The organism is Oceanobacillus neutriphilus (genome assembly GCF_014645515.1).
Taxonomy (GTDB): domain Bacteria; phylum Bacillota; class Bacilli; order Bacillales; family Amphibacillaceae; genus Oceanobacillus; species Oceanobacillus neutriphilus.
In genome coordinates, this window is the sequence record NZ_BMLW01000022.1 from 1 (window position 1) to 57,671 (window position 57,671).

The window sequence follows — 57,671 nt, forward strand, 5'->3', positions numbered from 1 at the left end:
AGGTGGAAGCGTGGCGACACGTGCAGCTGACGGATACTAATCGATTGAGGACTTATCTAAGTTTTTGATGTCACGTTACTCTTATTTAGTTTTCAGGGTGCAAATCCGAATTGAATACAGTTAAGGATGTTTGATTAAAATTGTCCACGTCGTGTGGACAACATCGAACAGCCTACATCCTGTAGGTCTGGTAGCGATAGCGAAGAGGTCACACCTGTTCCCATGCCGAACACAGAAGTTAAGTTCTTCAGCGCCAATGGTAGTTGGGGGCTTCCCCCTGCGAGAGTAGGACGNGCCAGGCACATTGAAAAAGAGTTAAGCTTAAATGCTTGGCTCTTTTTTTTGAGTAAGTAAAAGTATTAGAGGACTAAAGAGAAGCTCCGCGTGTGCTTTTGGGATCAATCTAACTTGTCCAGCTAAGAAGCATTGTAATTACTTGCATCACCAATGTTTCGAAGTTTTGATATTTTTTACCTAAACTATTTATTCTGCTGCTTTAACTATTTCCGCCAATTTATTGACTGTTTTCCAATTACGAGTTGTAGACTGAATATCTAATTTCTGAAGCTGATTTGCGAGTTTCGAATTGCGAATACTATTATGAAAAAGAAGATAGATTTCTTTGTTTTGAATATGATATTTTTCATTTTTATTTTGGAATTTTTGTAAGCTTTCTAAATTAACTTTAGACAGATTGCTTGAGAAAAAAGCCACATAGAGACTCTCTCCTATAGAATCTGCTTCAGCCTTTGTGATCTCTTCAGTGGAAAAGGGACAAGCTGTCGTTATCTGTTCCAATTCCTCTCTAGTTCTTAAAGTCACCGGAATGGAAAGTCTGTAATCTTGCATAATTTTATGCTCTATTTCCTCGCTAAGTTTCTTTTCCTGCTTACCTGATTGAAATAAAATATTTCCGCTTTGTATATATGTACGAACGTTTTCTAAACCTATTGCTGTAAGCGATTCTCGTAATTCCGCCATCTTGATCTTATTTTTTCCTCCTACATTAATACCTCGTAACAATGCAATATATACTGTCATATTCCGCCAGCTCCTTTAGTGTAAGTGTAGTCGGGTATTTTTATATTATTTTACTCTATGACCTAAATTAATACAAAAGCAAAGCAATAATAATCTGCCTTTTTTCTCAAAGTAGCTGCAGTTAGGAAATCCTTTATTTTTTTGATATAATTATAATCAGCTTAAACATTAACTTTTAAATTAGTAAAGGAGGTGAGTAACTGTGTTTTTGGAATTGTTTGATAATGCGCTCTTGGATTCTTCCATCTTTTATATGTATTTTGGTGTTGTTTTGATGACAATGGGAATTATGTATTTTGTTAACCTGCACCATAATATCCCGGTTATCTATGAATACTCTTTTGCCAGCAAACACCAGAATATTAAAATAAATATAAATCAGATGGGGAAGACATTAATTATTAATGAACCCTTTATGATTTGGCTTATTATTACATTTAAAAGAGTAGATCAAAAAGATGATAAAACAGACAATACACCCTCTTATTTTAAAAATGAGTTTAAAATAAGAGGAGGACAATTATGGAAAAACATGGCTTACTCACAGCCTTTAAAAAATACAGGTTTTTCTTTTTAGTATTACTGCTTGTTTTAGCACTTGCAGGATGTGGAGGTAATAACGCACCTATCGATAGCTCATCAACAGGATTCTTTGATCATTATTTTGTATATACCTTTTCCTTGCTGATCAAAAAGATCGCTTCTTTATTTCAGGGGAACTTCGGAATTGCTATTGTATTGATTACAATTATTATCAGATTTGTATTAATGCCATTCTTTATCAAGCAGTCAAAGAATAGTAAAGACTCGCAAAAGAAAATGGCAGTCATGAAGCCTGAGATGGATGAAATTCAAAAGAAATATAAAGGAAAGAGCAATACAGAAGATCAGTTAAGTATGCAGAGAGAGCTGAGTGAGGTTTATAAAAAACACGATTTTAATCCTGCAAAGATGGCTGTAGGGTGTTTGCCGCTGATCATTCAAATGCCAATTCTCCTGGGATTCTATTATGCTATTAGGCGGACCCCGGAAATAGCTGAACACTCATTTCTGTGGTTTAACCTAGGAGAGACCGATATTTTGTTTGTTGTTTTTGCAGTACTTATTTATTATCTGCAGGCAAGAGTAAGTCTTATTGGTCTGGATGAAGCTCAGCGAAAGCAAATGGCTATTATGAGCTTTATATCCCCAATTATGATTGGGCTCGTCTCCTTAAGTGCACCTGCAGCGCTGCCTTTGTATTGGGCTGTTGGTGGAATGTTTATGATTGTACAGACGCTGATTATAAAAAAATATGTGCATTAATAAGAGAGACTGATACATGCATAAAGAAAATATAAATTTTCTTTCCATACTAAATCAGATTGATAAGTCTCAATAACTGACTGTAAAAACGCCTATGTTGTCTAGTTTAATAGATAACATAAGCGTTTTTTTTATAAATATAATTATCAGATAAACAATCTATTTGCCTGTTATTACTGCTTCGAAGGTTTCAACCTTTTGCTTTGTAGTAAACGAATGCTCGTTCCATTCACTGGGATGAAAAGAATTTTTTCTTGGTTCAATGAGGAGCTGCTCAGAGTTTGGGGCAATTGTAATATCTTCAAACAACTTTACAGTGATAGGCTCATCATCTTCGTCAAACAATAATAAAAATATATTTCCGTTATATGGGATGCTTCCATTATTTTTTATGTAAAAGTAATTTTCATAGGATCTGCTCGTACGTGGCTGCATCAATGGATCGTATGATGAATCAATTAGCCCAACCATTATATTCTTATCCTCTTCAATCATTGCTTCCTCCATATGTGGATTTGCAAATAATCCCTCTTTTGTATCCAGCCTGTCCACATATAAATATTTATGTCCTAAAGGAATTATCCAAATGAAAAAGAGTATAGTGAACAGGAAGAAAGTAGCAATTGCTTGAATAGATAATTTTTCTGCTTTTTTTATTTTGATGTAGATAGTGTGATAAATATACATGGCAATTGTGCCGACTAACAGGACAAGAACAAAGGTATTTAAATTTTCTTTATCCGGTAAAATATTTAAATTATAAACGTTGTAATAATATAAATGACCAATAGATGTAAATAATAAAACAAGCAGAGCTTCTATTAAGTAATAAGAGCGTAATCTAAGTTTTTTATTTTTTAATACTGAAAATAATACAAATGCAATAAATGGAAGTATAATTAGCAGGAGCAGGATAAAGGCTGTTATAGTCAATTCAATATTCTCCTTATTATTATTTGGTGCTTTTTGAAATTATAAATGATATAGATTAAATGTAATATATTAACAAATTATATCAGATGATGCGTTTAATGATAATAGATGTTTTAAAGAAGTCATATATCGGTATCTACTATAAAGTAATTATTTAATATGATTCAAAACAGTTATAATCAACTCGCATTCTGGGTAAACTTATAGATAAGCAATTAAAAATAAAAAAGTTTTAAAAAGGTATTGCATTATTCCTTAAAAGAAGATATAATAAATCTTGTCCTTAAATAAGGAATTGAAAAAAATACTAATTATTCATATCGCGGGGTGGAGCAGTCCGGTAGCTCGTTGGGCTCATAACCCAAAGGTCGTAGGTTCAAATCCTACCCCCGCAACCAAATAAGATCCAGATTCACCATCGAAGTACTGGATAAACAGTGAAATGTTACATACTTAGGTCCGGTAGTTCAGTTGGTTAGAATGCCTGCCTGTCACGCAGGAGGTCGCGGGTTCGAGTCCCGTCCGGACCGCCATGATTTTTAAAATAATAGTAAACTGCAACACATGGTTTCCGCTAAGAAACATGTGTTTTTTTAATGCCATAAATGAGACAGTATGGTTAATCAGACTGTAAATAAGTAAAAAGGTTCGAAGCAATAATTTGTAGTCATTTTTATGACATAAATTTTTATTTTTTGCCTTTGATTTGCTATGATAAGTAATAGATTAAATAGAATGTATTTACATTTCCTTATTAATACAAGGATGTGGCTGGCTCGAGCATTCTTTAACTCGTAATTTTCTTATACTTTCCCGACCAGAATAAAGGAATTGGTGATATCGTGGATGAATTTTCATTTATTAATGCCATTAAACCAAAAGCATATAATCAACCGACATTGATCAAAGGAATTGGTGATGATGCTGCCGTTTTTCGCAGCACCTCAGACGTTGTCACAACAGTAGATACTTTTGTAGAGGATATTCATTTTTCTTTAGAGACGATGGAGCCTTTTCATATCGGGTATCGTGTACTTGCTGCAAATATTAGTGATTTAGCAGCAATGGGGGCAAAACCGGCCTTTTATCTGGTTTCTATGTGTATTCCAAAAAAGTGGAATCAGGAGGCATTAGAGGGAATTTATCAGGGAATGAATGAGCTTGCGTCAATGTATCAAATGGATTTAATTGGCGGAGACACGGTGTCGAGTGATCGTTTAATGATCTCCATTACGGCAATGGGCTATGTGTCAAAAGAAAGAGCAAGGTATCGAAGCCATGCGAGGCCGGGAGATATTATCTTTGCAACAGGAACATTGGGCGATTCAAGAGCTGGACTTGAGATACTGCTGCATCAGCAGAAATGTAAGGACAAAGACTATTATATAAAACGCCATCGGTTGCCGCAGCCAAGAGCAGCATTTGCGTTAGGATTGCGGGAAATAGAACGTGTGGCATTAAATGATATTAGTGACGGGATTTCAAATGAAGCAAATGAGATAGCAGAGGCTTCCGGAGTGGAACTTATTATTATAGAAGAGAAGATTCCTGTTTCTCAAACCTTTCATCAGTTTTCTGAGAAGCAGCAGTACGAATGGAAACTGTCAGGTGGAGAAGACTTTGAACTTTTAGGGACAGTATCCAAGCAGGAATGGGCGAGGGTACAGGAAATCGCTTATCAGGAAAATACCCCGATTAAGCAGATTGGGTATGTACGTGAATCGGATGAACCGCGTGTTCTTATTCAATCACAGGAAGAGGTAAAGCAATTAACGAAAAGTGGATACACACATTTAAAGTAGGTGGATGCGTTGCAAATGCTTTTAAGAACAGAAAAGGATACACAGGATTTTGCATACCGGTTAGCGCAAGAATTACAGCCAAATGATGTCTTGACCCTTGAAGGACAATTAGGTGTCGGAAAGACTGCCTTTACGAAAGGACTGGCAAAAGGGATGGATATTAAGCGGAATATCAGCAGTCCGACTTTTACCATTGTAAAGGAATACCGTGGCCGCCTGCCGCTTTATCATATGGATGTGTATCGTCTGGAGAATTCGATGGAGGATATCGGCTTTGATGACTATTTCTTTGCGGGTGGCATTACCGTGATTGAATGGGCCAGTTTTATTGAAGATTTTCTGCCAAAAGAACGTTTGGATATTACGCTTCGTTATGCTGATAATGTTAACCAGCGTGAAATAACACTTACTCCTTTCGGGGAGCATTTTGAACAAGTTGTCAAAGCATTGAGTTAGGAGTTTTTGTATGAAAATACTTGCGATGGATACTTCCAATCAAGTTTTAAGTGTGGCATTATTAGATGATAAACAACTCATTGGTGAAATCACCACCAATATTGCTAAAAATCACTCTGTGCGTTTAATGCCTGCAGTGGAAAAGCTGATGAAGGATGTGAATGTGAAGCCTTCTGAATTAGATCGGATTATTGTTGCCCAAGGACCAGGCTCTTATACAGGGGTTCGAATTGGCCTGGCCACAGCTAAAACAATGGCCTGGGCATTAGATATTCCGGTTATCGGTGTGTCAAGCCTGGAAGCATTAGCTTATCAGGGGATTTTATTTGATGGAATCATATGCCCATTTTTTGATGCCAGACGTGGTTTAGTTTACACGGGCGCCTTTCAATGGAAAAATGAGAAGCTTGAAATAGTGATGGAAGAAGAAAATATATTAATGACAGAATGGCTTGTAAAGCTGCAAAAAACAGGAGAAAGAGTGCTGTTTTTAAGCCAGGACACAGAGGCTTTTAAAGAGCTTATTACAGAGTATTTACAGGATAAGGCTGTATTCGCTGATAAATCATTTCAGCTTCCAAGAGCGGCCCATTTGGCTCTATTAGGTGAAGACAGAGAAGCTGGTTCTGTTCATACGCTTGTTCCGAATTATCTCCGTTTGGCAGAGGCCGAAGCCAATTGGCAAAAAAAGCAAAAGGAAAAAGCAGACTCATGAGCGAGATTATTATTCGGCAGATGAATCTGGAGGATGTTCCAGGAGTACTCGAAGTAGAGAAGGCGTCTTTTACAGGACCATGGGATGCGGAGATTTTTTATAAAGAGCTGTGTGAAAATGATCATGCTTATTATTTTGTTACCTGTCTGGATGAAAGAATTATTGGCTATATCGGAACGTGGATCGTATTTGAAGATGGACAAATTACAAACTTTGCTATACATCCCGATGTGCGTGGACGTAAAATCGGTGAAAAGCTATTTGGATATGCTCTAACATTTATGACTGGCAAAGGAGTAGAACGGCTGTCCTTAGAGGTGCGTGTTTCTAATATAGCCGCACAGTCTTTATATAAGAAATTCGGGCTTGTTCCCGGCGGAATCCGAAAGCATTATTATACGGATAATTTTGAAGATGCTATTGTAATGTGGGTGAATTTAAAATGAAAAAAAATACGATAATTTTAGGCATAGAAACAAGCTGTGATGAAACAGCTGCATCGATTGTAAAGAACGGACGCGAAATCCTTTCTAACGTGGTTGCTTCTCAAATTGAAAGCCATAAACGTTTTGGCGGTGTTGTTCCTGAAATAGCCTCCAGACATCATGTAGAGCAAATTACAATGGTTTTAGAAGAAGCAGTAAAACAGGCAGAAGTAACCTGGGATGATATTGATGCAATTGCTGTCACAGAGGGGCCGGGATTAGTAGGGGCGCTTCTTGTTGGCGTCAATGCAGCGAAAGCTCTCGCCTTTGCAAAAAATAAGCCGCTTATTGGTGTACATCACATTGCCGGACATATTTATGCAAACCGTTTGGAAAATGAGTTTGCTTTTCCTTTATTAGCCCTGATTGTCTCAGGAGGGCATACAGAGCTTGTCATTATGAAAGACCATTATGATTATGAGCTAATCGGTGAAACAAGAGATGACGCAGCAGGAGAGGCTTATGATAAAGTTGCAAGAATGCTGAATCTGCCTTATCCAGGCGGCCCGGAAATTGATCGTTTAAGCGCTGAAGGAAAAGCAACTATTGATTTTCCGCGCGCATGGCTGGAGGAAGGAAGCTATGACTTTAGCTTTAGTGGTTTAAAATCGGCTGTCATAAATACACTGCATAATGCAGAGCAGCGTGGTGAGACTTTAACCCCTGCTGACGTTGCAGCAAGCTTTCAGCAAAGTGTTATTGAAGTACTAACGGAGAAAGCATATCGTGCAGCACAGGAGTATAATGTGAAGCAGGTTATTGTTGCCGGTGGTGTTGCAGCAAATAAAGGCTTGCGGAAGAGTTTGAAAAACCGTTTTAGCAGCGAAGATATTGATTTGTACATTCCTCCGATCCATTTATGTACAGATAATGCAGCTATGATTGCGGCTGCCGGAACGATTTTATATGAAAAAGAAAAATTTGCTGAACTTGATTTAAACGCAAATCCTTCTTTAATGTTAGAATAAGAATAGCTGATCAACGTCAAAGCCTACGGATAAATATGTGATGCAGTCTTTATGGAATAATTGGCTATTTTGAATTTTCGCTAACGATAATTATGAAGAATGAAGGCAGGAGCAGCTTCATAAAATGACAGGATAGCGACAGAAGAAATTTGGTGGGAGTCCGATGAACAAAAAACAAAATTATTACTTTCAAACCGATTTAATCTTATTATTGCTTGCTTTTGCAATAATAAGCTTTTTAGCAATATATAACGCACAGCAATTAGGGCAGTATGCCGGTAATAACTTTTTAGTGAAACAAATGGCTTTTTATGTGATTGGTATTGGTATGATTGCAGCTGTTCAGTTTTTAGACTTGGAGCAGTTGTATAAAACAAGTCTCTATATTTATTTAGCAGGTGTTATTTTATTAGCATTTATCCCTATCAGTCCAGATATTATTGCAGCTCCGCGAAATGGTGCAAAAAGCTGGTACACTTTTATACCTGGTCTGACTATTCAGCCAGCGGAGTTTGTTAAGATATCTACAATTCTTTTTCTGGCAGCAGTTATCAGCAAACATAAGGAAAAGTTTGAAGTAAGTACTTTAAAGACAGATATTCAGCTGCTCGGAAAGCTGTTATTATATACTGCAATCCCGGTGTTCCTGATTATGCTGCAGCCGGACTTCGGAACAGCAATGGTATATCTGTTTATTACAGGCGTGCTGATTATTTTATCCGGGATCAATTGGAAGATTATATCTACTCTGATTCTTTCAGGAGTTGCTGTTATAGCGGCTGCTTTATTTATTGTTATTGAGTTTCCGGGATTTGCCGAAGATACTCTTGGAGTAAAGCCCTATCAAATTGACCGGGTTATGACTTGGTTCGATCCGTCACAGCAGGCACCGGATGCTAATTTCCACTTTGAACGTTCCCACATGGCACTTGGATCAGGACAGCTGTTTGGAAAAGGTATGGGGAGTATTGAGGTAAATTACCCGGAAGCGCAAACGGATTTTATTTTCTCTGTTATAGGAGAAAGCTTTGGATTTGTAGGCAGTGCTTTTGTAGTTCTTCTTTATTTTATGTTTTTATATAAACTAGTTACGCTTGGATTAAACATATATAAGCACTCACCATTTGGAGCTTATTTCTGTTTTGGGTTTTTAAGCTTAATGCTTGTCCATGTTTTTCAAAACATCGGTATGACAGTTGGAATTATGCCGATTACGGGTATTCCTTTACTTTTAATAAGCTATGGGGGAAGCTCGGTAATGTCCACAATGCTGGGTGTAGCAGTTATTTATAGAGTGGCCGTGGAAGAAACGATACAGAATGACTATTTATTTAAATAAAATTACAAAAAGCAAAAGCGCATGAAAGAATTTTTAATCCTGATGCGCTTTTGCTCTATAATAAATTAACCAATAAATTGATGCTCCATACTATCTTCATCATGAACTGTAACAATCACAGATTCAATCTTTCCGTCTTTTGCAGACTGTATAGCAAATAACAGATGTTTAAATTGTATTCTATTCTGATTTTCAGGCTGTTGAGTAATTAAATCAGATAAAAAACTGTCTAATGTTTGGTGCGGTGTATCTAATGGAAACTCTATACCGAGTGTGCCTTCTAAAACAAATAAACTGGCTGATCCATTAATCAGATAGCGGTTGCCGGTAAGAGGCAGAATATCTTTCGATTCAGCTGCAATCGGCTTTTGATCTTCTAACAAGTCTTTTGTAATATCTCTGATAATATCTTCTAATGTAATTAACCCATGTGTGCCTCCAAATTCATCAAGAACGATGGCGATGGTATAATCTCTTTCCCGCATATCCTTAAAAATATCATCGATTTCCTGATTCATTCTAACATATACTGCAGGACGAATAATGTTTTTTAAGGAGAAGAAGGCGGGAGATACACCTGTTTTTAGGATACGAAAGAAATCTTTCACATATAATATACCCGCAATTTGATCAATATCCTCTTCGTAAACTGGAATTCGTGTAAATTCTACCTCTTGAACGAGGGAAAATACTTCCTCCAGTGTTGCATCTATTTGCAGAACAGTTATTTCTGTACGATGTGTTGCAATTTCTCCTACATCTTTTCCACTGAATTCAATGATATTCTGAGCTTCACCCGTGTGTTTATCTGACAGCGATTGTAAATTTATATCTGTTTCCATAATAGAATTACGGAATATCAGGGATAACCAGTTCCGGATAAGCTGAGGATAATTTTTAGCCAGCCACTTCGGTAATAAGAATCCCAAACTGAACCAGATTCCAAATAATAGCATGCTAAAGCCAAACACAATAATGAATTCATTTATTGCTTGAGAAAACAGCGAAACAGAATTGGAGAAATACCGGGCAATTGGAAGGGAAACAGCCACATTAAGCCAGGTACTGCTGAAGAGACCGAGAAAAATGACCGCAAAGGGAAAAAAACGAAGAAAAGAATTTGAACGTACTTCTTCATTGATCGGGGCGGATAACATTGTTTCCTTGAATGCGTAGTACGTTAAACTAACAAGAATAAAGAACAAAAAAGTAACGATGGGTATCGCCACGGGACAACAACCTCCATTTATCACCTTAGATTATCTATCATAGGAAGAGTGATTACTGCTTTAAACCTGTACAGTTTATAAAGTGAAACTTCAACCAGTGGGAGCTTTTCATTCCCTCTGATTGGGACTGCGATTACTCGCCCGATCAAAAACGCTGTTAGTTGAACCAATCGGGCCGTTACTGGCTGTTTGATCTCCTGCTTAGAATTTGTGGTCTTTCTCTATTCATGAAGCGGGAGTCTTACAGCCAGTTACACTGCGGTAAAAAAAGCAGGCCATCGTTATGCCTGCTTTCAGTATACAACAATCTGAAAATTATATCAATTGCTTAATTCTCTTCTAATGCTGCCCATTCATCCATAAAATCATCCAGTTCTTTTTTTAAAGCGGATAACTTATCGGTTAATTCCATTGTCTTTTTATGATCATCAAATACATCTGGATTGGTCATTTCCAGTTCAACTGCAGCAATTTCTGTTTCCTTTTCTCCAATCAATGTTTCAAGTTCTTCAATCCGTCGTTTGCGTTTGCGTTCCTCGCGCTGACGCTGTTTTTCTTCCTGGAAGCTGAGCTTTTTTGCAGAGGCAGCAGGCTCTTCCAGCTCTGTCTGCTGTTCTTGTAATTTCAACAAACGGCGTTCCTCTTCCTCTGCCTTTTTCTCTAAATAGTAATCATAGTCGCCAAGGTATATTTTTACATTGCCTGCCTGCATTTCTGCAACTTGATCAGCGATGCGGTTAATAAAATAGCGGTCATGAGAAACAAATACAATTGTTCCAGGAAAATCAATTAACGCACTTTCTAATACTTCTTTACTATCGATGTCCAAGTGGTTTGTCGGCTCATCAAGTATCAGTAAATTTGCTTTTTGCATTTTTAACTTTGCCAGAGCCAGTCTTGATTTTTCGCCGCCGCTCAAGGCTGATACAGGCTTTAATACATCCTCGCCGGAGAACAGAAAATTTCCCAGGATAGTGCGGATATCCTTTTCATTAATCAAAGGGTAATCATCCCAAAGCTCCTGAAGAACTGTTTTATTAGAGTTTAAATTTGCCTGCTCCTGATCGTAGTAACCTACTTGAACATTAGTACCTAATTGTATCTCACCATGCTTCGGCTGATGCTTACCTACAATATTTTTTAATAGCGTTGTTTTGCCGACACCATTTGGACCAACCAATGCAATTCGGTCGCCGCGGTTGGCGTGAAGTGAAATGTTTTGAAAAATCGGCTGGTCTGTATCTGGATATTGAAAAGCTAGATCCTTTATTTTTAGTACATCATTTCCACTTAAACGGTTAATCTGGAAAGAAATAGATGCAGAAGATTCATCACCTGAAGGGCGGTCGAGGCGGTCTATTTTTTCAAGTTTTTTTCGTCTGCTTTGTGCACGCTTGGTTGTTGATGCACGTGCCAGATTGCGCTGGATAAAATCCTCCATGCGCTTGATCTCTGTCTGCTGTTTCTCAAATTCTTTCTTCTCCTGCTCGTAATCAAGTGCTTTCTGAGTCAAATAATTACTATAGGTTCCATGGAACTTTTTGGAATGGTGTCTGGAAATTTCATAAACAATAGATACGGTTTTATCCAAGAAATAACGGTCATGGGAAACAATAACGATGGCGCCGGGATAATTGACTAAATAGCCTTCTAACCATGTGAGTGTGTCAATATCCAAATGGTTTGTCGGTTCATCCAGAATAAGAAGCTGCGGCTTTTGCAGGAGAAGCTTTCCAAGTGCCAGTCTTGTTTTCTGTCCGCCGCTTAAATCCGTAATCAATGTGTCATAATCATAATCTCCAAAGGATAGTCCATTTAGTACGGACTTGATTTCTGCCTGGTACGTATATCCGCCGCTCAATTGATAGTCGTTTTGAAGCTTGTCATATCTTTCGAGCAGCAGCTGATACGCTGCTTGATCCATTGCAGCGGAGTCTGCCATCTGTGATTCCAGTTCACGTAATTTTTTCTCCATTGCCAAAAGCGGAGTAAATACATCCAGCATTTCCTTCCAAATGGTTTTACCGGATTCTAAAGTCATATGCTGCGAGAGGTAACCGAATGTTAAATCTTTCGGTTTGAAAATCTCTCCACTGTCGTAAGAGGTTTCGCCCGCCATTATTTTTAGCAGGGTTGATTTTCCGGCTCCATTTCGGCCGACTATTGCAATACGCTCATTATCTTTAATCTCAATTTTTATATTAGAAAGAATCTCTTCTGCTCCAAAGGATTTAGAGATTCCATTTAATTGCATTAAAATCATCATTGCCATCCTTTCTAACTCATTAGAAAACTTGGTTGTCACCAAGCTTTTAGGTGACAGCCTTAGTTACACTTATGCAGTAAGAAAGTTTATACTTTCTTAACTGTCAAAAAAAGCTGTTCAAAACGTAAATAAAATAATGAAAGGATACGTGCAATTACTATCCTTTCTTTTTGAACAATCCTGTAAAAGGGGAATATAGTTCCACCTATAAGTGTAACGTATCCAAATGGAAGCTACAATAAAATTATAATAAAGTTCGCCAACTCGGCTCTATTTCTGTTAATATTAATAGTATAGAGTGCACTGACACATTATTTATTTTTTGAAATGTATGTTTTCTATACTTAGTAACTGAAGAGAGGCCGTTTCAATGGAACAAAATAAAATTCCACAGGCAACAGCAAAGCGTTTGCCTTTATACTATCGATTTCTCAATAATTTATATCAGCAGGGGAAGATGCGCGTATCTTCTAAAGAGTTAAGTGATGCCGTTAAAGTAGATTCTGCAACAATCCGCAGAGATTTTTCCTACTTTGGAGCCCTTGGGAAAAAGGGTTATGGATATAATGTCGAATATTTATTAGGGTTTTTTAAAAGTACGCTGGACCAGCATGAGATAACCAATGTTGCTTTGATCGGTGTTGGAAATCTTGGGACTGCATTTTTACACTATAATTTTTTAAAGAATAATAATATTCGTATCACAATGGCATTTGATGCAGACGAATCAAAAGTAGGGACTGAGGTTGGCGGAGTTCCTGTTTATCATGTAGACGAGCTGGAAGAGAAAATAAAGGGGATTGAAGTCGCCATTTTAACTATTCCGGCTGAAGAAGCGGATGCTACTGCAGAGAGGCTGGTTGATTTAGGGATTAAAGGAATCTTGAATTTCACACCGGCACGTATTACTGTGCCAAGCCATATTCGCGTGCATCATATTGATTTAACAGTAGAATTGCAATCGCTTGTATATTTTCTCAAGCATTATTCCTTAGAAAAGGAATAGGATAGTCTGAATGTTGTTTAACCATAAAAAAACTAGCCCCTTACAGGTCTTCTAAAATGAAAGAGACTGTTTAAGAGCTAGTTTTTTTATTTTTTATTCTTTATTTTAAAATAGAACCGCAGCATCCGGAATCCGGCATAAAAATTTAATGCTGCAAATGCGGCTAATACAAGTGTGATTGTATCCCAGACGGTTGCTCCTTTACTCTGGATGCCGAAATAAATAAATAAGGCCCCAAATAATATATAAACAATTGCTTTAACTAAATAAGGTCGATGCATATTAACCTCCAAAGAACAAAATTGTTTGTTCAAGCTGTTGTTGAATTTTTTCCGGATCTAAAAAAAGTTGAACCAGAACCACAAATGTATTCATTCCTGCATGCACGATGATTGGCACAATAATACGCTTTGTCTGTACATAAAGAAAAGCAAAAACAAATCCCATCGCTGTATACACTAGTATATGCAGAAAGTCTAAATGAATCACGGCAAAGATAAGCGAAGAAATAAGGGCTGCGAAGAAAAAGTTCATTTTTCTATGCAGAGATCCAAAAATTATTTTCCGGAAAATAATTTCTTCCAATATAGGTGCAAAAATTGCCGGAAGAAGAATGAATATAGGTGCAACACGGGCAAGACCCATAAGAGCCTGAGTATTCTCTGAACCGGGATCTATTCCCAATACCTCTAATTCAATCGTAGCAGCCAGACCTTGAGCAAGAAGCGCCATAAAGATACCGAGAACAGACCAGATAATGATAGCACCCACACCCGCAGCGTCGGGATGAGCCCGCACCCGCATATCCGGTCTTAACAGCCAAAGAACAATCACAAGACCGGCGGCAAAACTAAAAACAGCCCAATAAATATTAGCAAGCAGCGGGTCTGCATGAAATACCAATACCAGTAATGGTACTGCAAGATAAACAGAGATTTGCATAATGATATATGTAAGCATGACATATATATATCTTCGAGTCATAAAAACGCTCCTTTAATTTAAAATCAAAAACAGCTGTAAAAGAGAATTGGGAAGAGGAACTGCCCATCTTGTCCAATAGAGCAGAACGCATTACAAATGATTTTGTTGGGGCGGATAATCGTACTCCCCAATCCCAACACGAGTAAGTTCGTCATAACGTATATTCTAACACACCTGTCATTGAAAATTATAATCAGAAGTACATGAAATCATGCATCAAACGCTGAAAAAAATCTATTCTGCCCATTCCTAGTACAAAATTACTCCAAACATTATATGATGAGATGGGTAGTAACTGTCTGAAAAGTATTTTATCATAGTAAAAGTTTTAAAGTATTAAGTATAGGAAAACAACGTATCTGCAAAAAAATGAATATAAGTTTTTCTAAAAATTCAACATCATGATGCTTGCATTTTTTGCAAGAATTAATTATTATATTAATTGGAGTTAGCACTCGCTCGATAAGAGTGCTAATAAAAATAAAATGATTTGGAATTAAGGAGGCAATTCTACATGATTAAACCATTAGGAGATCGTGTTGTTATCAAACTTGTTGAACAAGAAGAAACAACTGCAAGCGGAATCGTACTTCCAGACTCTGCAAAGGAAAAACCGCAAGAAGGTGAAGTAGTTGCAGTAGGATCTGGACGTGTGGAAAATGGGGAAAAATTTGCTTTAGAAGTTTCTGAAGGAGACCGCATTATTTTCTCTAAATTTGCTGGTACTGAAGTGAAATATGAAGGTACTGAATACTTAATTCTTCGTGAAAATGATATTTTAGCTATTGTAGGCTAAGCAAATATACGATGAATCTTTAAAAGGAAATTCAAAAAGTCCAATAAAATGACACATCGAACTTTTTGAACATGTACTTTAATGAAACGAAACCCTGAATCAATTTGAAGGAGGAATTTTAACATGGCTAAAGATATTAAATTTAGTGAAGACGCTCGTCGTGCAATGCTGCGTGGCGTTGATACATTAGCAGATGCAGTAAAAGTAACATTAGGGCCAAAAGGCCGCAATGTGGTATTAGATAAGAAATTCGGTTCACCGCTGATTACAAATGATGGTGTAACAATCGCAAAAGAAATTGAATTAGAAGATGCCTTTGAAAACATGGGTGCACAGCTTGTATCCGAAGTAGCTTCTAAAACAAATGATGTTGCCGGTGATGGTACAACAACTGCAACAGTACTTGCTCAGGCAATGATTCGTGAGGGGCTTAAAAACGTTACTTCCGGTGCTAACCCAGTTGGAATTCGCCGCGGAATCGAAAAAGCAGTAGCATTAGCTGTAGAAGAATTAAAAAATATTTCTCAGCCAATTGAAAGTAAAGAAGCAATTTCTCAAATTGCAGCTGTATCTTCAGGTGATAATGAAGTTGGACAATTAATCGCTGAAGCAATGGAACGCGTAGGTAATGACGGTGTTATCACTATTGAAGAATCAAAAGGCTTCAACACAGAACTTGAAGTAGTAGAAGGTATGCAATTTGATCGTGGGTATTCTTCTCCTTACATGGTTACTGATCAGGATAAAATGGAAGCTGTATTAGAAAATCCATATATCTTAATTACAGATAAGAAAATTGGAAATATCCAGGAAGTATTACCAGTTTTAGAACAAGTTGTTCAGCAGGGTAAACCGCTTCTTATGATCGCTGAAGATGTGGAAGGAGAAGCGCTTGCTACACTGGTTCTTAACAAACTTCGTGGAACATTTAATGTAGTGGCTGTAAAAGCTCCTGGATTTGGTGATCGTCGTAAAGCAATGCTGGAAGATATTGCTGTTCTTACCGGCGCAGAGGTAATTACAGAGGATCTTGGACTCGATCTTAAATCAGCAACCATTGATCAATTAGGGCTTGCTTCAAAAGTTGTTGTAACGAAAGAAGATACAACAATTGTTGAAGGTTCTGGCGATCCAGAAGCAATTTCCGGCCGTGTTGCTCAAATCCGTGCACAAGCTGAAGAAACAACTTCTGATTTCGATAAAGAAAAATTACAGGAGCGCTTAGCTAAATTAGCTGGCGGTGTAGCAGTAATCAAAGTTGGTGCAGCTACAGAAACAGAATTAAAAGAACGCAAGCTTCGTATTGAAGATGCGCTTAACTCTACCCGTGCAGGTGTAGAAGAAGGAATGGTACCAGGAGGCGGTACAGCACTTGTAAATATTCATGGTAAAGTAACTGGTCTTGGCCTTGAAGGCGATGAAGCAACCGGTGCAAGTATCGTATTACGTGCTTTAGAAGAGCCGGTTCGTCAAATCGTTCATAACGCTGGATTAGAAGGTTCTATTATTGTAGAGCGTCTAAAAGGCGAAAAAGTTGGTATTGGTTACAATGCAGCTACTGATGAGTGGGTAAATATGGTTGAAGCTGGTATTGTTGATCCAACAAAAGTAACTCGTTCTGCACTTCAAAACGCAGCATCCGTCGCAGCTATGTTCTTAACTACTGAAGCTGTTGTAGCAGATAAGCCTGAAGAAGGCGGAGCACCTGCAATGCCTGATATGGGCGGCATGGGTGGAATGGGCGGAATGATGTAAGTCGTTCGCTTAAACGGTGATACAACAACGGTTTGAGTGGTCTATTGAATTAAATGACCGCATTTCACTAAAAATCAAGCAAATTATTCATGAGACTCCCGAATTTTTCGGAGTCTCTTTTTAATGTTTTTGAAAACCTCCTGCTATGCAGGGGATTTTCAAAAACATTAAAAAAATGAAATTCAGCCCTTCACTTGATTGTGAGGGCTTTACATTCAATCCTATAGCCTGCGAAGTATTGCACCAAATCCAAATAAAACTAATACTTTGAACACATTGTTAGCTATCTCACCTATCAAAATATCAAAGTTGACCATCTGGTATACACTGAGATGAGGATTAGCAAGCATAACAGTAACATACCTATATACGTTATCTCCAATATAATAAATTAAATATATAGTTGCGAAAACTGTGAAGACGTTCGCTATATTTGCTAAGAGCTTGTTTGTCTTTTCATTACTTTTTCTCAAAACGTTAATAAGTTTGTAGAGGACTAGACTAATCCCAAGCAAAACTACTACCCTATATCCGACACTAGCTACATCACTTAAAAAACTAACCCAACGAAAATTTGAGACAATTAATTCAAGATTAATAGTTAAAATAAAATTTCGATCGAAGATTCTATACATTCCATATATCAAATATAGAAAAGCAAAAATTGCATAGGCGCTTGCCGTATCTCTAAGTTTCCCATTTTCCATTCTTACCCTCCTTTATTTTTCCTTGCATTTTATTTTACCATATCAATCCAGCACATCTATAATTACCACATTAAGAATTAGACAATACATTTGGAAACAGCTGTCATCACTACAAGCTGCTAAGAACAACATCATACCTGCTAATAAAAATAATAATTTCTTCAAAAATCGATCCCTTATAATTAATATCGATAAAAGATCAGACTTAAACAACTTTACTTAAAGAAAGGTTATATCCTGCAATCTTCTAAAATACATAATGATAACGAATAGTTTATTGGCTTCATAATCTCTATATTTTACAAAAAGGAAAAAGAAGCATTCCTAAATTATAAATGTATAACTATATCTGTCTTGTCTGCTAAACCCAAAAACATTTTTAACAAGAAAAGGAAAGCACAATCTATGTAATCTATCCCGCCATAAGTTGTGCCTAAACGTTATTGTGACAGTGTTGTAAGCGTTTTATAATTATAGTGAGAGGTGAGAGTAACATGTTAGATCAGCGCTCCATTCGACTAGTTGAAGAAATAATGAACCATGAAAAGATTACAAAGCTGGAGTTGATGCAGCAGTTAAAATTATCCGACCGGCAGCTGATGTATGACTTTGAGAAGGTGAACGGAATATTGGAAGGTTTCAATATTCCAAAGTTAGAAATCAGTCATCGATACTTTCGGATTTCGGCAGAAGCGAAAGAGATTTTAAGGGAAAAATTACATTCTGACCGGAGCATCGGACAATATAATTTTTCCGAGGATAATCGAATTTATATGATTTATCTTTATGTTTATATCAGGAAAGAGCCTGTATCTAATTTTCACTTGCAATCTCTGTTTAAAGTAAGTAAAAACACCGCTCTAAGTGATGTGCGAAGGTTAAAGCAGAATTGTCAGGAGAAGGGACTGATCTTCAGATACAGCCGGAATGAAGGATACTGTATTGAGGGCAATGAGATGGAGAAACGAAGAAGTGTTATTTCATGTATCCATCAATTATTAGGCCAATCCATGGGAGAGGAATTTATCATTTATATTCTCAGAGCATGGAATCAGGAGGAGTCTTTAAAACAGACAAGGGATGTCATGCAAAAATGGCTTGCAGAGCATGGGGTGCAATTAGTTAAAACAAGAAAAATTGAACTGATTTATTATTTTACATTTTTTCAGGCAGGAGGAAAAGAAGAATTATACTTTTTGGAGGAAGAGAAGGAGTTGCTGACAAAGCAATCGTTACTTCCTTTGGCAGGTTCTCTTTCTGAACAGTTGTATGGAGAGGAGAGAGCAGGGCAGGAAGTATACCTTGTAACGATTTTGTTACTAACAGCAATAGAGCATATTCAGCGGGTGGACACCCCTGAGCTATTAACATTATCAGAGGAGATTATTGAGGAGTTTGAAAAAAATACACTGCTTCCTGTGAAGAATAAACAGCTCCTGAAAGAAAGTTTATTTAATCACTTAGTTCCTGCTTACTTTCGAATTTTATTTGAAATTCCTTTTCATAATCCTTTATCAACGACGATCCAATCGGAGTATGCTGAGCTGTTCCAATTTGTAAAACGCTCCTTGTCGCCACTGGAGAGCTGGACAAGAAAAGAAATAAGTGAGGACGAAATTGGATTCTTCACCATGCATTTTGGCAGTATTATCGATCGTCAAAATACAATGGAAATCGGACGGGTTACGGGATTAATTGTTTGTGCAAATGGAATTAGTTCATCCATGATGCTCGCTTCTCAACTGAAAGAATTATTTCCGGAAATATATTTTTCAAAGGTATTTAATGGAGATCAATTTGCTGATATATCTGTGCAAAACTATGATTTAGTATTTTCAACCATACCAGTAGAATCTTCCAAGCCGACATTTGTAGTGAAGCCATTGATGACACAGGTGGAAAAGAAACATTTACTGCAGTCCGTTTATAAATATTTTCCTAATTTATCGAGCCATTCAAAGCATTTGATGATTGATGAGATTATGGCCGTAATCAAAAATAATGCAACAGTCACCAATGAAGAAAAGCTTTATGGAAGTCTCGTTCAATTATTTTATGCAACAAGTAATCAAAAAGAGGTGTATAAACCTATGTTATCCGAGTTATTGACAAAAGATATGATTCAAATCACCGAAGAGTCGCTGGAGTGGGAGGAAGCAATCCGTAAAGCTGCTATTCCGTTACTCGACCAAAATAATATTCAAGAATCATATGTAGAAGCGATGATTAATAATGTGAAAGAATTGGGAACTTATATCCACGTTGGAAAAGGTGTAGGTATCCCCCATGCGAGACCTGAGAATGGTGTAAATAAGTTAGGTATGTCCATGCTTAAATTAAAGAGGCCAACTGCATTATTAGGAAAAGAAGAGCATCAGATTGATTTAATCATTTGCTTAGCAGCAGTGGATAATGAAGCGCATTTAAAAGCTTTGGCCCAATTAACCAAAATTTTAGGGAATGCTTCTTTTATTAACCGTTTGAAAGAAACAGATTCCATAGACGAAATGATATCAACTATTCAAGAGGGGGAAAAGGTGTTATGAAAATTTTAACAGTGTGTGGATCAGGGTTAGGTACGAGTTTTATGGTAGAAATGAATATTAATCAAATTTTACAAGAATTAGGTGTAACGGGGATAGAGGTGGCACATTCAGATTTGAGTTCTGCAACTCCGGGTGATGCAGATGTCTTTTTCTTAGCGAAGGATATTGCTGACGGGGGAAGCCATTTAGGTGAAGTTATCGTCATGGAAAGTATTATTGATATGGATGAGCTGCGTGAAAAGGTAGAGAAATTGGTACGTGAAAAAGGATATCTATAAAAGTTACTTAACTGAAAAGGGAGGTTTTCCATGTGAGTACAATGATTGATATTTTAAGTGAACCGGCGATACTCGTAGCTTTAATAGCTTTAATTGGTTTAATTGCTCAGAAGAAAGGAATAGCGGATACCGTTAAGGGAACAACAAAAACTTTTGTCGGTTTCCTTGTTATTGCAGCTGGCGCCGGCATTCTGTCTGGATCCTTAACACCATTTGGATCGATGTTTGAAGAGGCTTTTAATGTATCGGGTGTCGTGCCGAATAATGAAGCAGTAGTTGCATTAGCTTTGACCGATTATGGAACGACTACAGCCCTGATTATGTTTTTTGGGATGATTGTCAATATATTAATTGCCCGTTTTACCAGATATAAATATATCTTCTTAACAGGGCATCATACGCTTTATTTAGCTTGTATGCTGGCTGTTATTATGGCGGTTGCCGGTTTTAATACATTCGGGTTAATTGCCGCAGGCTCAGTTGCTTTGGGGATTGTGATGACATTATCTCCGGCAATCTTACAGCCTTTTATGCGTCAATTAACTGGAAACGATAATGTTGCACTGGGACATTTCAGCGCTGTTGGGTACGCAGCAAGCGGCTTAGTTGGAAAACTATTTAAGGGAAGTAAAGAAACGTCTACAGAGAATATCAAATTCCCAAATGGTTTAGGCTTTTTGCGGGATAGCACAGTAAGTATTGCTTTAACGATGATAGTCATGTATTTAATTGTTGCTTTCTTTGCAGGTCCGACGTTTATTGAAGCGGAATTAAGCGGAGGTACAAATTTTCTTGTATTCTCATTAATTCAGGCAGGCACATTTGCTGCAGGGGTATTCGTCATCCTTTCTGGGGTGCGCCTTGTACTTGCTGAAATTGTACCGGCATTTAAAGGTATCTCTACAAAACTGGTTCCAAACGCTAAACCGGCATTGGATGTACCTATTATTTTTACGTATGCACCAAATGCTGTATTAATTGGTTTTTTTGCCAGTTTCCTTGGCGGTATCGCAAGTATGGTAGCTATGATTTTCTTGGGAGGGGTAATTATTCTTCCAGGCGTCGTTCCTCACTTTTTTACCGGAGCAGCAGCTGGGGTGTTTGGTAATGCTACCGGCGGATTTAAAGGATCTGTTGCCGGCGCATTTGTGAACGGGATTATTATTTCCTTCTTACCAGTTTTCTTAATGCCGGTACTCGGAGATTTAGGGTTTGCAAATACAACCTTCTCTGATGCTGACTTTGGTGTATCAGGTATCTTCTTTGGAAGTCTGGCAAACTATGGCGGACCAATTGCCATAACGATTAGCTTAGCAGTGATTATTCTTCTGATGATTATTCCAGGGAAAAAGAAAAATAATAATCAATCACAGCAGTCGAAAGTGGGTTAAGGAGAAATTGAAGATAGAGAACAAGTACATATAAATGAGAAGTTCTTATATGCACTTGTTCTGTTATATTATCAAACGAAATTCATCTTATAATGGAGGCAGATTTTTATGACTACGAAGGATTATACTATTTCGGAACTATCCATTAACACAATTCGAACACTAACCATTGACAGTGTAGAGAAAGCACAGCATGGTCATGCAGGGATGCCAATGGGAGCAGCGGCAATGGCTTATGCTTTATGGAAAAAGCATTTAACGATTAATCCGGAAAATCCAAGCTGGTTCAATCGGGACCGCTTTGTACTCTCGGCAGGGCATGGGTCCAATCTTCTTTATAATTTATTACATTTGTCCGGTTATCCTGTTACTATTGATGATTTAAAGCAGACAAGGCAGTGGGGAAGTAAAACACCCGGGCATCCGGAATACGGAATTACTCCTGGAGTAGAAGCGACTACAGGTCCATTAGGTCAAGGCATCCCGGTCAGCGTGGGAATGACCATTGCTGAAAAACATTTAGCTGAGGTTTATAATAAGCCTAACTATAAAATGGTGGATCATTATACGTATACGATTTGCGGTGACGGTGATTTAATGGAAGGTGTTTCCTATGAAGCTATTTCCCTTGCAGGACATCTTCAGCTGGATAAGCTTATTGTTCTCTATGATTCTAATGATATCAGTTTAGATGGCGATTTAGATATTTCGTTTAGCGATCATATCCAAAAACGTTTTGAAGCAGCACGCTGGCAGTATCTAAAGGTAGAAGATGGCAACGATGTAGAAGCAATTTCAAAAGCAATTGGAGAGGCGAAACAAGATCAAGAGCATCCAACAGTTATTGAAATAAAAACTACCATTGGGTATGGCTCCCCAAGCTTACAAGGGACGCATCATGCACACAGTGACCCATTAGGAAAAGAGGAAATGGAACGTACGAAAAAAGCATATGGCTGGGAGCATGAACCTTTTCATGTACCAGAAGAAGTATATGCTGATTTCACGTCCATTAAAGAGAAGGGAAAGTCTGCCGAGAAGAACTGGCAACATCTGTTTGAAGCCTATAAAGCAGATTATCCTGAACTTGCAGAGCAATTAGAACGAATTATTGACGGCGAACTGGCTGATGGCTGGGATACAGAACTTCCAACATATTCTTCAAAAGACACGCTGGCAACACGGGTAGCATCTGGGGATACATTAAATAAATTAGCACAGAAACTTCCTGAGTTTATAGGTGGTTCTGCAGACTTGGATTCGTCTACAAAAACACGGTTAACGAATGAAGCGGATATTAAAAGAGGTCAATATCAAGGAAGAAACCTCCGTTTTGGTGTCCGGGAGTTTGCAATGGGAGCGATCGCTAATGGCTTAGCACTGCATCATTTACGCCCATTTATCAGTACATTCTTTGTATTTTCGGATTATCTGCGTCCGGCAATCCGTTTAGCTTCTTTAATGGAGCTGCCAGTGACATATGTATTCACACATGATTCTGTTGCTGTAGGACAGGATGGCCCAACCCATCAGCCGATCGAGCATTTGGCATCCTTCCGGGCAATGCCGGGGTTGTCTGTCATCCGTCCGGCAGATGCAAATGAAACGAAAGAAGCGTGGAAGCTGGCGGTAGAAAATACTTCCCAACCAACCATGCTTGTGCTTGGCAGACAAGGTTTACCTACATTAAAGGATTCAGCAGAGCTTGCCAAAGAGGGTGTTGAAAAAGGTGCTTATGTGATTTCTGAAGCAGATCAAGAGCCGGAAGGAATTCTGATTGCTGCCGGCTCAGAGGTCAGCTTAGCTGTAGAAGCTCAAAAAGAATTAGAAAAACAGGGTATATTCGTTAATGTTGTTAGTATGCCAAGCTGGGACCGTTTTGAAAAGCAGCCGGAAGCTTATAAAGAGAGTGTTCTGCCGAAAATTATAAAAAAACGTGTTTCTATTGAAATGGGCTCCAAGCTTGGATGGCGGGAATATGTCGGCGACAGCGGCATTGTTATGAGTATTGATTCATTCGGTGCATCTGCACCTGGAAATGAAGTTATTGAAAAATATGGTTACACGGTTGAAAATGTAATAAATACGTATAAGAAATTATAATAAGATACAGGGACAAAAAATAGCAGCTTAGCATATTTACAAGTAAAATCAACAAAATAACATTCATTTACCCCAATCATTAAAGGATAAATGGATGTTATTTTTTATGTTTTTATTGCAGGAAATTATCTTTTCCCCGTGTAAATTTTTATTAACTATACTTGTTAATGGCATCTAAAGTTTTTTGCCGTACATGCATTAATTCTTCGTTGTTAAGCAGTTTATATGTTAATAGATCAAGCAGAAAGAGACCGGGCAGCTGAGAATTAATAAACTTAGGGTCATCGATGTATCTGTAACTTGAAATAAGAATAACCTCATCAGCAAGCTTTGTTAAAACAGTTTGTTCGAAATTAGTTACGACGATCACTGTAGCTTTATTGTTTTTTGCTATTTGTGCTGCGTCGATAACTGGCTTCGTTTTACCGGAATTTGAGAAACAAACGATTAAATCGTTTTCCTGCAGCAGACTGCTCTTCATTAATAGATCATGTGCATCTGTCACAGATTCAGAGGAAATCCCCATTCGGTATATTCTGCTGTTGAATTCATGTGCAATTAAGCCAGAGTTGCCAATTCCGCAAAATAACACCTTATTTTTGCTTGAGATGAGTTTGACAATTCTATTTGTCTGCTCCTCGCTAAAAAACTGCTGTGTGGATTTAATAATCGTTTGGTAATAATTGTATACTGTTTCGAATGTATGATCACTTTTCTTATTTTCTGTACTGGTTCCAATCAAAGAAAATTTCATCTGCTGAAACGTATTGAAATCAATTTTTTTGCAAAATCTGGTTATACTAGCTGGAGATACCTGAATCGCTTCAGATAGTTCAATAATGGTTTTATCACGAATAGAAGCTTTATTGACAAGTAAATATTTGGTTATTTTTTTATCAATATCTGTTAATGAAGAATTGTATTTTTGAATCCTATTCTCAAAATTCAACGGATTTCTCTCCTTTCTTAACGCTGACTAATTTCATCATACCATCAAATAATATATTGACATAGATGAAAGCGTTTGTTAATATAATTGTGAAAATAATTTTCTTGAGGAGTTAAGTATATGAAAAAGTTTTTCGGTAAGGCGCAGCAATTTGGGAAATCATTTATGCTGCCTATTGCAATTCTTCCTGCTGCAGGTCTTTTATTAGGAATTGGTGGAGCTTTATCTAATCCAAATACAATCAGTGCGTATCCAATCCTGGATCAATTTTTGCTCCAGGCGATTTTTACGATAATGAGCTCAGCTGGCGACATTGTATTTGCGAATTTACCAGTAATATTTGCAGTTGGCGTTGCCATTGGAATGGCAAGGTCAGATAAAGGTACAGCTGGTTTAGCTGCTTTAATTGGTTACTTAGTAATGAATGCAACGATAAATGCTATTTTACTGATTACCGATAATCTGGCTGCAGATAATCTTTCCGCAGTCGGGCAGGGTGTTACCTTAGGAATTCAAACATTAGAATCTGGCGTTTTTGGCGGGATTATTGTTGGGATAATGGCAGGGTTATTGCATAACCGGTTTAATAAAATTGAGCTGCCGCAATTCTTAGGATTCTTTGGCGGATCACGATTTGTACCGATTGTAACCTCATTTGGGGCAATTATACTCGGAACAATAATGTATTATGTATGGCCAATGATTCAAACTGTCATTTTCAGCTTTGGAGACATTGTTAACGCAACCGGCTATATTGGAACATTTTTCTATGGATTTATTTTACGTATGTTAGGACCATTTGGGCTGCATCATATTTTCTATCTTCCATTTTGGCAAACAGGCCTGGGGGGAGCTTTAGAAATAGGCGGGCAATTAGTACAGGGTACACAAAACATCTTCTTTGCGCAGTTAGGTGACCCAGAAACGACAAAATTCTTTGAAGGCACCTCACGTTTTATGTCTGGACGATTTATTACGATGATGTTTGGTCTATTAGGGGCAGCCTATGCTATTTATCGTACGGCTAAGCCTGAAAATAAGAAGGTTGTCGGCGGATTAATGCTGTCAGCAGCGTTAACTTCCTTCTTAACCGGGATCACAGAGCCATTAGAATTCTCATTCTTGTTTGTTGCTCCATTACTCTATGTAGTGCATGCGATTTTTGACGGTCTGGCATTTATGCTGGCTCATATTTTCCAAATAACAATTGGGCAAACCTTCTCCGGAGGATTTATTGACTTCATATTGTTTGGAGTATTGCAAGGGGAGGCATTAACTAACTGGATGTACGTTATCCCAATCGGTATTATTTGGTTCTTCTTATATTTCTTTACGTTCACATTCTTAATTAAGAAGTTTAATTTTAAAACACCTGGACGTGAAGACAAGAAAGCAGAAGATGATACGACAGTTCAAACAGCTCCAGTATCTGGCGCAGAACGGCCATCTGCGATCATCCAAGCATTGGGTGGAAGAGATAACCTTGTTGATGTCGATAATTGTGCAACAAGATTGCGTGTCACGGTTAAAGATGGAGAAATGATAAATAAAGAAGCTCTGCAAGAAACAGGCAGTAAAGGGGTTATTGTAAAAGGTGAAGGCGTACAGGTCATCTATGGTCCCCAGGTTTCTGTTATAAAGAATGAAATTGAAGAAGAATTAGAGAAATAATAGGAGTTGAACGTTTTGAAATTACCAAATAATTTAATCGTATCGTGCCAAGCGCTGGAGGATGAACCACTTCATTCATCTTTTATCATGAGCAAGATGGCGCTGGCTGCTGCTCAAGGTGGAGCAAAGGGGATACGGGCTAATTCCAAAGAAGATATTATCGAGATAAAGAAAGAAGTTTCTCTTCCTGTAATTGGAATTGTAAAACGAAATTACCAGGGATCAGATGTCTATATTACTGCAACGAGTAAGGAAGCAGATGAATTAATGGAAAGCGGCTGTGAAGTAATTGCGATGGACGCAACTATTAGCGAAAGACCAAAAGAATCATTGAAGGAATTAGTTAACTATGTGAGAGAGCATGCCCCGCATGTTGAACTAATGGCGGATATATCCACTGTTGAGGAAGCAATTACAGCTGACAAACTGGGATTTGATTACATTGGAACAACATTACATGGCTATACCAAGCATACTAAAGGTAAAAAAATATATGATCAAGATTTTGCCTTTCTAAAAGAAGTATTGCAAGCAGTGAAAAAACCAGTCATCGCTGAAGGAAATATTATAACACCGGATATGCTGAAGAAATCCTTTGGATTAGGAGTGCATGCAACCGTTGTTGGCGGTGCAATTACAAGACCAAAAGACATTACAAGCCGATTTGCTAATGAAATCAAAGATTTGCTTTAAAATTGGCCGATGCTTATAACGAATGCCAAGGACTATTTGGGGGGGAATTGAAAAGTGAACCTTATCAAAGTAAAAAACTACGATGGGATGAGTGAAAAGGCAACTAAGCTTATTGTAAATCGTATCCATGCAATAGAGAATCCGGTACTCGGTTTAGCGACTGGCTCAACACCAGAAGGTCTCTATCAACGAATCATTGAAAAATATAAGCAGGAAGAAGTATCCTTTAAAAATGTAACGACTTTTAATTTAGATGAATATGTCGGACTGGAACAAAATGATACAAATAGCTATTATTATTTTATGAATGATAAGCTGTTTCGTCATGTAGATATTGCCATGAATTGTGTCCACATTCCCAGCGGGATTGCTGAAGATTTAGAAAAAGAATGTACAGCATTTGAAAGAGAATTGGGACAAGCAGGCGGAATTGATGTTCAGGTGTTGGGGATTGGTGGAAATGGGCATATTGGTTTTAACGAACCAGGAACCTCTTTTTCAAGCAGGACGCATGTTGTTGACTTGGAGAAATCCACGATCCAGGCTAATGCGCGGTTCTTCCATTCCATTGAAGAAGTTCCGATACAAGCGATCTCTATGGGAATCGAAACAATTATGAGCAGTAAAGAGATTCTTTTACTCGTTTCTGGTGAAGCAAAAGCAGATGCGATGGAGAAATTGTTACTGGGTGAAGTGTCTGAGGATTTCCCGGCATCCATTTTAAAAAAGCATGAGCATGTAACGATTATTGCAGATGCAGCGGCGTTAAGTATTGCTGAAGGTAAATAAGCTTTTAATTATAAAGGTTGAGATTGTGAAAAAATATCGAAAACGAAAAATAGTGACTTTCTACTTTTGAGTGGGAGGTCACTATTTTTATGATAACTAGCTCTAATCCTTCAGAGCTTCTTTTAAAATTCCAAAGAACGTGGAATACTAGGAAAGGAACAAGCCTAAAATAAAAATACTGATAAAGGAAAGGCTTCATATGATGAGTGAAAAAATAACTCAAAAAACAAATAACTCTTTCCCTTGGGTTCTACTCCAAAAATGGGAACACATCTTATTCCTCCACTACCCCATAGCACCAGAAACTATAAAAACATACCTTCCAAAAGAAGTAGAATTAGATACATACAATGGACAGGCATGGATTAGTATTGTTGCTTTTGCTGTCAGCAGAAATCGTCTTCATTATTTACCAGCAGTTCCTTACATACATCCAATGCTGCAAATAAATGTAAGAACCTATATAAAAAGAAAAGGAGAAATAGGTGTTTATTTCTTTACAATGGATACAAATAAACTATCTGCTGCTTTGGGAGGGAGGATAGTAAACGCTCCTTTTCTTCATGCAGATATGACGATGAAAAATTCTGCAAATACATATTATATACACAGCGCCCGTAAAGAAAAGCTGCCTGCAGCATTTCAGGCAAGCTATTCTCCAGTGGGACATGCTTTCTATCCTGAAAAACAGAGTCTGGATTATTGGCTGCTGGAGCGGTATATTTTCTGGTCGTATAAAAAAGGCAGGCTATATCGTGGAGATATTAAGCATGATCGATGGGAAATCAGAACTGCTGAAGTAAGCATAGAAAATCAATCTTTATTTTTACCGGGGAATGCTTTAGGAGAGAATCAGATAGCACATTATGCCAGTTCAAAGGTCGCGCTGAATGGAATAATTAAAAAAGTAAAATGAGAAGTTTTTTTGCAATTCTATTTAATAAAAAAATCAACTTTCGCACCTAAGAATAAACATACTAGCTTTGCTGTTCCAGGATGTACATGGTCTTTATTAATATGCTTTCTTTTAGTTAACTCATCTATTTATTTTTTGAACAGGTTATTGTGTATAGCTTCCGCTCCGGCCAACCACTCCGCTTTCCATGGGGACGGCTTCAGCTAACTTGAAAAGAAAACCGCTTTTCAAGTGGATCTTCAGCTCGCCCTGTTCCCATAGGAGTCTACGTGGTTGGCCTGCGCTCTAATAGGATTCTACAGTGCATGGAAGAAATAATATCTTGATGAAGTTAGATGAAATCATCGTTTTTTAGCAGTTCAAATTATGACAGCATGAATAATTCATATTGAGAATAGCTTTCATGCACCAAAAATAAGGATTTTTGAGCATGTTAACCATGCAACACGAAAATTTGTTCTGTCAGATCTGCTTTTTATTTGTTCAGTTATTTCAGTATAGAGTATCCTGCTAGCGGAGGCGGACCGTTTTGACTCCTGAGGGATTAGCACCACCTGAAGATCCACTTTTGCCAAGTGATCTTCTTGGCAAAAGTTAGCTGAAGAGCGTGCCCCTAGGAAAGCAAAACGGTCCGCCGTAGCGGTCGCTTTACACTTTACCTTCTATCTTTGTCAACAGATATATGGAAGGAATGATCGCTCCCTGTTCCTCTAGATGGAAGTTACTTTTTAAAGTACGAAAGTTGAGTAAAAAAGATTCCATGTTAGATTAAAACCTAACATGGAATCTTTTTTTATACTATTTGAAGCTATACCAGCCGCTTCCTGATCTGCGCACTGATAATATCAATCAGTGTAACAACAACAATGATAACCAGTAAAATCAAACCAACCTCAGACCAGTTCCGGTTTGTTGTTGCGATGGTGATCAGTGTTCCGATACCGCCGGCGCCGATAATACCTAGAATGGTAGAAGCGCGGACGTCAATCTCAAACCGGTAAATTGCATAGGATAAGAATTCCGGAATAATTTGTGGAATAATTCCATAAATAAGTACCTGGATCTTATTCGCCCCATTTGCTTCTAATGCCTCAACTACATTCATATCGATCGATTCAATAACTTCACTATAAAGCTTGCCCAGCATTCCGATGGAGCCGATTGCGATAGCAATAACCCCGGCAAATGGTCTCGGGCCTACAGCTGCCACGAACATTAGAGCTAAAACAAGCTCCGGAAAAGCACGGATAGCATTCAATGCCCATTTAGAGGCGGTATTTAAGAATTTATTTTTCACCATATTACGTGCAGCAAAGAAACCAAAAGGAATAGCTAAAATAGCTGCCATTAAAGTGCCAGTGTAAGCCATCAGTAATGTTTCCCACATAAGCCCCATTACCTTTCCGAAGGCTGACCAGTCGGGGGAGAACAACTGAGGTATTACACGAGTTAAGCTTTCAATTGTATGCTGACTGAAAACACGGCTCCAGCGAATTTCAATGCTTGTAAACGTCCAGATGTAGATGGCAAGAAGAATAATTCCAATAATATAAGGTCTCATCTTTTGCCAAGGTGTTTTCTTCGGTTTAGGAGGTAGCGTAAATTCTGTCATATTAGTCGCTCCCTTATTTTGTTACTGATGTAATCAATAATCACAACGGATATAAAAATAATAATTATTATTGTCATTACGTTTGGATAGTTGGCCCAGCTTACCTGCTGGTTTAAAAGAAGCCCGATACCGCCAGCTCCTACAAAACCGAGGACAAGAGACGCGCGGACGTTTACTTCAAATACATACAGTCCAAACGAAACAAATTGAGGGAGTACTTGTGGCATGACTGCATACGTAATAACCTGCATCGTATTACCGCCGGAAGCACGTATTGCCTCAATCGGGTTCATATCAATGGATTCAATGGTTTCGTACAATAATTTAGCAAGTAAACCTAAAGAGAAAATGATTAATGCCATAATCCCCGGAAAAACCCCAACGCCAAAGATACCTACAAAAATCAGTGCAAGTAATATATCTGGTATAGTACGTAACACGTTCATAATAAAACGCACCGGCAGATGGATAAATGGATTTGGAAAAAGGTTAGCAGCCGATAATAAGCTGATCGGAATACTGATCAGTGCAGCGACTGTGGTTGCGATAATTGCCATATGTAAGGTTTCGATCAATTGCGGCATCACAGTTGATGCGTAGCTCCAATGCGGTGGAAAAAGGCTCTGGGCAATATTGATAAAACCATTTTTTCCATCCCATAAATCAAGAAGGGAAGATTCTGTTTTTATCGAAGTAAACAGATAAAAACCAACAATGATAATGAAAATAGCAGATATCCGTAATTTTGTTTTATTGGATGATATGCCCTGCAATGTTGGTTGATTTGTTTTACTCATCATCAGAACCTCCTACCCGGTCCTCATCACGAATTTTTCTTCCATAAATCTCTTCGAATGTTGCTTCATTTACATCACTGACAGGTCCGTCATAAACGACTTCACCTGCTCTCATTCCAATAATACGATCTGCATATTCCATTGCCATATCAATAAAATGCAGGTTGACGATGGTAGTAATGTTGTCTTCTTTATTTACTTTCTTTAGATAGGTCATTACCTGATGGGACGTTGGCGGGTCAAGGGATGCAACCGGCTCATCCGCCAGAATAATATTGGGCTGTTGTGTAAGCACGCGGGCAATGGCAACCCTCTGTTGTTGACCGCCGCTTAATTGATCAGAACGCTGATATAATTTATCAGCTATATTCACACGCTGTAAACTGCGATATGCGAGAGCCTGGTCTTCTTTCGGATACAGGTTAAACATGCTCCTCAGCGTTCCTGTATGACCTAAGCGGCCGGAAATAACATTTTTCATCACCGAGGAGCGTTTCACGAGATTATAATTCTGAAAGATCATACCGACCTTTGTCCGCAGTTTACGAAGGTTCCGTGAGCCGTAATTTAAAATATTCTCATTATCAATCAGCAGTTCTCCGCCAGTCGGCTTAACCAGCCGATTTATACTGCGGATTAATGTTGATTTTCCGGCACCGGATAATCCGACAACAACCACGAATTCACCGGGATTGATTTGGATATTGATATTTTTCAAACCTTGCGTTCCATTTGAATATACAAGGGAAACATCTTTAAATTCTATCATAATGGAAATCTCCTTTTTGTTTAAGGATTAGCATGAATCTACGGAGATAAAGTGTGTCCTATAGATTCTAAGAGGAAGTTTTTTAATTCCCCTTAGAATCATGAAAGGAATACCTTAATCCTCTTTTTGATTACAGTATTGTTTACTCATCAAACTGATCCTGGAATTTACTATAAACATCGCGGACGATATCATATTCTTCGTCTGTCGCTTCATCAAGACCAGTCCAGTTGTACACTTCATCCATTACGTTAATCATTTCTTCATCATCATTGAAGCCCAGGAAAATTTCTTTGATCTGTTCTACTTCTTCTTCATTTAACAGATTAGTATTTGCGCTGATTGTATCATTGGGAATCGGTTCGGTGTAGTCTAATGGCACGAGCTCTTCCATTGCTTCCGGATAATCCTCGACGATGTTTGTACGTGCATCTTCAAAGGTTGTAGCAAAGTCTGCGTCACCCTCCAGGACAGTAACCAGGGCTGCATCATGTGAACCGGTCTGGATTTGATTGCTGAAGTATGTCTCCAAATCTTCTACACCGTAGTCATCCATAAGCTGTGCTGCCGGGAATAAATATGCGGACGTAGATCCCTGGTCAGCAAATGCCCAGATTTTCCCTTCCAAATCATCTAAACTGTCAATATCTGAGTCAGCACGGACAGTGTATTGAGCACGATAAGAAGATTCTCCGTCACGGATAGATTTTGCAAAAACCTCTACTTGATCATAGCGGTCAGTTGCCTGGACATAACCAAAAGCGGGAATAAAACCAATATGAACCTGATCATTACCTAAAGCTTCCACCAGTCCGCTGAAATTAGTCATTACACGTCCTTCTACATCACGGCCAAGCTCTTCCTCCAGACGTTCTACCATCGGCTCGATATTGTCTGCAATCTTGTCAGAATCGGTAGAAGGAACAAACCCTAAAATAAGTGTGTCATCCCCATCTCCTGAATCAGAGCCGCATGCGGTCAGCGTAAATGCCAGTATTAATGTGAAAAATAAGAATATTCCTTTTTTGAACAATCTATTTCCCTCCCGGTGAATTTATTTCGTTTCATATTTATTATAAGTGATTGTGACAGAAGAAATCTATAGAATTTTCAGGGATTTTATCAAAATGCGGAATTATTTGTAATTTAGAAGATTATTTTTACGCTGCGGGATATGTAACATATGCTATGATAAAAGGGATTGGAGGACGTAAATAATGTTGAAAGATTATAAGCTGGTTATCTTCGATTTAGATGGAACATTGTACGAAGGAACGGAGCATTTTGACTACTATGCAAGGCTCCTGCAAGAAAAAGTAGCTCCTGCATATCGAGAGGATTATTTAAAGGAATATGAAGCGATGAAGGCAGGAAACCATCTTGTTTCAATTGGGAAGGTATATGATGTTGAACGGGATTTGGTTTTAAATATAGATTCTTTAACCTTTGAGGTTATCACAGCATATCACTGGGACGGTGAAGAATTATCTGAGACTGAGACGCAGGAATACTATTCCGGACCGCAGCAATTTGATTTCAACCATTTAGTTGCTATTGGAGATGGCTGGTGGCTGCCTTTTGCCAGTGCAAAGCATTATGGGGTGGAAGAAAACTACAGCAGTTATCTGGCAACAAAGGAATTCATGGTGTCAGATGATTTTACAATAGAGAAGCTGGAAGGGTTGCGCGCTTATTTATTGCAATTAAAAGAAAAAACACAGATTGTATTGATGACGAACAGCGACCGGGAGGATGTAACACGTTTATTGAATGAACTTGATTTAACGAATATCTTTGACCATATGATTACATCAGCGAAAAAGCCTGCCAACACAAAGAAATGGATGGAGCACTTGATTGAACAGTATGAAATTGAACCGGCCGAGGCGGTATCGGTCGGAGATAACTTTATCAATGAAATCGCTCCGGCATTGTCACTGGGCATGGATGCTGTTTATATTCAGCCACATGGTCATAATGAAGAGCTGAGCGGGTTAAAGGTAATAGATTCTTTAACGGATTTTAGTAATCAAAGGTAGTTAGCTGAATTTTGAAGAGAAAGCTGCAAAGTGTAATATAAGGGAGAACTAATGGAGTAGTGGGATGAGCCCATAAACTAAATTTATTTCAGTCAGGAGCAGTAAAATTAAATTTATGAAATCCTGTATTGAATAAGTGGGAGAAGACCGAACATCTCCCACTAAAAAATTAGTTTATTCACTTTGAAATGAAGATAATTCAGCCATTGTTTGATAGATAACGTTTCTTGCCAAAAAAACCATCTTACTGGTATTTTCTTGAACAATAGATTTCATTTCTTCTGTATAACCCATGCAATCAAGTACAATAGCCTTTATTGGCAGTTTTTCCAATTCATCTGCTGCTTTGATTAACTCTGATTTATTAAAATTGTATGGAGAACAAGCTTTTGGAATAGCTGATAAACCTATTGTTTCCCATTTTTTGATGATGGAGTTCTTTTGTTCGGGAAGGGGAATAACAACTCCGATTGTGCCCTCCTGGATGACTCCTTTCACTACGTGATTTAACAGATAATCAGGATAAATTAAAGGAACATTACTGGTGAACCTAGGGAATTGACCAGTACAAGCCAATAATATCATTGTTGTACCTGACAGATTTAATTCAGAAATTAAACCTTGTATAAAAGGAAGTATTTTTTCTTTGGCGATAACTGCTTTATCTCCACTTGATAAACGCGAAACTAAAACAGTCTGCTTTTCCGTTGGAGATAAACTTAATATTTCCTGCTCGGTTTTATTATCAAGTACGCCTCTTTCCACGATAGCTGTATTATCGGGGAAAATATTTTGCATAGCTGGGATCATATCCACCCTTGGTGTTTGTCCGATAGTAATAACGCCTATGGTTGGATTCATGATTTTTCCGTCTCCTTAGAGTAATAGTTCTCCCCGTTGATATATGTTTCCAAAACATTGGCATTGGTGTGGAACGGATGGTGAGACCATATAGCAAAATCTGCATCTTTTTGTTCCTCCAGTGAGCCGACACGGTGCGCGATTCCAGTTAATTTCGCTGCTTCGATAGTGATGCTTCTTAACGCAGCCGTCTCATCTAAACCATATTTTACTGCTTCAGCAGCACATATAATTAAGTAATTAATCGGAATGAACGGATGATCTGTCATAATTGCAAAGGGTATTCCTGCTTCATGAAATAATTTGGGAGCTGCTGGAGTAAGATTCCTGGTTTCATATTTAGTTGCAGGCAGCATAAATGGGCCTAGCGTAACTTTTGCACCGCTTTTCTTAATAGCTTCCAGCATGAAATGTCCTTCGGTACAATGCTCCAGCGATAATAGAATATTAAATTCCTGAGCTATTCGAATAGCTGTAGCAATATCATCGGCCCGGTGAGCGTGTAGATGCAATGGCATTTGATGATCGAGTACTTCTATAAACGGCGATAGCTCCGAATAATTATTCAATGCTTCTTTTTTTTCTTCATTTGTCAGTTGGCTTACTTTTTCAAATCCCTCACGGATGATATTGGCAATCGACATTCTGGTATACGGCTTTTTATGATAATTCTGACCAAATGTATTTTTGGGATTTTCTCCAAGAGCTCCTTTAAGCCCGCTTTTCCTTGTAACTAGCATTTCCTCCAGGTAATCTCCGCCTGTTTTTAAAATGGTCCATACACCGCCAATTGGGTTAGCGCTGCCAGCACCAGTTTGAACAGTAGTTACGCCTCCTTTTCTTGCCAGATCAAATGAAAAATGATTGATATCAATGCCATCTATTGCAGACATCATAGGAGTATAAGGCTCTGAATATTCATTGGCATCATTGATTCGCTCATTAATTTCTCCCCAAATCCCAACATGCGTATGAATATCAATTAATCCAGGAGTAATGGGGAGGCCAGCCAGGTCTCGTACCTTTGCTTCTTTAGGGATATCTGTATTCACTCCAACTTTAATAATCTTGTCATTATTAACCCATAAATCTCCATGCTCTAATATGGTATTCTTTTCATCCATTGTATAAATTGTTGCGTTTTTAAATATATGAAGCATTTTTTTCTCCCTCCCGATAAACTTCTTTTCCTTTTATAAACGTGCGGACTGCTCTTGAAGTTAGACTGAGTGGATGCCCATTCCATAAAACCAAGTCAGCAAATAAGCCTTCTTGAATATCGCCCGTTTTGTGCTCGATATTTAATAGTTTGGCAGCATCTTTTGTTAAAGCATTTAATACCTGCTGTTCCGGGACACCATTTTTTACAGCAAGAGAGCCCTCTAATTGCAGATGGGTTACAGAATTAGTTGGATGGTCTGTAGAAAATGTATAATTTATTGCTTGTTTATAGAAGAAATAGTAGTCGGCTGGATCCAAATTTTTTAGTTCCGCTCTTTCTATTGGCTGAAAATAAGGACCTGCAACAATTGCTTTAGGATAGTTTAATATTGGATTTTTTAATTTTCTATGTTCTGTAGCATGAACTAATACAAAATCTATGCCAAATTCGTCTGCAATTCTATAGGCTGTGGCAATATCATCAGCGCGATGACAGCGAATAAAAAAGAGTTCCTCTTTAAGGTTCTTTTCTTTTTGTAGATTAGTTAAAGATTTCCGGATTTTGTGGGCAATCCCCATACGGGTTAAGGGAGTACCGGTCCGTTCCCAAAAAATACTCTTGGGAACGTCTCCCATGGAATAGGAATACCCCAGCTTTTTATGAAGAACCATATCTTCAACGGTAGGACCATGAGTATGAATGACTGCAGTGCGCGCTCCAACAATACTTTTTGCCGATGAAACGATATGAGCAGCTGTAACACCAGAAGAAACAGCATCATTAAAGGCTTTATCGAATGGATATATACCATCCAATACATGCAGCTTTTCGCTTTTTGTTTCGTCTGGTTCCAGGCTGTCATTACCTTCCCAGCGGATTCCTTTTTCTATCAACCCGATTTGCGAACAAGTATCAATAAAACCGGGAGTCAGAAATAAATCGGAGCCATTAATAACAGAAGTATGATTAGGAATATGGTTTCCAGGTAAAATAGCATCGATTTTTTCATCTTTTATGATGATTGTCTTTTTGGAAAAACTGCCTGATTCAGAAGAATAAGTATTAATATTTCTAATAGCTGTTTCGGTCATTTTTACACCCGCTTTCAAAGTTTCATATAAGAAAGAAAAGCAGAGGAATAAACTCTACTTTTCTTTTGTAATTTTATTCTTGAATACTATTCCTCGAGCCAAACATTTGCGCCGTTCGGACTTACTACGTTAATGGACATGTCAGCAGATATTTCAAAGCCTTTTACCTTAGGGCTGATGGCTGCAGTTGAGTCTTGATTGTCAATCTCAATTCGGGAATAATCTCCCATGATAATTTTTATTGCTTCTTGGTAAAGCGCTGCTCTTTCTTCTTGATCTACACTTTCTGTAAGAGCCTGATCTAATAACTTGTCTACTTCTTCATTAGAGTAACCTCTTCCATTACCTAATGAGCCGATTTGATCAGAATGGAACAACTGATTCAAAAAGAAGTACGGGTCTGGATACCAGGACCAGCCGCCAATAGACATAGGAGCATTATTCTTGGAAACTGTATCACTAAGCGTTCCCCATTCAACTACTTTGATTTCTACATCTATATTTAAATTTTCTTTCATTTGATTCTGGAAAATAGTAGCAGTTGGAACACGGGCTTCGCCAACATAGATTTCTGTACTAAATCCATCTGCATATTCGGTTTCAGATAAAATTTCTTTTGCTTCTTCAGGACTATATTCTGGTTTGTATTGCTCTAGATCCTCTGTGTATCCCCATGATTCTTGAGGGATAGGTGCGTAGGAAACGGAAGCACCTCCATATTGATTTGCTCCGGAAACAAGTTCTTCTACATTTGTAGCCTTGTAGATTGCTTCTCGGACTTTTGGATCAGCAGTTGGTCCTTTCTGGTTATTCAGATCAAGATAAGTAATTGACAAACCTGGTTCCGAAAGTAATTCGAGTTCTGGATCCTGCTCAATAACTTCTCTGCTTTGTCCTTTAATATCTGTAGCAATATCAATATCACCAGATCGAAGTGCATTGGTCATCATGTTAGGGTCTGAAATGATGGTATAAACGACACTATCAATGTGAGGTTTTTCTCCCCAATAATTATCGTGTCTTTCCAGATCAACTTTCTGGTCTGTTTGCCAATCTTTCAATTGAAATGGTCCAGTGCCCACTAAATGAGAACCAAATTGTTCTCCCCAGCCTTCCACTTCTTCTTCTGGAACGATAATATTTCCTTTGTCTGTCAGCATAGCGAGTAATGCTGCATTTGGTTCTGTCAGGTGAATGGTTATTTCAAATTCGTCATTTACTTCTACACTTTCTACACCAGTCAGCCTGTTCATAACAGATTCATTAGCTGATCGTTCGAGACTGTATTTCACATCATCAGCTGTCATCTGTCTGCCATCTTGATATTCCCCAGGTTGAAAGTAGACATCATCTCTTAACTTGAAGGTATATGATTTCAAATCTTCTGAGGTTTCCCATTCTGTAGCGATAGACGGTTCAAAATCACTAAAATCTTTATTATAAACGATAAGCGTATCTCCAATTGATCTCATAATTTGAGATTCATAAACGCCTGTATAGCGTACAGGGTCTAGTGTATTAGGATTGGAAGAAAGACCAATGTTCAAGGTTCCTCCGTCTACCGGTTCTCCTGACTCATCCTCTGCACTGCCATTTCCTGAAGATTCTGCATCTCCATCAGAGGAGCAAGCTCCTAAAGTAAAAAGGATACATATAAACCCAAAGACTAAAAGTAACGACTTTAAATTGAGTGATTTCATTTTTTCTCTCCTTTTTGGTTTATTTGATTCATAATGTGAATCAGTAATTCGAATAAAGAATTAATAATAAATCTAGCACAACTAGTAATGTAATGTAAATAGTTTTTTGTAAATTCTAATTAAATAAATTAATTTGACAAATTTATATTTACAAATATATTTTCAAGTGCTAAACTGTTTTTTAATTCATATATCAAACCATTGATTCACATAATGAATAAAATTGGAGGGATAAAAATTGGGAAAGTACATTTTCAGCAGACTGATAAATATGATTCCAACATTATTTGTTGTAGCTATTATCGTATTTTTAATTACGAGAATGATTCCTGGAGACCCCGCTTCCGTTATGCTTGGACCGCAGGCAAGCAGAGAAGATGTGGAGGCGCTAACTGAAGCTTTAGGATTAAATGAACCAATCCATATTCAATTTCTGCAGTATATCGGGAATTTATTGAAAGGACATTTTGGGGTTTCATTATCTTATAACCAGCCAATTACAGATTTAATTATCAATCGGTTCCCCAATACAGTTATTTTAGCGGTAAGTGCATTAATCATTGCTTTTATGATAGGCGTTCCCGCTGGGATAATTTCTGCTTCAAAGCAAAATTCTCTTATCGATTATTCCATTACTACTATCTCTTTAATCGGGGTATCCATGCCAATTTTTTGGCTGGGGGTCATGCTTGTTCTATATTTTAGTGTCAATTTAGGCTGGTTTCCTGCAACCGGGATGGGGTCCATGGCAGACGGTTTTATCAGCTATCTAAAGCATTTAATCCTGCCAAGTATTACGCTTGCCACCATACCGACGGCAACATTTGCACGGATAACACGCTCAAGCATGCTGGAGGTAATTACACAGGATTATATTAAAACGGCACGTTCGAAAGGAATCAGTGAATTTATTGTCATTTTTAAGCATGCCTTTAAGAATGCATTTAACCCACTGTTAACAGTATTAGGTCTGCAAATTTCCTCGTTACTTGGGGGAGCTGTATTGACTGAAACGATATTCAGCTGGCCGGGGATGGGGCTTCTAATCATTGATGCCATCGAAAAAAGAGATTTTGTAGTAGTGCAGAGCACCGTACTATTTATTGCTTTAATTTTTGTAATTGTCAATTTAGTTGTAGATATTTTATATAAAGTTGTCAATCCGAAAATTAGCTACTCTACAAATAAAGGAGGTACAAAATAATGACCTCAATACAAGCTGAAGAAGAGATTGTTAAAACAATGGAAGACAAAAGGAAAAAAGAACAATCTTTATTTAGAAAACTAATTAAGAATAGACTTGCTGCGTTTGGTTTAATCGTTATTTTTCTATTAATCATTACTGCTATTTTTGCACCCTTAATAGCCACACATGATCCAAATACAATGGATGTAACGAAAGCACTGCTTGGTGTGGGTGAGCAGGGTTATTTATTAGGAACGGATAACTTTGGGAGAGATATATTCAGCAGAATTGTTTATGGTTCCAGAATTTCTTTGATTGTTGGAATTGCTGCCGTTTTATTTGGGGCGGTAATCGGATCTTTATTGGGAGTAGCAGCCGGATACTTTGGCGGGAAATTAGACTCTGTTATTATGCGGTTTATGGATGGATTATTTGCCTTTCCATTTATCCTGCTGGCAATTACATTAATGACAGTTTTGGGACAAGGCCTCATCAATGTCATTATAGCGATAGGAATTGCGAATGTTCCAGGGTTTGCAAGGGTTGTACGTGGCCAAGTGCTAGGGGTGAAAGAATCAGAATTTATAGAAGTTACCCGGTCATTAGGAGCTAAACATAGAAGAATTATTTTTCAGCATGTATTACCAAATAGTCTCGCTCCAATTATTGTTTATGCCACCATGAGCGTTGCCGGTGCCATTATTTCTGAAGCTGCTTTAAGCTTTCTGGGATTAGGAGTACAGCCGCCGACTGCTTCGTGGGGAAGCATATTGAAGGATGGAAAAGATTTTCTTGTATTAAATCCAAACATGGCCACCTTTTCAGGCCTGTCAATTTTAATAACCGTTCTTAGTATTAATTTATTTGGCGATGGTTTACGTGATGCTCTGGATCCTAAAATGAAAGTATAACTAAGGGAGGTTACTTGAATGTCAGATATGCTGCTAAAAGTGGAAAATTTAGAGGTTCAGTTTCGTTCAGGCTCAACTTTAACAAAGGCAGTGAACGGAGTCAGTTTTTCATTAAACAGAAAAGAAAATATTGGAATAGTCGGTGAATCCGGATCTGGGAAAAGTGTAACAGCTACTTCATTGCTGCGGCTCATTCCGGACCCTCCAGGAAAAATAACAGGCGGTAAAATAATTTTTGAAGATAAGGATCTGCTGAAGCTGTCTGATAAGGCAATGAGAAAGATACGCGGAAATGAGATTTCAATGATTTTTCAGGATCCTTCTACAAGCTTAAACCCGGTTTATACAGTTGGAAATCAAATAGTAGAATCGATAGAAACACATCAGCATCTTAATAGAAAAGAAGCAAAAGAAAAAGCTGTCCATATGCTTGAATTAGTTGGCATACCAGAAGCAAGAAAAAGATTCAGCATGTACCCGCATGAATTTTCAGGAGGAATGCGGCAGAGAGTAATGATCGCAATTGCTTTAGCTTGTAATCCTAAACTATTAATTGCCGATGAACCTACAACCGCATTAGATGTAACGGTGCAGGCACAAATTTTAAATTTAATGAAGGATTTACAGCATTCTATCGATACTTCTATTATCATGATTACTCATGATTTGGGGGTAATCTGGGAAAGCTGCGATAAAGTGCTTGTGATGTATGCAGGGAATGTAGTTGAATCAGGAACAGTGCAAGAAATACATGATAATCCATTGCATCCTTATACATGGGGATTATTAGATTCACAGATTACGGAAAGTGTATCCAGCGAGGAAGAATTAAGCACTATACCAGGAAGCCCTCCAGATTTAAGCTTAGACATTTCGGGATGTCCTTTTGCGGCAAGGTGTCCTTTTGCAGAGGAGATATGCTTGGAAAAGACACCTGAAATGATAGAAGCAGCGGAAGGACATTTTACAGCCTGTCATTTTCAGACGAAGGAGCATCGATTAGATAGAAAGGAGGCGAAGGTAGATGACAGAAGCAATATTAAAAGTTAGAAATTTAACAAAACACTTTCATCTTGATAGTCCGATACCATTTAAAAAGTCAGATCAAAGTGTAAAAGCTGTAGATGGAGTCAGCTTTGATGTATTTCAGGGAGAGACACTCGGTGTGGTTGGTGAATCCGGATGTGGAAAATCAACGATGGCCCGGTTAGTCAACCAGCTGATTACACCGACAAAAGGTACTGTAGAGCTGAATGGAGAAAACTTAGTGGATATGAATAAAGAGCGATTAAGGGTTTTCAGAAAAACAATTCAGATGGTGTTTCAGGATCCATTCGCTTCATTAGACCCAAGAAAAACAGTCGGAGAGTTAATTGCGGAGCCGCTGGTTATTCATAAAATTGGGAATAAAGCTTCCCGGAGAGAACGTGTGAAAGAATTATTAGAGGTTGTCGGGCTGAGAGGCTCTCATTCAGGGAGATACCCACATGAGTTTTCAGGAGGACAAAGACAAAGGATAAATATTGCCCGGGCGCTTGCACTGAACCCGGATGTCATTATTTGTGATGAGCCCGTTTCAGCGTTAGACGTATCCGTTCAGGCACAAGTTATTAATCTTTTAAAGAAATTACAAAAAGATTTTAACCTGACTTATATTTTTATTTCACATGATCTTAATGTAGTTCGCTATATGTGTGATCGGATAGCAGTCATGTATTTAGGAAAAATTGTTGAGATGGGAACTTATAAAGAAATTTATGAGGATTCCAAGCACCCTTATACGAGGGCACTTTTATCCTCCATTCCGAAAGAGAGTCCGAATGAAGTGAAAGAAAGAATTATTTTGAGCGGTTCTGTTCCAAGTCCGATTAATCCGCCATCTGGTTGTCATTTTCATGAAAGATGTCCATTCGCAATGGAAATTTGTAAAATAAAACCTCCAGAATTAATGGATGTCGGCAATGGTCACCAATCATCCTGTCATTTATTAGAGCTGGAAAATAATCCAATGAAAGCTATACCAACAAAGAAAAAGGAGGAATTGAAATGTCATTAAAATATGTTATAGAAGTTTATGAATTAATGGATAATCTAAATGTTACAGGGGAAGATGTGAAAAACTTTTTATGGGGAGTAAACAGCGATAGCCAGGTAGAAGTAAAAACAGTAGAAGGGGATGAAGGCTCTACTGATTTTGTTAAAATAACCATCCCTGGAGAAAATGGTAAATCAAAAGGAGGTAATGCACCGACTTTAGGAATTATTGGCAGGCTCGGGGGGATTGGGGCACGTCCCGAACTAAAAGGGTTTGTTTCTGACGGAGATGGTGCGCTATCTTGTATTTCAGCGGCTGCTAAATTGCTGGATATGCAAAATAAGGGTGATATTTTAAATGGAGATATTATCTTAACTACACATATTTGTCCAACAGCACCGACATTGCCGCACGACCCAGTTCCATTTATGAATTCACCAGTAGATATTTTAACGATGAACAAGCATGAAGTTGCAGAAGAAATGGATGGAATTCTATCAATTGATACTACCAAAGGTAACATGATTACAAATCATCGCGGATTCGCCCTGACACCAACTATAAAGGAAGGCTATATTTTAAAAGTAAGTGATGATTTGTTACATATTTATACCCAATCTGCCGGAATTCTTCCAGTAACCATGCCAATTACTACGCAAGACATCACTCCATATGGTAATGGCGTCTATCATGTGAATAGTATCCTTCAGCCGGCAGTTGCTACATCCAGTCCGGTTGTTGGAGTTGCGATCACAACGGAAACAGCAGTTGCTGGATGTGGTACTGGAGCTACACACTTAATCGATGTAGAACAGGCAGTCAGATTTGTTATAGAAGTTGCAAAGCTTTTTGGTGAAAATAAATGCTCTTTTTATGATAAGAAGGAGTTTGCCCATTTAGAAAGCTTATATGGAAAAATGACGCAGCTGCAAACACCTGGAAAAAAGGAGGCAATAAAATAGTATGGTAAATAAACAAGAATTAAAAGATAAGGTCATTAAAGAAGTAGAAGCATGTAAAGAAGAGTTAATTGATTTGTGCAGCTCTTTAATAAAAATTCCCAGTGAAAATCCTCCAGGTGATTCCACGGAAATAAGCCGGTTCATTGAAAATTATCTAAAAAAATTCGGAACAGAGGTAGATTTCTATGAATCTGCTGATAAAATGTATAATCTCGTTTCCAGCATCGGTTCGGAAGAAGGAAAACACTTAATCTACTGCGGCCATACGGATGTTGTTCCAGCAGGAAATCTGGAAAAGTGGGACTTCGACCCGTTTTCCGGAGAGGTAAAAGATGGCTGGATGTTAGGAAGAGGAGCCAGCGACATGAAGGCTGGGCTTTCCGGAATCATATTTGCCTTTACCATATTAAAGCGTCTTCAAATTAAATTACCAGGGAAACTTTCCCTTGCTATTGTTCCGGATGAAGAGACTGGTGGAGATTATGGTGTACCGTGGTTACTTAAAAACAAAATCATACATGGAGACGGCTGTTTAATTGCAGAACCATCATCACCGTATAATCCAACTGTTGCACAAAAAGGCTCTTATTGGTTTGAACTGGAGGTATTTGGTGAACCGGGACATGGAAGCCTATCCCCCTTAGCCGGAAAAAATGCGATCACAGATGCAGTACGTGCTATAAGAGAAATTCAGAAATTATGGGATATTCAAATCAAAATGCCAGAAGAAGTGGAGCAATTAATTCATGTATCACAAAAATATATGAGAGAGGTTGAAAAGGATAGAGAAGCATTTATGCCGGTTCTTGAACATATTACAGTAAATATAGGCACGATTGAAGGCGGCACAAAATCAAATGTCATTCCGGAAAATTGTAAAGTAAAAGTTGACTGCCGGCTGCCATTTGGTATTACAGAGAAAGAGGTAACCGATTTTTTACATGAAAAACTAGGAGAATTGGGTATTGATTATAAAATTCGTCCGTTTGGATTCAGAAGCAACGCCAATTTTACAGACTCCAATGATCCAGTGTGTAAAGCGATTGTAGATAATATTTCCTCTGTAACAGGGCATGAGGCATATGGAGTGATGCAGTGGGCCAGCAGCGATGCAAGACATTTCAGAGATTACAATATTCCTGTTCTTCAGTATGGCCCGGCATTTTTGCCAACAATTCATGGCTATAATGAGAGAGTTCAGGTAGAACAAATTATAACTTGTGCAAAGGTATATGCAGCAGCTGTGATAGATTTTCTTTACGCGGAGTAATAAAAAGTGTGAAAATATGTAATTACTCTGTTTATTTGAAATTATATGTTAAGATAGGGCTAAATGCTTTCAGACTCTAGATGATAAGTTGGGGATGCTAATGTTAAAAACGTTACACAGTGCATTAGAAGTGCTTAAAATGTTTACAAGGGAAAAGCCCAAATGGGGCGGAAGAGAGCTTGCTAATGAGATGCAGATGAATCATACAAAAATTTATCGCATTTTAGAAACCTTGGAAAACAATAACTTTCTTTTTAAAGATCCAGCGACGAAGAAATATTCATTAGGATTTGCCGTTTGGGAGCTGGGAACGGTGATGTACGAAGGGCTTAATGTCAAGCAGCTGATACGGCCAATTTTAAAAGAGCTGAGCCGTCAAACAGGGGAATCTGTATTTCTTACCTTATTAGACAAAGAAGAGGCTGTCACGCTTGATGTGCTTGAACCGGAAAATAAAGTGAAATTTTCCGTTTCTGTAGGCAGCCGTGCCCCTTTGTATGTTGGTGCTTCCTATCGATCTATTTTGGCGTATCTGGATGAAGAAACGATTGACAGAATATTAACTCCTGAAAGATTAATAAAGTATACGAACGATACGATGACCGATCCGGATGAATTAAGGGCAGAGCTGGACAAGATTCGTCAACAAGGATGGTCGAGAAGCCAGAGTGAGTATACGGAAGATATCATTGCCATTGCCGTTCCACTGTTCAGCAATAAAGGAATTATTGGTTCTATTACTGTATCTGGACCAGTCTATCGTATGCAGGATGAAAAAATAATGAATTATTTATCTCTTTTAATAGAGGCAAGAAATGAAGTTGCAGAAGTAATCGATAAGTATCAATTACAGTTAAATAGCAGTAATTAAAAAGATATACTTATGAGAGGAAGTTTATGGATGCAAGATTATATCAATGTGGCAGAGAGTGTGCTAGCAAATAATTTATTTATGAAACAAGATGAACAAATATTAATTATTACCGATACAGAGCTAAAAGAAATCGCCAATATATTCTATCAGGCAGGCCTGAAAAGAAAAAATGAAACAGTGCTTATGGAAATGACTCCCAGATTGAAATCAGGAGAAGAGCCTCCACAGACTATAAGTGAAGCTATGAAGGCAGCAGAGGTTGTTCTGTGTATCACAAAACATTCCCTCACGCATACAAGTGCAAGAAAAAATGCTTCCAGTGCCGGGGCTCGTATTGCAACGATGCCAGGTGTGACATTAGATATGCTGAAGAATGGAGCTATTTCAGCAGATTATAATGAGGTTGTTGAACGCACAAAAAAATATTGTGAATTACTTAATCAAGGTAATCAGGTCGAAATTAAAAAAGGAGATACCTCCTTATCTTTTTCGATTAAGAACAGGACAGGAATTGAGAGTACTGGTGTATTCCAGGAAAAAGGAGAAGCAGGGAATCTTCCTTCCGGGGAGGCTTACATTGCACCAATAGAGGATTCGGCTAACGGGACAATAATGATAGATGGATCTGTTGCTGGGATTGGTGTGATAGAGGAACCTTTAACCTTAGAAATTGAAGATGGTAAATTAATTACGGCTAGTGGAGACAAAGGTAAAGAGCTGCTTGAATTATTAGGTGATGGAGACGGGAGAAAAATCGCTGAATTTGGGATTGGAACGAATAACAAGGCGCGGCTGATTGGAAATGTTCTAGAAGATGAGAAAGTCTTTGGCACAGTGCATATAGCCTTTGGCAGTAATAAATCCTTTGGTGGAGAAACAGAAGCAAATGTACATATTGACTGTGTTATCAAAAATCCAATTGTATCTATTGATAATAAGGAAGTTATATTCAATTAAAATGCTAAGTTGGAGAATGCAGCTTATGTAGCAATTGTTAGAATTTCAGTTTTCTACTCAAAGTGACTGCAATCCGATTGTTATTAAAGAAAATAAATAATGAAGATAAACCCTCAAAATTATTTTTTGAGGGTTTTTTTAACTGTTTTCCAACTAAACATAAAACACAATAACAATTTTCACGATATAAATCTGATATTCTATTTCAATTTTAAGAAGCATATCCTAATACAAACCAAAAGCATGTCAGAATTCTCATACGAGAAATCCACTATGTGAAAGCTGCTGATAAAATCTAATGGCTGAAAAGCGGGGGCAGATAATATATGAAGCTTCACTTAACAGGAGAGCTGTCGCAGGTGAAAAAAGGACTGAGTCATCTGTTGAACGATCTGGATATTGAATTGGCGAAGGAAGGACATCGAATCCATGTGACGCAAAGAGAAGGTCCTCTTTTGGTGAAAAAACTTAACGGAAAAGGTGAAATTGTATTTCAGGATAAAATTCATTTTTTCAGAGGGCTTGGATTATGGCTGGAACATTTTTATTCAGAAACGGATTTCGAACTTATAGAGAAACCAAAGTTTACAATGAACGGTGCAATGCTGGATGCTTCCCGCAATGCAGTAATGAAGGTAGACGGAATAAAGGATTTATTGCGTAAAATAGCGGTAATGGGACTCAATACATTGATGGTATATACAGAAGATACATATGAAGTAAAAGAATATCCTTATTTCGGTTATATGCGTGGAAGATATACAAAGGAAGAGCTGAAGGAATGTGATCAGTATGCTGCAGAATTAGGGATTGAAATGATCCCGTGCATTCAGACACTAGCTCATTTAACAGAAGCTTTAAAATGGAATTATGCAATCGATATACGGGATACCGCTGATATCTTATTAGCAGAATCCGAAGCAACATACACCTTTTTAGATCATCTCATTGAAGCTGCAAGCTGTCCATTTCAATCGAAGCGGATTCATATTGGAATGGACGAAGCACATCAGCTTGGTTTAGGGAAATATCTCGATAAACATGGCTATCAAAAAAGATTCGATATCATGAATAAACACCTTCAAGAGGTTATAGCCATTACGGATAAGAAAAAATTAAAGCCGATGATTTGGAGTGATATGTATTTCCGCCTCGGCTCCAAGTATGGAGGTTATTATGACTTAGATGCTGAAATTCCGGAATCGGTCGTCGCGTCTGTACCGGAAACACAGCTTGTTTATTGGGATTATTACCACGATGATGAAGAATTTTACCGTACCTTTATCCAAAAGCATAAGGCGTTAAAAGCTGATCCAGTGTTTGCAGGGGGTGTGTGGACGTGGAATGGCATCTCTCCTAACTATGGAAAAGCCTTTGCTGCGAGTGAAGCAGCCTTGCATGCCTGTAAAAAAGAGGGGATTAGTGAGGCTTTTGCTACCATATGGGGAGATAACGGAGCAGAAACACCAATGGTGACAGCCTTACCGGTTTTACAGCTATTTGCCGAACATACCTACCATGAATCTTTCTCTGAAGAACATTTACACCGGCGGTTTCATTTTTGTACGGGAGCAAATTTTAATGACTTTATGCTTTTCAATCAATTAGATGAAACACCCGGGATAGCTAAGAATAATCCGCAAACCTCCAACCCTTCCAAGCTGTTATTGTGGCAGGATATTTTGATTGGCTTATACGATGCGAATATCAAAAATTTTCCACTGAACAATCATTATACAGAGCTGACAGCTAAGCTTGAGAAAGCAGCAGAAAGAAATTCAAATTGGAATCTATTATTTGATTTCTATAAACAGCTATCGCATGTTTTAAGTGTGAAAGCAGAATTAGGAAGAGACTTGAAAGCAATGTATGATGATCAGAATCGAAGCAAGCTCCAGAATATGCTGCCTGCTTTAGAGGACGTGAAAGATCGTGTCGATACATTAAGAAAGGCTCATCGTAAACTATGGTTTTCATTCAATAAACCCTTTGGCTGGGAAATTATTGAGATTCGTTATGGCGGTGTGCTCGCACGAATAGATACGGTGATTTACCGCCTGCAGCAATATATCGAAGGAGAAATCAGCGGAATGGAGGAGCTGGAAGAAGAACGGCTGCATTTTGAAGGTCCATATCCTATGTCAGAAGGCTCCTTAGGCAGGAATCTCTATCATCGTATTGTAACAGCAGGTAATTTATCTTAAATAGGATGTTCAAAAAGCCCAATGAACAGGACTTTTTGAACGCACAGTTAAAAGGAAATAGAGAAAAGGAGAATGCTTCATGGTCAAGAAGGAATTAGAAAGAAAAATTGGTCAGCTGCTCGTTGTCGGATTCGACGGGACGACAGTGAACCCAAAAATAAAAAAATTAATTCATGATTATCATGTCGGTTCTATTATTTTATTTAGCCGAAATATTGGAGAGCCGGAAGAGGTATTGCAATTAACCTCCGATTTACAAAAGGAAGCTAAAAAAGCTGGATATGAAAAACCATTGCTTATTTGTCTGGATCAGGAGAACGGCGTTGTCAGCAGAATCCATAAAGGATTAACTTCTTTTCCTGGATCGATGGCATTGGGAGCAACAGATAATCCACAATATGCTTATAAAATAGGTCTGGCAACAGGGAAAGAATTAAAAGCGCTCGGGATTAATTGGAATCTGGCACCTGTTTTAGATGTGAATAATAACCCAGATAATCCTGTCATCGGTGTTCGTTCCTTTGGTGAAGACGCTGAAAAAGTTGCTGAATTAGGTGAAGCCATGATGAAAGGGCTGCAGGATGCCGGAGTGATGACATCCTTAAAGCATTTTCCCGGGCATGGGGATACCAATGTAGATTCGCACCTGGATTTGCCGGTGATTTCACATGAGATGGAGCGACTGGAAAATATCGAATTGGTACCGTTTAAAGCTTGTATCGAAGCAGGTGCAGATTCTGTGATGACGGCTCATGTGTATTTCCCGGCGATTGAGCCGAAGGAAAATACACCGGCGACTCTATCCAAAAGCGTCTATAGTGATCTTTTACGTGAAAAGCTTGGATTTACAGGAGCAATTACAACAGACTGTATGGAAATGAAAGCAATATCGAATTCGATTGGAACTGAAAAAGGAGCTGTAAAGGCGCTGCAGGCAGGTACGGATTTTGTCATGATTTCTCATACGTATACTGTCCAGGAAGGAGCTATACAGGAAATCGTAAGTGCTGTTGAAAGTGGAAAGCTGTCTCTTTCACGGATTGAAGAATCGATCCAGCGCATTCATCGGTTGAAAGAAAAATATACGAGCTGGAGAGATTTTCATTTTCCCAAAGCAAAAGATGCCTTACAAATTGTCGGTTCAAAAAAACATCGACAGCTGGCACAAACCGCTTATCGGGAAAGTGTAACGATAGTGCATAATCATCAGCTGCTGCCGTTAAACACAGAAGAGCAACTGAAAGTCCTTGTGCTGGAGCCGGCACATGGAGCTATGATGCAGGCGGAGGATAACAAAAGAAATCAAAATTCACTCGGCTCTGCGGTAAGAGAATATGCTCCGGGTGCAGCTGTAGAAGTATATGACCTGAATGAACTTGAAAAGGCTGTGGACGGATTTACTGGCCAGGCCAAAAACTATGATTATATTATTTTAGGGACCCTGACCATAACTGAAAATAGTCCGGTGATTACACTCGTTAATCAATTACTGAAAGAAAATAAGAAGGTTATTGGAGTCGGTATGCGGAATCCGTATGATTCTCATTTTCTGCAAAATGTGCAAGCTTTTCTCAACACATATGAATCCAGCTATCCTGCCTTGCAAATTGCTGCAGGAGTAATTTTTGGTGAAGAAGAGGCAAAAGGAACATTACCGGTCAACATTTGATTTACTTTCATCTGCAAAGGGAGGGAGGAGGAAAATGTGCAACAGAGGCTAATAAACAGATAAAGAAAATCTGAGGGGGGGATTAGTGTGAAATTCCAGAAAAAAATCCTGTTTCTATTATGCGTTTCCTTTTTATTGATACTTACTGCATGCGGTAACGATGAAAAAGAGGATATGGGCGGAAGTGAAGAAGCACTTGATAATTTGAATCAAGATGGTATGCCAATTGTGGAGAATGAAATTACATTGGATGTATTTGCCGGTCATGCAGCATCAACAGCGGAAGATTGGAATGATATTCCTGTCTTAAATGAGTATGAAAAAATGACGAATATAGACATGAACTGGAATCAGGTTCCTGTTGACGGGCTGCAGGAAAAAAGAAATCTGGCTCTTGCAAGTGGTGATTTACCAGACCTTTTCTATGGATCTTATATGCCAAATTCAGATTTATATAAGTACGGTGAGCAGGGTATTTTTATTCCTCTAAATGATTTAATCGATGAATATGCTCCGAATATAAAGGCATACCTGGAGAAATATCCAGAAATTAAAAAAGGTATCACTTTTCCAGATGGAAACATCTATGCAGTTCCCAGATTGAGAGATCCGGATTCTCCAACATCGCTGATGGATGATAAACCATGGATTAACAAAGAAATTTTAGATGAATTAGGAATGGATAACCCGGAAACGACAGATGAATTTTATGAATATTTAAAAGCGGCAAAAGAATTATCCGTTGATGGCAATGATGTCATCCCGTTCAGCAGTGTGTCCATGGATCGTTTATTTCATTGGCTGACTGGCTCATTTGGGGTTTCAAATAAAGGAATTTTACATGGTTCCATTGATGAAGATCCGGAAACAGGAGAGTTGCGTTTTTACCGGACGGCTGATGAGTATAAACAATTGCTGGAATACATGAACAAGCTTTATACGGAAGGCTTGATTGAACAAAATATCTACTCTATTGAAGTGGATCATTTTCTCGCAAATGGTGCAGAAGGAAAGTATGCTGCCATGAACTTCTTCAACCCGAAAGATTATTTTGGAGAAGAAGTGGGCGGCCGTTATGTTCCGGGAAATGCGCTGGAAGGTCCAAATGGAGATAAATTATTTACTTCCGTCATTTCACCAGTAAATAGCCTGGGACACTTCTCCATTACGAATGTCAATGAAAATCCGGAAGCAACGATTCGCTGGATTGATTATTTCTGGAGCGATGAAGGAGCGAAGATGTTCTTTATGGGATTAGAAGGAGAGACCTATGAAGAAACACCAGATGGGCCGGAGCTGACAGAAGAGATTACAAATAATCCTGATGGCTTAACCGTTCAGGAAGCATTGGCACAGTATATCATTAACCCGGGTGGTGGACATCCGGTTATTGAAAATCCGGAATATTCGACAGCACCGGAATTTCAGCCTGAAGATCTCGAAAATGCCGAGAATATGGCCCCTTACCTGATTGAAGAGCCATGGCCATTTTTCTTCTATGAAGAAGAGGAACAGGCAACATTGGAATCACTAGGAGCGGATATTCAGAAGTATGTTGCGGAGATGGAAGCGCAATTTGTTACAGGAGAAACGTCATTTGAGGCGTGGGATAACTATGTAAAGACATTGGAAGAAATGGGTCTTGATGGGTATATGGAAATTCAGGAGAAAGCACTGGAGCGTTATGAAGAAGGTCAGTAATTAGCAGCATTATAAGTGGAGAAAAGGAAGAACGTATCCATTTCCCTCCTTATAAAAGAATAAAAAGCCTGGAGGTATTTCCTGTGAATATCAAGAAAAAATTTATTATCTTAGCGGCAGTGCCGATCATCGCATTAGCCGCATGTAATAAAGAAAACAACGAGGATGTGGGCGGCAGTGAAGAGGCTTTAAATAATTTAAATACAGAAGGCATGCCAATTGTGGATGACACAATTGAATTAGAAATCTTTGCTGGTAAAGCAGCAACAACAGCGGATGATTGGAATGACGTTTTACTTTTAAATGAATATGAAGAAATGACAAATATGGATATTACATGGAATATGGTACCGGCTGACGGATTAGAGGAAAAACGAAATCTGGCTCTTGCAAGCGGGGATTTGCCGGATGTTTTCTACTCTGCCAACCTGCCAGTTTCCGATGTTCAAAAGTACGGCGGCCAGGGCACATTTATCCCTTTAAATGATTTGATCGAAGAATATGCACCAAATATCAAAAAGGTTCTGGATGAAAACCCGGATATCCGAAAAGGAATCACCTTCCCGGACGGAAATATTTATTCCATTCCGACCGTCTATTCACCAGATTTTTCATCCTTATTAATTGGTGCCAAAGGGTGGGTGAATGGAGACTGGTTAGAGCAGCTCGACATGGATAATCCGGAGACGACGGAAGAATTCTATGAGTATTTAAAAGCGGTGAAAGAAACGGATTTAAATGGCAATGGAAAAAATGATGAAATTCCATTAAGCAGTGTAGCGGAAATGTCCCGTATTATTCACTGGATATCCGGAGCATTCGGTGTTCAAAACCGCGGGCAGCTTCATACCTTAATTGACAGTGATCCAGATTCAGAGGAGATCCGTTTTTACCCTATTGATGATCAATATAAAGAAATGCTGACGTATCTGAATAAGCTTTATGAGGAAGAGCTGATTGAACAGAACATTTATTCCTTAGAGGTGGATCAGCATCTGGCAAATGCAGCAGATGATCTTTATGGAGCTGTACAGTTCTACAATCCGATGGAATTGTACGGGAAAGAAGTTGGTGGTCAGTTTATTCCGGGGAACGCGCTGGAAGGTCCGGATGGTACGAAAATGTACACAGGAATTACCTCTCCTGTCCTTTCATTGGGTAATTTCCTGATTACAAGTGAGAATGAAAACCCGGAAGCTGCGTTGAGATGGATTGATTATTTCTGGAGCGAGGAAGGGCAAAAAATGTTCTTTATGGGTATTGAAGGCGTGACCTATGAGGAAACAGATGAAGGTCCGCAGCTGACAGAGGAAATAACGGATAATCCAGATGGCTTAACGCTGACGCAGGCACTGGCGGAATATATTATCAATCCGGGCGGAAATCATCCAGTTATTATCACAGATGACTTCTTTACCGGTTCAGAAAATGCACCAACTGATGTAGAAGCTGCTGAGCAATTAGAGCCGTATTTAATTGAAGAAATTTGGCCGGCATTTACGTATACAGCAGAAGAAAATGATCGTATTGCTGTACTGGAAACAGACTTGCAAAAATATGTAGAAGAAATGCAGGCCGGTTTTATTACAGGAGAGAATGGTTTCTCTGAATGGGATACGTATGTGGAAACTGTTAAGAACATGGGCTATGACGAATACATGGAAATACAGCAAGCCGCTTATGAGCGCTATAAGGAAAATTAAAAGCTTCTCATCCTGAATAGAAGTTGAATTTATCAACGGCTGGATTTATGCCCAGCCGTTGATAAACAGGAGGTTAAAGAATGAAGGGAGTAAAAAATGATATTTCTGTACCAGCCCAGAGTAAATTCGATCAAGTGAGAAAGAACTTTGCCCGAAATTGGCAAATATATGTTTTCTTACTTCCAGCGGTTGCGTATTTTATCTTATTACATTATATCCCGATGTATGGCGTACAGATTGCTTTCAAAAACTTTTTTGCCAACCTTGGAATTTGGGGAAGCCCATGGATCGGATTTGATCATTTCGAACGCTTTTTTAATTCATATTATTTTTGGAGACTGCTTAAAAACACATTGATTTTAAGTGCGTATCAATTAATCTTATTCCCATTGCCTATTATTCTGGCACTCTCCCTGCATGAAGTCAGGAATAGAATATTTAAGAGATGGGCGCAAACATTAACCTATGCTCCGCACTTTATTTCTGTCGTTGTTGTTGTAGGAATGATTGTGATCTTTTTAGACCCTACAACCGGCTTAGTAAACCGTCTTATTTTATTCTTTGGCGGAGATCCAGTAAATTTCCTGACAAGCCCGGACTGGTTCAGACATGTGTTTACATGGTCTGGTGTCTGGCAGACTCTTGGATGGGGCTCTATAATTTATCTGGCAGCATTATCCGGTGTTAATCCCGAATTACATGAAGCGGCAAAGGTGGATGGTGCATCCCGGCTTCAACGTATTTTTCATATTAATATCCCGAGCATTCTGCCGACGATTGTTGTGTTATTTATCCTAAACATCGGCAGCTTTATGACAGTCGGCTTTGAAAAAGTATTGCTGATGCAAAATAATTTAAATGCCAAAACATCTGATGTGATTCAGACATTTGTGTATCAGACGGGTCTCTTGGAAGGGCAGTACAGCTTTGCAGCGGCTATCGGACTGTTCGACTCGGCAATCAACATCGCACTGCTCGTCCTATTTAACTCTGTAGCCAGAAAAGTAAGCGATAACAGTCTATGGTAAGGAGGTTTGGAAGATGAAAAGGATTACGCTGTCGGATAAAGGCTTTGATTTGATAAATACGATATTTCTTCTCGTCATTTTAGTATTAATCGTCTATCCATTAATCTTTGTTCTAAGTGCCTCTATCAGTGATCCGCAGGCAGTCAGCTCAGGAAAAATGTGGCTCTGGCCGGTGGATATTACCTTTAAAGGATATGAACGTGTATTTGCCAATGATGCCATCTGGCTCGGATACAGAAATACCATTATTTATACCATCGTAGGAACGGCGATTCATTTATTTGTTTTACTACCATGCGCATATGCTTTATCACGCAAAGAATTAATGGCAAAGAAGCTTATCCTCTGGTTTGTATTGTTTACAATGCTGTTTAATGGAGGCTTAATTCCAACCTATCTTGTTGTGAAATCAATGGGAATGCTTGATACGATGTGGGCAATTATTATTCCAAATGTCGTGGGAGCCTGGTCTATTCTTGTAGCAAGAGCTTTTTTTCAGCAAAGTATCCCGGACCAATTAGTGGAAGCGTCCAAAATTGATGGTGCCTCTGATTTCTATATTTTTATCCGGATGGTATTACCGCTCTCTCTGCCAATTATTGCGGTAATGGCACTATTTCATGCAGTGAATTTATGGAATCAGTACTTTAACGCTTTAATTTATTTATCAGATAGAGATAAGTACCCGCTGCAATTAATTTTAAGAGAGATTCTGGTTGTAAATCAGATGCAGCTGAATGACCCGGGAGGATCAGCAGAATCGCTGGTAGACCAGGTGAAAACAGCCGGTCTGATTAAGTATGCAGTGATTATTGTATCATCATTGCCATTATTATTAGTTTACCCATTTGTCCAACGTTTTTTTGTCCAGGGTGTTTTAATAGGTTCTATTAAAGAATAAGAGAGCAGCCGGCAGATATGAAAGAATTCCTGAGAGAACAGGAGGGAAAGGTGATGAGCGGTTTTGTTGAGGGTTATTATCGCTTTGCTGTATGGGTGACAAGATTTGCCTGCCTGAATTTACTATGGATTGCATTCACGCTGCTCGGCCTTGGTTTATTCGGTTTATTTCCTGCGACGGCAGCGATGTTTGCAGTGGTAAGAAAGTGGATTAATGGCGAGAAGGATATATCCGTATTTCATGTCTTTTGGAAATCCTATAAAAAAGAGTTTCTGAAAATAAATGTTTTAGGATATATATTGGCTGGAGCAGGCTATTTGATGACAATGGAATTCCAAATTTTACGGACACAGGAGCATATCGCATATACAGTAGCAAGTTTTGCGGTCATTGGTTTATTTTTATTATTATCTGTAATTGCTCTCTTCCTTTTTCCGATTTTTGCACATTTCCAATTACGGACATTGGACTATATAAAATGGGCGTTACTTATCGGAATTGGACATCCTTTATTAACAGTATTTCTTCTTGGGATTATTATTGCTTTAACATATCTTTCGTTTATGACAATTCCTGCATTATTATTTTTCTTCGGGGGAAGTGTATTTGCTTATATCATCATGTGGGGTGTTCATTTAACCTTCTCAAAAATGGAAGAAAGTCTTGGTTAAAATAGAAGTGGAGGTGTGCAGAATTGGTACGAACAGGTCTGGATATTTTTTTAGAAAAAGGATATAAGAGGGTGGAAGGTCACCGGATTGGTCTGGTCACCAACATGACTGGCGTGAACGGGAGGCTTCAGCCCTCCATCGATTTATTTGCAGAGCATCCGGCAATTAACCTTGTTGCCTTATATGGTCCTGAACATGGTATTCGCGGAGATGCGAAGGAAGGGCAGAAAGTAATATCTACAACCGATGATGCCACAGGATTGCCTGTTTACAGTTTATATGGTGAGACGAGAAAACCGAGTAAAAAAATGCTTGCAGAAGTGGACGTTCTTCTATTTGATTTACAGGATATCGGTTCCAGATACTACACGTATATTTATACCATGGTTTATGTTATGGAAGCCTGTATGGAATATGGAAAAAAGCTGATTGTTCTTGACCGGCC

The 57,671-nt window shown here is 38.4% G+C and carries 52 protein-coding genes, 2 tRNA genes and 1 rRNA gene (1 of these 55 running past the window's edge); 39 read left to right on the plus strand and 16 right to left on the minus strand.

Going from position 1 to position 57,671, the window contains the following annotated elements:
• Nucleotides 1–186 precede the first annotated feature (186 nt).
• A 5S ribosomal RNA gene (gene rrf, locus IEX29_RS24765) occupies nucleotides 187–301 on the plus strand.
• A 182-nt stretch (nucleotides 302–483) separates the two neighbouring features.
• Here the strand turns inward: rrf and IEX29_RS24770 are convergent.
• Entirely contained in the window at nucleotides 484–1,041 is a 558-nt protein-coding gene (locus IEX29_RS24770; RefSeq protein ID WP_188738276.1) for a DUF1697 domain-containing protein, read from the minus strand.
• Between the two features lie 202 nt (nucleotides 1,042–1,243).
• On the opposite strand from IEX29_RS24770, the gene IEX29_RS24775 reads away from it, so the two are divergent.
• Both IEX29_RS24775 and yidC read left to right on the plus strand, forming a co-directional pair.
• Nucleotides 1,244–1,618 carry a hypothetical protein gene (locus IEX29_RS24775; protein WP_188738278.1) on the plus strand — a complete coding sequence of 125 codons (375 nt, stop codon included), beginning with the start codon at nucleotides 1,244–1,246 and terminating at the stop codon, nucleotides 1,616–1,618.
• On the plus strand, nucleotides 1,564–2,346 hold the full coding sequence (yidC, locus tag IEX29_RS24780) for a membrane protein insertase YidC (RefSeq protein ID WP_188738280.1): 783 nt from the start codon (nucleotides 1,564–1,566) through the stop codon (nucleotides 2,344–2,346). The genes IEX29_RS24775 and yidC overlap by 55 nt, the downstream gene beginning before the upstream one ends.
• Nucleotides 2,347–2,505: 159 nt before the next feature.
• On the opposite strand, the gene IEX29_RS24785 is transcribed toward yidC, so the two are convergent.
• A complete protein-coding gene (locus IEX29_RS24785) occupies nucleotides 2,506–3,279 on the minus strand; it encodes a hypothetical protein (protein ID WP_188738282.1) in 774 nt (257 codons plus the stop codon).
• A gap of 321 nt (nucleotides 3,280–3,600) precedes the next feature.
• On the opposite strand from IEX29_RS24785, the gene IEX29_RS24790 reads away from it, so the two are divergent.
• The 8 genes from IEX29_RS24790 to IEX29_RS24825 all read left to right on the plus strand — a co-directional run bounded on the left by IEX29_RS24790 (nucleotide 3,601) and on the right by IEX29_RS24825 (nucleotide 9,044).
• A tRNA-Met gene (locus IEX29_RS24790) sits at nucleotides 3,601–3,677 on the plus strand.
• Nucleotides 3,678–3,735: 58 nt separating this feature from the next.
• Nucleotides 3,736–3,812 (plus strand) — tRNA-Asp (locus IEX29_RS24795).
• 309 nt (nucleotides 3,813–4,121) lie between these two features.
• Entirely contained in the window at nucleotides 4,122–5,081 is a 960-nt protein-coding gene (gene thiL, locus IEX29_RS24800; protein ID WP_188738284.1) for a thiamine-phosphate kinase, read from the plus strand.
• Between the two features lie 15 nt (nucleotides 5,082–5,096).
• Nucleotides 5,097–5,537 carry a tRNA (adenosine(37)-N6)-threonylcarbamoyltransferase complex ATPase subunit type 1 TsaE gene (gene tsaE, locus IEX29_RS24805; RefSeq protein ID WP_188738286.1) on the plus strand — a complete coding sequence of 147 codons (441 nt, stop codon included), beginning with the start codon at nucleotides 5,097–5,099 and terminating at the stop codon, nucleotides 5,535–5,537.
• A gap of 10 nt (nucleotides 5,538–5,547) precedes the next feature.
• Nucleotides 5,548–6,252 carry a tRNA (adenosine(37)-N6)-threonylcarbamoyltransferase complex dimerization subunit type 1 TsaB gene (tsaB, locus tag IEX29_RS24810; RefSeq protein WP_188738288.1) on the plus strand — a complete coding sequence of 235 codons (705 nt, stop codon included), beginning with the start codon at nucleotides 5,548–5,550 and terminating at the stop codon, nucleotides 6,250–6,252.
• Nucleotides 6,249–6,698, plus strand: a complete 450-nt coding sequence (gene rimI, locus IEX29_RS24815; RefSeq protein ID WP_188738290.1) for a ribosomal protein S18-alanine N-acetyltransferase — start codon at nucleotides 6,249–6,251, stop codon at nucleotides 6,696–6,698. The genes tsaB and rimI overlap by 4 nt, the downstream gene beginning before the upstream one ends.
• A complete protein-coding gene (gene tsaD, locus IEX29_RS24820) occupies nucleotides 6,695–7,705 on the plus strand; it encodes a tRNA (adenosine(37)-N6)-threonylcarbamoyltransferase complex transferase subunit TsaD (RefSeq protein ID WP_188738292.1) in 1,011 nt (336 codons plus the stop codon). Before rimI ends, tsaD begins: the two co-directional genes overlap by 4 nt.
• A 163-nt stretch (nucleotides 7,706–7,868) precedes the next feature.
• A complete protein-coding gene (locus tag IEX29_RS24825; protein ID WP_188738294.1) occupies nucleotides 7,869–9,044 on the plus strand; it encodes an FtsW/RodA/SpoVE family cell cycle protein in 1,176 nt (391 codons plus the stop codon).
• 65 nt (nucleotides 9,045–9,109) lie between these two features.
• Here the strand turns inward: IEX29_RS24825 and IEX29_RS24830 are convergent, their stop codons facing one another.
• Together IEX29_RS24830 and IEX29_RS24835 are read right to left on the minus strand one after the other, a co-directional pair.
• Complete coding sequence (locus IEX29_RS24830) at nucleotides 9,110–10,273, minus strand: CBS domain-containing protein (protein WP_188738296.1); 1,164 nt, start codon at nucleotides 10,271–10,273, stop codon at nucleotides 9,110–9,112.
• A 328-nt stretch (nucleotides 10,274–10,601) separates the two neighbouring features.
• Entirely contained in the window at nucleotides 10,602–12,536 is a 1,935-nt protein-coding gene (locus tag IEX29_RS24835; RefSeq protein WP_188738364.1) for an ABC-F family ATP-binding cassette domain-containing protein, read from the minus strand.
• Between the two features lie 373 nt (nucleotides 12,537–12,909).
• On the opposite strand from IEX29_RS24835, the gene IEX29_RS24840 reads away from it, so the two are divergent.
• Nucleotides 12,910–13,545 carry a redox-sensing transcriptional repressor Rex gene (locus tag IEX29_RS24840; protein ID WP_188738298.1) on the plus strand — a complete coding sequence of 212 codons (636 nt, stop codon included), beginning with the start codon at nucleotides 12,910–12,912 and terminating at the stop codon, nucleotides 13,543–13,545.
• 86 nt (nucleotides 13,546–13,631) lie between these two features.
• Here the strand turns inward: IEX29_RS24840 and IEX29_RS24845 are convergent, their stop codons facing one another.
• Nucleotides 13,632–13,826 (minus strand): YdiK family protein, encoded by a 195-nt coding sequence (locus IEX29_RS24845; protein WP_188738301.1) that lies wholly within the window; start codon nucleotides 13,824–13,826, stop codon nucleotides 13,632–13,634.
• 1 nt (nucleotide 13,827) lies between these two features.
• Nucleotides 13,828–14,529 (minus strand): CPBP family intramembrane glutamic endopeptidase, encoded by a 702-nt coding sequence (locus IEX29_RS24850; RefSeq protein ID WP_188738303.1) that lies wholly within the window; start codon nucleotides 14,527–14,529, stop codon nucleotides 13,828–13,830.
• A 514-nt stretch (nucleotides 14,530–15,043) separates the two neighbouring features.
• Between IEX29_RS24850 and groES the strand changes: the two genes are divergently transcribed.
• Entirely contained in the window at nucleotides 15,044–15,325 is a 282-nt protein-coding gene (groES, locus tag IEX29_RS24855) for a co-chaperone GroES (protein ID WP_188738305.1), read from the plus strand.
• Between the two features lie 123 nt (nucleotides 15,326–15,448).
• A complete protein-coding gene (gene groL / locus IEX29_RS24860) occupies nucleotides 15,449–17,080 on the plus strand; it encodes a chaperonin GroEL (RefSeq protein WP_188738307.1) in 1,632 nt (543 codons plus the stop codon).
• A gap of 221 nt (nucleotides 17,081–17,301) precedes the next feature.
• Here groL and IEX29_RS24865 read toward each other — a convergent pair whose 3' ends face one another.
• Nucleotides 17,302–17,787: a hypothetical protein gene (locus IEX29_RS24865; protein WP_188738309.1), complete on the minus strand. Its 486-nt coding sequence runs from the start codon at nucleotides 17,785–17,787 to the stop codon at nucleotides 17,302–17,304.
• 494 nt (nucleotides 17,788–18,281) lie between these two features.
• Here IEX29_RS24865 and IEX29_RS24870 point away from each other — a divergent pair, with 494 nt between their 5' ends.
• The 4 genes from IEX29_RS24870 (at nucleotide 18,282) to tkt (ending at nucleotide 24,105) form a co-directional block, all read left to right on the plus strand.
• Nucleotides 18,282–20,333 (plus strand): BglG family transcription antiterminator, encoded by a 2,052-nt coding sequence (locus IEX29_RS24870; protein ID WP_188738311.1) that lies wholly within the window; start codon nucleotides 18,282–18,284, stop codon nucleotides 20,331–20,333.
• Nucleotides 20,330–20,611 (plus strand): PTS sugar transporter subunit IIB, encoded by a 282-nt coding sequence (locus IEX29_RS24875; RefSeq protein WP_077604330.1) that lies wholly within the window; start codon nucleotides 20,330–20,332, stop codon nucleotides 20,609–20,611. Before IEX29_RS24870 ends, IEX29_RS24875 begins: the two co-directional genes overlap by 4 nt.
• A gap of 41 nt (nucleotides 20,612–20,652) precedes the next feature.
• Nucleotides 20,653–22,002 (plus strand): PTS ascorbate transporter subunit IIC, encoded by a 1,350-nt coding sequence (ulaA, locus tag IEX29_RS24880; protein ID WP_188738365.1) that lies wholly within the window; start codon nucleotides 20,653–20,655, stop codon nucleotides 22,000–22,002.
• A 108-nt stretch (nucleotides 22,003–22,110) separates the two neighbouring features.
• Nucleotides 22,111–24,105: a transketolase gene (tkt, locus tag IEX29_RS24885; RefSeq protein WP_188738314.1), complete on the plus strand. Its 1,995-nt coding sequence runs from the start codon at nucleotides 22,111–22,113 to the stop codon at nucleotides 24,103–24,105.
• Between the two features lie 151 nt (nucleotides 24,106–24,256).
• Here the strand turns inward: tkt and IEX29_RS24890 are convergent, their stop codons facing one another.
• On the minus strand, nucleotides 24,257–25,054 hold the full coding sequence (locus IEX29_RS24890; RefSeq protein WP_188738316.1) for a MurR/RpiR family transcriptional regulator: 798 nt from the start codon (nucleotides 25,052–25,054) through the stop codon (nucleotides 24,257–24,259).
• A gap of 120 nt (nucleotides 25,055–25,174) precedes the next feature.
• Here IEX29_RS24890 and IEX29_RS24895 point away from each other — a divergent pair, with 120 nt between their 5' ends.
• The 4 genes from IEX29_RS24895 to IEX29_RS24910 all read left to right on the plus strand — a co-directional run bounded on the left by IEX29_RS24895 (nucleotide 25,175) and on the right by IEX29_RS24910 (nucleotide 29,123).
• The gene (locus IEX29_RS24895; protein ID WP_188738318.1) at nucleotides 25,175–26,725 is read left to right on the plus strand and encodes a maltose/glucose-specific PTS transporter subunit IIC; all 1,551 of its coding nucleotides are present in this window, start codon (nucleotides 25,175–25,177) and stop codon (nucleotides 26,723–26,725) included.
• 15 nt (nucleotides 26,726–26,740) lie between these two features.
• Nucleotides 26,741–27,418 (plus strand): N-acetylmannosamine-6-phosphate 2-epimerase, encoded by a 678-nt coding sequence (locus tag IEX29_RS24900; protein WP_188738320.1) that lies wholly within the window; start codon nucleotides 26,741–26,743, stop codon nucleotides 27,416–27,418.
• Between the two features lie 54 nt (nucleotides 27,419–27,472).
• The gene (gene nagB, locus IEX29_RS24905; protein ID WP_188738322.1) at nucleotides 27,473–28,207 is read left to right on the plus strand and encodes a glucosamine-6-phosphate deaminase; all 735 of its coding nucleotides are present in this window, start codon (nucleotides 27,473–27,475) and stop codon (nucleotides 28,205–28,207) included.
• 199 nt (nucleotides 28,208–28,406) lie between these two features.
• Nucleotides 28,407–29,123 (plus strand): YqjF family protein, encoded by a 717-nt coding sequence (locus tag IEX29_RS24910; protein WP_188738324.1) that lies wholly within the window; start codon nucleotides 28,407–28,409, stop codon nucleotides 29,121–29,123.
• 808 nt (nucleotides 29,124–29,931) lie between these two features.
• Here IEX29_RS24910 and phnE (IEX29_RS24915) read toward each other — a convergent pair.
• The 4 genes from phnE (IEX29_RS24915) to IEX29_RS24930 all read right to left on the minus strand — a co-directional run bounded on the left by phnE (IEX29_RS24915) (nucleotide 29,932) and on the right by IEX29_RS24930 (nucleotide 33,334).
• Complete coding sequence (gene phnE / locus IEX29_RS24915) at nucleotides 29,932–30,735, minus strand: phosphonate ABC transporter, permease protein PhnE (RefSeq protein ID WP_188738326.1); 804 nt, start codon at nucleotides 30,733–30,735, stop codon at nucleotides 29,932–29,934.
• Complete coding sequence (gene phnE, locus IEX29_RS24920) at nucleotides 30,732–31,532, minus strand: phosphonate ABC transporter, permease protein PhnE (RefSeq protein WP_188738366.1); 801 nt, start codon at nucleotides 31,530–31,532, stop codon at nucleotides 30,732–30,734. The genes phnE (IEX29_RS24915) and phnE (IEX29_RS24920) overlap by 4 nt, the downstream gene beginning before the upstream one ends.
• Nucleotides 31,525–32,301 (minus strand): phosphonate ABC transporter ATP-binding protein, encoded by a 777-nt coding sequence (phnC, locus tag IEX29_RS24925; RefSeq protein WP_188738327.1) that lies wholly within the window; start codon nucleotides 32,299–32,301, stop codon nucleotides 31,525–31,527. Before phnC ends, phnE (IEX29_RS24920) begins: the two co-directional genes overlap by 8 nt.
• Before the next feature lie 142 nt (nucleotides 32,302–32,443).
• Nucleotides 32,444–33,334 (minus strand): phosphate/phosphite/phosphonate ABC transporter substrate-binding protein, encoded by an 891-nt coding sequence (locus IEX29_RS24930; protein ID WP_188738329.1) that lies wholly within the window; start codon nucleotides 33,332–33,334, stop codon nucleotides 32,444–32,446.
• Nucleotides 33,335–33,518: 184 nt separating this feature from the next.
• Between IEX29_RS24930 and IEX29_RS24935 the strand changes: the two genes are divergently transcribed.
• On the plus strand, nucleotides 33,519–34,340 hold the full coding sequence (locus tag IEX29_RS24935) for an HAD family hydrolase (protein WP_188738331.1): 822 nt from the start codon (nucleotides 33,519–33,521) through the stop codon (nucleotides 34,338–34,340).
• 174 nt (nucleotides 34,341–34,514) lie between these two features.
• Here the strand turns inward: IEX29_RS24935 and IEX29_RS24940 are convergent, their stop codons facing one another.
• The 4 genes from IEX29_RS24940 to IEX29_RS24955 all read right to left on the minus strand — a co-directional run bounded on the left by IEX29_RS24940 (nucleotide 34,515) and on the right by IEX29_RS24955 (nucleotide 39,154).
• Complete coding sequence (locus tag IEX29_RS24940; protein WP_188738333.1) at nucleotides 34,515–35,201, minus strand: AroM family protein; 687 nt, start codon at nucleotides 35,199–35,201, stop codon at nucleotides 34,515–34,517.
• Nucleotides 35,198–36,361, minus strand: a complete 1,164-nt coding sequence (locus tag IEX29_RS24945; RefSeq protein WP_188738334.1) for an amidohydrolase family protein — start codon at nucleotides 36,359–36,361, stop codon at nucleotides 35,198–35,200. Before IEX29_RS24945 ends, IEX29_RS24940 begins: the two co-directional genes overlap by 4 nt.
• Nucleotides 36,345–37,454 (minus strand): amidohydrolase family protein, encoded by a 1,110-nt coding sequence (locus IEX29_RS24950; RefSeq protein WP_188738336.1) that lies wholly within the window; start codon nucleotides 37,452–37,454, stop codon nucleotides 36,345–36,347. Before IEX29_RS24950 ends, IEX29_RS24945 begins: the two co-directional genes overlap by 17 nt.
• 86 nt (nucleotides 37,455–37,540) lie before the next feature.
• Complete coding sequence (locus IEX29_RS24955; RefSeq protein ID WP_188738338.1) at nucleotides 37,541–39,154, minus strand: ABC transporter substrate-binding protein; 1,614 nt, start codon at nucleotides 39,152–39,154, stop codon at nucleotides 37,541–37,543.
• A 238-nt stretch (nucleotides 39,155–39,392) separates the two neighbouring features.
• On the opposite strand from IEX29_RS24955, the gene IEX29_RS24960 reads away from it, so the two are divergent.
• The 16 genes from IEX29_RS24960 to IEX29_RS25035 form a co-directional block, all read left to right on the plus strand.
• Entirely contained in the window at nucleotides 39,393–40,358 is a 966-nt protein-coding gene (locus IEX29_RS24960; RefSeq protein ID WP_188738340.1) for an ABC transporter permease, read from the plus strand.
• 38 nt (nucleotides 40,359–40,396) lie between these two features.
• Nucleotides 40,397–41,251 carry an ABC transporter permease gene (locus IEX29_RS24965; RefSeq protein WP_373290724.1) on the plus strand — a complete coding sequence of 285 codons (855 nt, stop codon included), beginning with the start codon at nucleotides 40,397–40,399 and terminating at the stop codon, nucleotides 41,249–41,251.
• An 18-nt stretch (nucleotides 41,252–41,269) separates the two neighbouring features.
• Nucleotides 41,270–42,301, plus strand: coding sequence for an ABC transporter ATP-binding protein (locus IEX29_RS24970; RefSeq protein WP_188738344.1), 1,032 nt, complete (start codon nucleotides 41,270–41,272; stop codon nucleotides 42,299–42,301).
• A complete protein-coding gene (locus IEX29_RS24975; protein WP_188738346.1) occupies nucleotides 42,276–43,307 on the plus strand; it encodes an ABC transporter ATP-binding protein in 1,032 nt (343 codons plus the stop codon). Before IEX29_RS24970 ends, IEX29_RS24975 begins: the two co-directional genes overlap by 26 nt.
• On the plus strand, nucleotides 43,298–44,248 hold the full coding sequence (locus IEX29_RS24980) for a DUF1177 domain-containing protein (RefSeq protein ID WP_188738349.1): 951 nt from the start codon (nucleotides 43,298–43,300) through the stop codon (nucleotides 44,246–44,248). The genes IEX29_RS24975 and IEX29_RS24980 overlap by 10 nt, the downstream gene beginning before the upstream one ends.
• Before the next feature lies 1 nt (nucleotide 44,249).
• Entirely contained in the window at nucleotides 44,250–45,518 is a 1,269-nt protein-coding gene (locus tag IEX29_RS24985; protein ID WP_188738350.1) for a M20 family metallopeptidase, read from the plus strand.
• Nucleotides 45,519–45,618: 100 nt separating this feature from the next.
• Complete coding sequence (locus tag IEX29_RS24990) at nucleotides 45,619–46,389, plus strand: IclR family transcriptional regulator (RefSeq protein ID WP_188738352.1); 771 nt, start codon at nucleotides 45,619–45,621, stop codon at nucleotides 46,387–46,389.
• A gap of 30 nt (nucleotides 46,390–46,419) precedes the next feature.
• Nucleotides 46,420–47,349, plus strand: coding sequence for an aminopeptidase (locus IEX29_RS24995; protein WP_188738354.1), 930 nt, complete (start codon nucleotides 46,420–46,422; stop codon nucleotides 47,347–47,349).
• Nucleotides 47,350–47,675: 326 nt separating this feature from the next.
• Nucleotides 47,676–49,553 (plus strand): beta-N-acetylhexosaminidase, encoded by a 1,878-nt coding sequence (locus tag IEX29_RS25000; RefSeq protein ID WP_188738356.1) that lies wholly within the window; start codon nucleotides 47,676–47,678, stop codon nucleotides 49,551–49,553.
• Nucleotides 49,554–49,632: 79 nt separating this feature from the next.
• The gene (nagZ, locus tag IEX29_RS25005; protein ID WP_188738357.1) at nucleotides 49,633–51,222 is read left to right on the plus strand and encodes a beta-N-acetylhexosaminidase; all 1,590 of its coding nucleotides are present in this window, start codon (nucleotides 49,633–49,635) and stop codon (nucleotides 51,220–51,222) included.
• Between the two features lie 87 nt (nucleotides 51,223–51,309).
• On the plus strand, nucleotides 51,310–52,923 hold the full coding sequence (locus IEX29_RS25010) for an extracellular solute-binding protein (RefSeq protein ID WP_188738358.1): 1,614 nt from the start codon (nucleotides 51,310–51,312) through the stop codon (nucleotides 52,921–52,923).
• Between the two features lie 83 nt (nucleotides 52,924–53,006).
• The gene (locus IEX29_RS25015) at nucleotides 53,007–54,626 is read left to right on the plus strand and encodes an extracellular solute-binding protein (RefSeq protein ID WP_229720386.1); all 1,620 of its coding nucleotides are present in this window, start codon (nucleotides 53,007–53,009) and stop codon (nucleotides 54,624–54,626) included.
• 80 nt (nucleotides 54,627–54,706) lie between these two features.
• Entirely contained in the window at nucleotides 54,707–55,654 is a 948-nt protein-coding gene (locus tag IEX29_RS25020; protein ID WP_188738359.1) for an ABC transporter permease, read from the plus strand.
• A gap of 13 nt (nucleotides 55,655–55,667) precedes the next feature.
• Nucleotides 55,668–56,555, plus strand: a complete 888-nt coding sequence (locus tag IEX29_RS25025; protein WP_188738360.1) for a carbohydrate ABC transporter permease — start codon at nucleotides 55,668–55,670, stop codon at nucleotides 56,553–56,555.
• A gap of 53 nt (nucleotides 56,556–56,608) precedes the next feature.
• Nucleotides 56,609–57,226, plus strand: a complete 618-nt coding sequence (locus IEX29_RS25030; RefSeq protein ID WP_188738361.1) for a YesL family protein — start codon at nucleotides 56,609–56,611, stop codon at nucleotides 57,224–57,226.
• A 23-nt stretch (nucleotides 57,227–57,249) separates the two neighbouring features.
• Nucleotides 57,250–57,671, plus strand: partial view of an exo-beta-N-acetylmuramidase NamZ family protein gene (locus IEX29_RS25035; protein WP_229720387.1) — the 5' end (the start) only. 730 nt of this gene lie beyond the right edge of the window; the window shows 422 of its 1,152 coding nt (coding positions 1–422); its start codon is at nucleotides 57,250–57,252; its stop codon lies off the right edge, out of view.

What these genes read in the sequence shown, in the direction of transcription:
- IEX29_RS24870 (WP_188738311.1), top strand. Translation starts at nt 18,282, where the DNA reads ATGTTAGATCAGCGCTCCATTCGACTAGTTGAAGAAATAATGAACCAT.
- IEX29_RS24770 (WP_188738276.1), bottom strand. Translation starts at nt 1,041, where the DNA reads ATGACAGTATATATTGCATTGTTACGAGGTATTAATGTAGGAGGAAAA.
- IEX29_RS24970 (WP_188738344.1), top strand. Translation starts at nt 41,270, where the DNA reads ATGTCAGATATGCTGCTAAAAGTGGAAAATTTAGAGGTTCAGTTTCGT.
- IEX29_RS24935 (WP_188738331.1), top strand. Translation starts at nt 33,519, where the DNA reads ATGTTGAAAGATTATAAGCTGGTTATCTTCGATTTAGATGGAACATTG.
- IEX29_RS24845 (WP_188738301.1), bottom strand. Translation starts at nt 13,826, where the DNA reads ATGCATCGACCTTATTTAGTTAAAGCAATTGTTTATATATTATTTGGG.
- IEX29_RS25020 (WP_188738359.1), top strand. Translation starts at nt 54,707, where the DNA reads ATGAAGGGAGTAAAAAATGATATTTCTGTACCAGCCCAGAGTAAATTC.
- IEX29_RS24975 (WP_188738346.1), top strand. Translation starts at nt 42,276, where the DNA reads ATGACAGAAGCAATATTAAAAGTTAGAAATTTAACAAAACACTTTCAT.
- IEX29_RS25000 (WP_188738356.1), top strand. Translation starts at nt 47,676, where the DNA reads ATGAAGCTTCACTTAACAGGAGAGCTGTCGCAGGTGAAAAAAGGACTG.
- phnC (WP_188738327.1), bottom strand. Translation starts at nt 32,301, where the DNA reads ATGATAGAATTTAAAGATGTTTCCCTTGTATATTCAAATGGAACGCAA.
- IEX29_RS24985 (WP_188738350.1), top strand. Translation starts at nt 44,250, where the DNA reads ATGGTAAATAAACAAGAATTAAAAGATAAGGTCATTAAAGAAGTAGAA.
- IEX29_RS24895 (WP_188738318.1), top strand. Translation starts at nt 25,175, where the DNA reads ATGAAAAAGTTTTTCGGTAAGGCGCAGCAATTTGGGAAATCATTTATG.
- IEX29_RS24875 (WP_077604330.1), top strand. Translation starts at nt 20,330, where the DNA reads ATGAAAATTTTAACAGTGTGTGGATCAGGGTTAGGTACGAGTTTTATG.
- IEX29_RS24950 (WP_188738336.1), bottom strand. Translation starts at nt 37,454, where the DNA reads ATGACCGAAACAGCTATTAGAAATATTAATACTTATTCTTCTGAATCA.
- IEX29_RS24995 (WP_188738354.1), top strand. Translation starts at nt 46,420, where the DNA reads ATGCAAGATTATATCAATGTGGCAGAGAGTGTGCTAGCAAATAATTTA.
- groES (WP_188738305.1), top strand. Translation starts at nt 15,044, where the DNA reads ATGATTAAACCATTAGGAGATCGTGTTGTTATCAAACTTGTTGAACAA.
- phnE (WP_188738366.1), bottom strand. Translation starts at nt 31,532, where the DNA reads ATGAGTAAAACAAATCAACCAACATTGCAGGGCATATCATCCAATAAA.
- rimI (WP_188738290.1), top strand. Translation starts at nt 6,249, where the DNA reads ATGAGCGAGATTATTATTCGGCAGATGAATCTGGAGGATGTTCCAGGA.
- IEX29_RS24980 (WP_188738349.1), top strand. Translation starts at nt 43,298, where the DNA reads ATGTCATTAAAATATGTTATAGAAGTTTATGAATTAATGGATAATCTA.
- nagZ (WP_188738357.1), top strand. Translation starts at nt 49,633, where the DNA reads ATGGTCAAGAAGGAATTAGAAAGAAAAATTGGTCAGCTGCTCGTTGTC.
- IEX29_RS24940 (WP_188738333.1), bottom strand. Translation starts at nt 35,201, where the DNA reads ATGAATCCAACCATAGGCGTTATTACTATCGGACAAACACCAAGGGTG.
- ulaA (WP_188738365.1), top strand. Translation starts at nt 20,653, where the DNA reads ATGATTGATATTTTAAGTGAACCGGCGATACTCGTAGCTTTAATAGCT.
- groL (WP_188738307.1), top strand. Translation starts at nt 15,449, where the DNA reads ATGGCTAAAGATATTAAATTTAGTGAAGACGCTCGTCGTGCAATGCTG.
- IEX29_RS24865 (WP_188738309.1), bottom strand. Translation starts at nt 17,787, where the DNA reads ATGGAAAATGGGAAACTTAGAGATACGGCAAGCGCCTATGCAATTTTT.
- tsaD (WP_188738292.1), top strand. Translation starts at nt 6,695, where the DNA reads ATGAAAAAAAATACGATAATTTTAGGCATAGAAACAAGCTGTGATGAA.
- IEX29_RS24825 (WP_188738294.1), top strand. Translation starts at nt 7,869, where the DNA reads ATGAACAAAAAACAAAATTATTACTTTCAAACCGATTTAATCTTATTA.
- IEX29_RS24910 (WP_188738324.1), top strand. Translation starts at nt 28,407, where the DNA reads ATGATGAGTGAAAAAATAACTCAAAAAACAAATAACTCTTTCCCTTGG.
- yidC (WP_188738280.1), top strand. Translation starts at nt 1,564, where the DNA reads ATGGAAAAACATGGCTTACTCACAGCCTTTAAAAAATACAGGTTTTTC.
- tsaB (WP_188738288.1), top strand. Translation starts at nt 5,548, where the DNA reads ATGAAAATACTTGCGATGGATACTTCCAATCAAGTTTTAAGTGTGGCA.
- IEX29_RS24945 (WP_188738334.1), bottom strand. Translation starts at nt 36,361, where the DNA reads ATGCTTCATATATTTAAAAACGCAACAATTTATACAATGGATGAAAAG.
- IEX29_RS24835 (WP_188738364.1), bottom strand. Translation starts at nt 12,536, where the DNA reads ATGATTTTAATGCAATTAAATGGAATCTCTAAATCCTTTGGAGCAGAA.
- IEX29_RS24850 (WP_188738303.1), bottom strand. Translation starts at nt 14,529, where the DNA reads ATGACTCGAAGATATATATATGTCATGCTTACATATATCATTATGCAA.
- tkt (WP_188738314.1), top strand. Translation starts at nt 22,111, where the DNA reads ATGACTACGAAGGATTATACTATTTCGGAACTATCCATTAACACAATT.
- IEX29_RS25030 (WP_188738361.1), top strand. Translation starts at nt 56,609, where the DNA reads ATGAGCGGTTTTGTTGAGGGTTATTATCGCTTTGCTGTATGGGTGACA.
- IEX29_RS24965 (WP_373290724.1), top strand. Translation starts at nt 40,397, where the DNA reads ATGGAAGACAAAAGGAAAAAAGAACAATCTTTATTTAGAAAACTAATT.
- tsaE (WP_188738286.1), top strand. Translation starts at nt 5,097, where the DNA reads ATGCTTTTAAGAACAGAAAAGGATACACAGGATTTTGCATACCGGTTA.
- phnE (WP_188738326.1), bottom strand. Translation starts at nt 30,735, where the DNA reads ATGACAGAATTTACGCTACCTCCTAAACCGAAGAAAACACCTTGGCAA.
- IEX29_RS25025 (WP_188738360.1), top strand. Translation starts at nt 55,668, where the DNA reads ATGAAAAGGATTACGCTGTCGGATAAAGGCTTTGATTTGATAAATACG.
- IEX29_RS24840 (WP_188738298.1), top strand. Translation starts at nt 12,910, where the DNA reads ATGGAACAAAATAAAATTCCACAGGCAACAGCAAAGCGTTTGCCTTTA.
- IEX29_RS24955 (WP_188738338.1), bottom strand. Translation starts at nt 39,154, where the DNA reads ATGAAATCACTCAATTTAAAGTCGTTACTTTTAGTCTTTGGGTTTATA.
- IEX29_RS24990 (WP_188738352.1), top strand. Translation starts at nt 45,619, where the DNA reads ATGTTAAAAACGTTACACAGTGCATTAGAAGTGCTTAAAATGTTTACA.